Genomic DNA, 57,034 nt, shown 5'->3' with positions numbered 1-57,034 from the left:
GCGCGGCTGTCGGGCAACCCGGTCGTCGCGCGCGTCAGCAAGGCCTTCACCGAAGTGATACGCGGCACGCCGCTGCTCGTGCAGATCTACCTGATCTACTATGGCCTCGGCTCGCTGTTCGCCGGCTGGCCCGCGCTGCGCGACAGCGTGCTGTGGCCGTTCCTGCGCGACGGCTTCTGGTATGTCGCGTTCGCGCTGGTGATCAGCGTCGGCGCGTATGTCGGCGAGGTGCTGCGCGCGGGCCTGCGCGGCGTACCGAAGGGCGAGATCGAGGCGGCGCGCGCGATGGGCATGCGCCCGTCGATGATCGCGCGGCGCGTGTGGCTGCCGCGCGCGATCCAGATCCTGCTGCCGACGCTCGCGGGCGAGACGGTGATGCTGCTGAAATCGACCGCGCTCGCGTCGACGGTCGCGGTGATGGACGTGCTCGGCGCCGCGAACTACATCCGCGCGCAGACGCTGCGGACCTACGAGCCGCTGCTGGCGATCGCCGTGATCTATGTCGTGCTCGCGTTCGTGATCGAACGCGCGTTCGGCCGGCTCGAGCGGCGTGTGCCGGTACGCATGCCGCGTTGAACGAACCCTTGAAGATGCGGCAGCCGCCCGGGCGCCGCACGACGGAGAACGCATGAACTATTCGAAGCTGGTCGATCGCCTGCAGGGCAAGCGCACGACCGCGTGGGACATTCATTACGCGGCGCAGGCGGCCGTCGCGGCGGGCGAGCCGGCGATCATCCTGAGCGTCGGCGATCCGGACTTTTCGACGCCGGAGATCATCGTCGAACGCGCGGTAGCCGCGCTCCGCGGCGGTGACACCCACTACAGCGAAGTACGGGGCCGCGCCGAACTGCGTACGGCGATCGCGCGGGAGCATGCGAAGGCGTCCGGGCAGGCGGTCGGTGCCGAGCACGTGATCGTGACGGCCGGCGCGCAGAACGCGCTGTTCGCGATGGCGATGTGCCTGTGCGAGGCGGGCGACGAGGTGATCGTGCCGGAGCCGATGTACCTGACGTACGAAGCGAGCGTGCGCGCGTCGGGTGCGACGCTCGTGCCGGTGCCGGTCGATGCGTCGCGCGGCTTTCATCTCGACTTCGACGCGCTCGAAGCGGCCGTGACGCTGCGCACGAAGGCAATCTTCTTCGCGACGCCGTGCAACCCGACCGGCGTCGTGCTGCCGCGCGCCGATCTCGAACGCATCGCGCGGCTCGCCTGCGAGCGCGATCTGTGGGTCGTGTCCGACGAGGTCTACGCGGAACTGACGTTCGAGCGCGACCTGGTCAGCATCGCGTCGCTGCCGGGAATGGCCGAACGCACGGTGACGATCGGCAGCCTGTCGAAATCGCATGCGATGCCGGGCTGGCGGGTCGGCTGGGCGATCGGCCCGACCGAGCTGATCGAGCACGCGGAGCGGCTCGCGCTGTGCATGCTGTACGGGCTGCCGGGCTTCATCCAGCAGGCGGCCGTCACCGCGTTCGACAACAAGGCCGCGATCGTCGCTGACATGCGCGAGCTGTACCGGCGCCGCCGCGACCTGGCCTACGCGCGCCTGCTCGACGTGCCGGGGCTGCGTTGCCTGCTGCCGGAAGCCGGCATGTTCATGATGGTCGACGTGCGCGGCACGGGGCTCGATGCGCACGCATTCACGTGGGGATTGTTCCGCGCGAAGCAGGTCGCGCTGCTCGACGCGAGCGCGTTCGGCGATACCGCATCCGGCTTCGTGCGCTTCGGCTTCGTCGTCGACGATGCGAAGCTGGCCGACGCATGCGAGCGCATTGCGGCATACGTCGCGGGCCTCGGCGCGGATTCGAGCGCAGCGTCGTGACGGGCGAGCCGAACCGGAAGGAGGACGGACGATGATCGAGACGCTGACATGGCAGGTGCCCGGCGACGGCGGGCAGCCGCTCGCGATTCGCGCATGGCGGCTGTCGGGCGGCGACGGGCCGCGCGTGCATCTGCAGGCCGGCGTGCATGCGGACGAGATCGCCGGCATGCTCGTGCTGCACCGCTTGTTGCCGCAGCTGTGCGCGGCGCACGATCGCGGCATGCTGCGCGGTACGGTGACGGTGGTGCCGCAGGCGAACCCGCTCGGGCTCGCGCAGTTCAGGCAAGGGCGGCTGCTCGGCCGCTTCCACGATGCGACGCAGCGCAATTTCAACCGGCATTTCCATGAGTCGGCCGCGGCGCGCCGGCCCGCGACGACATTTGCCGCCTGGCAGCGCACGCTGTTCGACGCCGCGTGCAATGCCGATATCGTGCTCGACCTGCATACCGATTCCGACGCGCTGCCGTACCTGTACCTGCAGCGCGAAATGTGGCCGGCCGGCCGTGATCTCGCGGCCGCGCTCGGCGTCGACGTCGCGATCCTGTGGGACGAGGACGACGACGGCGCGTTCGAAGGCGCGATCGCCGCGCACTGGGCGCGCAACGGCGGCCTGCGCGAACGGCTCGTCGCGACCGTCGAGCTGCGCGGGCAATCCGACGTATCCGATGCACTCGCCGAGCGCGATGCCGACGGCTTGCTCGCGTTCCTGCGCGGCCGTGGCGTGATCGCGGAGCCTGCCGGCGCGCACGACTGGCAGGGCGAGGCCGTGCCGATCGCGCACATGGAGACGGTGCTCGCGCCGGTGTCGGGCGTGCTCGTGTACGAACGCGAACTCGGTGCGACGGTCGACGCGGGCGAGCGCATCGCGCGGATCGTCGCGCATCCGGGCGTGCCCGGCAGCGAGCACGTGCTGGTCGCGCCGCAGGCCGGGCGCATCGTCACGCGCAATCGCGAGCGGCTGGTCGCGCAGGGCGACGTCGCGCTGAAGCTGACGGGGTCGCGTCCGTCGACGGGATGGTCGGGCGGCGCGCTCGATCCGTGATCGACGCTGCGCCCGACTATCCGGTTATCGAGAACTATCGAAATATTGCGTCCGGACTAACCCGCATCGCTGCGCCGAAATGACGTCGACGTTGCGGCGCACCCCGCGCACGGTCGCCAACAGGAGGCGGGCGTCTCGCGTGCGACAGCGGCCCCCGTGCCCGGTATCGCTAGGGAAAACCATAGTGCGCCCTTGAAAGATCGAGTAAGCGCGCAGTCAGCTTCGCCGTCCAGAATCGCCGCACTCATTCAAAAGCAAACCAGGAGACAGGCGATGCATGATGGGTTGGTGAAAAAAATCGAAGCGCATCCGAAGTATGCGCAGCTCAAGCGACGGCGCAATACGCTCGGTATCTTCCTGACCGTGCTGATGCTGATCGTGTACTACGGCTACATCGCACTGATCGCATTCGACAAGTCGTTCCTCGCGAAGCCCGTGAGCACCGGCGTGACGAGCGTCGGCGTACCGGTCGGCATGGCGGTGATCGTGTTCACCGTCGTCATCACCGGCATCTACGTGCGCCGCGCGAACAACGAATACGATCAACTGACGCAGGACATCCTGCAGGACGTCGCCCAATGAAGAAGACACTTTCGATGACGCTGGTTGCGCTGCTGGCCGCGCTCGCGTGCGGCGTGGCCGTCGCGGGCGGCGGCGATGTCGGGCAGACCGCCAAGCAGGCGACCAACACCACGGCCATCGTCCTGTTCGCGCTGTTCGTGGCAGGGACGCTGTGGATCACCAAGTGGGCCGCGTCCCGCACGCGTTCCGCGGCGGATTTCTACACGGCCGGCGGCGGCATTACCGGGTTTCAGAACGGCCTGGCGATCTCGGGCGACTACATGTCGGCGGCATCCTTCCTCGGCATTTCTGCGGCCGTGATGACGTCGGGCTACGACGGCCTGATCTACTCGATCGGCTTCCTGGTCGGCTGGCCGGTCATCACGTTCCTGATGGCCGAGCGGCTGCGCAACCTCGGCAAGTTCACCTTCGCCGACGTCGCGGGCTACCGCTTCGAGCAGGGGCCGATCCGCAGTTTCGCCGCGGTCGGTACGCTCGTGGTGGTGGCGTTCTACCTGATCGCGCAGATGGTGGGCGCGGGGCAGCTCATCAAGCTGCTGTTCGGTCTCGACTACTGGGTGGCGGTCGTCATCGTCGGCGCGCTGATGATGGTCTACGTGCTGTTCGGCGGCATGACGGCTACCACCTGGGTGCAGATCATCAAGGCGTGCATGCTGCTCGCGGGCGTGACGTTCATGGCGATCATGGTGCTCGCGCAGTACGGCTTCAGCCCGGAGGCGCTGTTCGCCCATGCCGTGGAAGTCAAGACCGCGATCGCCGCGAATGCCGGCAAGTCGCCGGACGACGCGACCCGGATCGGGCTGTCGGTGATGTCGCCCGGCGGGTTCATCAAGGATCCGATCTCGGCCATCTCGTTCGGCATGGCGCTGATGTTCGGCACCGCCGGCCTGCCGCACATCCTGATGCGCTTCTTCACGGTGCCGGATGCGAAGGAAGCGCGTAAATCCGTGTTCTGGGCAACCACCTGGATCGGCTACTTCTACGTGCTGATCTTCATCATCGGCTTCGGTGCGATCACGCTGGTGCTGACCAATCCGGAACTGTCCGATGTGGCCAAGGGCGTGATCAAGGGCGGCGCGGGCACGGCCAACATGGCCGCGGTGCTGGTGGCCAAGACGGTGGGTGGCGACGTGTTCTACGGCTTCATCTCGGCGGTGGCGTTCGCGACGATTCTGGCCGTGGTCGCCGGGCTCACGCTGTCGGGCGCGTCCGCGGTGTCGCACGACCTCTATGCGACCGTCTTCAAGAACGGCAACGCGAACAGCGCCGACGAGCTGAAGGTGTCGCGCATCACGACGCTGGTGCTGGGCGTGATCGCCGTGCTGCTGGGCATCGCGTTCGAGAAGCAGAACGTCGCGTTCATGGTGTCGCTGGCGTTCGCCGTGGCGGCGTCGGCCAATTTCCCGGTGCTGTTCCTGTCGATGATGTGGAAGGGGTGTACCACGCGTGGCGCAGTCATCGGCGGGTTCCTGGGGCTGGTCTCGTCGGTGGGGCTCACCATCGTGTCGCCGTCGGTGTGGGAGGCGACGCTCGGTTATCCGAAGGGTTCGGCGTGGTTCCCGTACACGTCGCCCGCGTTGTTCTCGGTGACCATCGGCTTCGTGGGCGTGTGGCTGTTCTCGGTACTCGACACGAGCCTGCGCGCGAAGGCGGAGAAGGGCGCGTTCGCCGCGCAGCAGGTGCGTTCGGAAACGGGGCTGGGGGCGACTCGCGCCAGCAGCCACTGAGCGGTCGTCAGCCGGTCACGCCCGCCCCGGGGCCGACGATGCAGCGGATCGCATCGTCGGCCCCGGGGCGGGCGGAATCGTTTTCATCCGTCGGTCGAATCACGCTCCGGCAATAAAAAATCGCGAATTCGACTGAATTGGTCGATAATGCGCAAACGTTTTACGAAAGCCCGATTGCGGCTGATCCGCGGATTAAATAAATAAAAAACAAATATCCATATCGCGGATTTTCAGGCCGCGCCGTGATGCCGATCGAAGCCTTGTGGCATGAGGTTAACGGCAGATTCCGGCAATACTTTAGGGCTCTTTCGTCACAATTGTTCATTTCATTTTTATCAATGAACGATTGATTTCCGGTCATCGGAGCGTCATACACCATCCCCGATAATTCGGCGCTCACATTCTTTCAATAGACCAGACGGTGATCGAAGCCGGATCGCTGCGGGGAGCTGTACTCATGACCATTCGTCATCGCATTACGCTGCTAGTCGTCCTGACGTTCTTCGCGCTGTCCGCGATCGGCATCTATGCCGTGTACCAGACACGCAAGAGCGCGTCCGAGGTGCGTCAGGTCACCCAGGGAATCGTGCCGAGCGCGCTCGCGTCGGCGGATCTCGTCGCCGATGTGAAGAACATCCAGATCGCGACGATGACGCTCATCTACGCACCCGACGCGAACACCGCCGCGCAGGCGCGCGACGAGCTGAAGGCGAAGCAGGGCGCGCTGCGCGCCGCGCTCGACGTGCAGGCGAAGTCGGCGGTCGGCCAGGCGCAGGTCGGGCTCGTCTCGCAGGCGAAGGAGAGCGCCGCGAACTATTTCGCGGCGATCGACGACACCGTGAAGATGAAGGCCGACGGCAAGCCCGAGATGGCACAGGCGTACCTGTTCGCGAACGTCGCGCAGTATCGCGACGAGCTCGAAAGCATCGTCGATACGCTGCGCGTCGAGAAGAACCGCCAGAAGGACGACGCGATCAATGCGCTGAACGGGATGCTCTCGACGACGGCGACCGCGATCGCGGGCGTCGCCGGCACGGTGATCGTGCTGCTGACCGCGCTCGGCCTGCTGCTGTATCGCCAGATCACGCGCCCGCTGAGCGGGATGCAGACGGCGATGAGCGAGATCGCGACGAGCCAGGATTTCACGCGCCGCGTGCCGGTGGGCCGGATGGACGAAATCGGCCATTCGATCGTCGCGTTCAACGGGATGATCGAGAAGATCCAGGAGAACTCGGCGCAGCTCAAGCAGAAGACGGCCGACATCCAGGCGATGCTGCAGAACATGCAGCAGGGGATCCTGACCGTCGTCGAAGGCGGCGTCGTGCATGCGGAGTATTCGGCGTACCTCGAAACCATCTTCGAGACGAACGACATCGCCGGTCGCGACCTGATGGCGCTCGTGTTCGACGACTCGAACATCGGTTCCGACGCACGCTCGCAGGTCGACGCGGCCGTGCACGCGTGCCTCGGCGAGGACAGCATGAACTTCGAGTTCAACGAGCACCTGCTCGTGAACGAAGTCGCGAAGCGGATGCCGGACGGCCGCGACAAGTGGCTCGACCTGAGCTGGTCGGCGATCACCGACGAGACCGACACGGTCGCGCGCCTGATGCTGTGCGTGCGCGACGTGACCGAGATCCGCGAGCTGACCGCGCAGGCCGGCGAGCAGCAGCGCCGCCTCGAGATGATCGGCGAGATTCTGTCGATCAGCCAGGACAAGTTCCACGACTTCGTGCACAGCGCGAAGGGCTTCCTGAGCGAGAACGAGCGGATGATCCGCCAGCACGAGCGCGCCGATCATTCGATCGTCGCGGCGCTGTTCCGCAACATGCACACGATCAAGGGCAATGCGCGCACGTACAGCCTCCAGCACCTGACGAACATCGTCCACGAAGCGGAGCAGGCGTACGACTCGCTGCGCCGCGCGGACGGCGGCCCGGAGTGGAACCGCGATGCGCTGATGGACGACCTGGCCCGCGTGCGCGAGGCCGTCGAGCACTACGCGACGATCAACGCGGTCACGCTCGGCCGCAGCGGCGAAGCGGTGCAGGGCGCCGACTTCCTGATGGTCGAACGTGCACACATCAGCGAGAGCCTGCGCGTGCTCGACGGCGCCGATCCGGCGAACGCGGCCGACTGGCACGCGGCCCGCGACGCCGTGCGCCGCATGCTGAGCCAGCTCGGCACGCAGGGCATCGGCGATGCGCTCGGCGGCGTGATCGAGTCGCTGCCGTCGCTCGCGGCCGAACTCGGCAAGCCGGCGCCGGTCGTGCATATCGACAGCCACGGCCACCGCGTGCGCAGCGAGATCGCCGCGACGCTGAAGAACGTATTCATGCACCTGCTGCGCAATTCGATGGACCACGGGATCGAATCGTCCGACGAGCGGCGCGCGGCCGGCAAGGCGGCGTCCGGCACGATCGACATCGCGGTCGGCGTGGGCGGCGGCGAGCTGTGGTTCGTGCTGAGCGACGACGGCCGCGGCCTCGCGCTCGACCGGATTCGCGGGATTGCACGCGAGCGCGGCTGGATCGATGCCGACCACGACGACGCATTGTCCGACGATGCGGTGGCCGAGCTGATCTTCCGGCCGGGTTTCTCGACCGCGAGTGCCGTGACCGAAGTGTCGGGGCGCGGCGTCGGCATGGACGCGGTGCGCAACTTCCTGAAGCGCGACGGCGGGGATATCGCGCTGCGCTTCACCGACGATCGCGTCGGTGCGCCGTATCGCGCGTTCGAGACGATCGTGTCGCTGCCGGCCCGCTTCGCGGCGGACGGTGCCGCCCAGGGCGTCGCGCACGAGCGTGCGCGCAGCGCGGATATCGGCGCGGCGGAGTGACGACGTGATCGTGCAGGCGTGGATGATCCAGATGGCCGCCGCACTGGCGGGCGGTGCCGTCGTCGCAATCGTGGCGGCGGTCGTGTTTCGCGTGACGCGCAAGCGGCTCGTCGCGGCGCTTGAACGCGACACGGCGCAGTTGCGCGGCGCGCTCGACGCAGCCGATGCGCGCGTCGCCGACGCGGCGTCCGCGCATGCGGACGCGGCCGACGCGTGGGCGCACCGCGAGGCGCAGCTCGAGGATGCACTGGCACGCGAGACGTCCGCCGCCGGCACGCAGCGCGACGCCATGCAGGCGCTGTCGGCCGATCGAACGGCACTCGCGCAGCACGCGATGAAGATCGCCGACGAAGCCGCGCGCCTGCGCGGGCTCGCCGGCACCTTCGAGCGCTGGCACGAGCAGATGATTTCGCTGACCACGCAGAACCAGGACATGCGCACGAAGAACCAGGAGCTGTCGGCGATCGTCGCGCACGTGTCGATCGTGTCGCTGAACGCGTCGATCGAAGCGGCGCGCGCCGGTAACGCCGGGCGCGGCTTCTCGATCGTCGCGAGCGAGGTGCGCGGGCTGGCCGCGCGCTCGCAGCAACTGTCGAACAGCTATCGCGACAGCCTGAATCGCAACGATCTCGTGACGGCCGCGACGTTCCAGGACATCCAGGCCGGCGGCAAGATGATCACGGCCGCGCTCGCGACCGTCGAGACGCTGGCCGGGCAGCTGCACGCGCGGATCGAAGGGGGCGCGGCGTGATCAGCGCGCAGGCGAAAGCCGGCTTCGAGCGCATTTTCTTCGATGCGGCGCGCACGCGGCTCGCGTCCGGCGGCGCGTGCGACATCCGGCCGTCCGCCGGCCTCGCACTCGACGGGCACGATCACGCGCCCGCAAAGTCGCGGTCGAAGCCGAAGGTGCCCGAGCATGTCACGGTGCTGACGATCTCGGCGCTGCATTTCCGCCTGCTGCTCGCCCTGCGCTTCAGCGACGACGAGGCGACGCGCCGCCATTTCGCCGGCGCGTCGGCGGGCACGAGCAGCCAGCGGCCGCTGCCCGAAGCGTTCATGGAAGTCGCGAACCTGTGCTGCGGCGCGATCAACCAGGCGCTGACCGTGCCGTTTCCCGATCTCGGGATGTCGACGCCTTATCTGCTGAGCGGATCGAGCATCGACTACTTGCCCGCGCTGGCGCCGAATCACGTGGCCGCCTACGACCTGACACTGGATGGCGACGTGCGGGTCGGTGCGACGTTGTGCGTGTGTGCGAACGCGCCGGTCGATTTCCATGTGCCGGAAACGGCCATGGTGGATACCGGCGGCGAGCTCGAACTGTTCTGACCGATTTCGACCGACCCTGACCGACCCTTAGGAAACCTTGAGATGACCTTAGACAAACCCGTCAGCAAGGTACTCGTGCTCGACGACAGCCGCGCGCATGCCGACGCGATCAAGCGTTTCTGCGACGAGCACAACCTGGTCGGCCTGACCGTGCGGCGCAACCGGCTGCTGAAGGTGCTGCGCTCGAACATCGATCTCGGCGCGATCCTGCTGGCCGAGGATTACGGCGGCTCGCCGGCCGAGAGCGCGATCATCGCGACGCAGATCGATGCGCTGCGCCCCGAGCTGCCGATCATCCTGCGCCGCGAATCGCTCGCATCGCGCGACGGGTTGCCGGAGGCGCTCGCGCGTGTCGCGTGCGCGGCCTACGTCGCGGACGACATGACGCCGCTCAAGCGCGCGATCGACGAATACCTGTTCGGCCGCGACTACCCGAACGCGCTCGTGCGCGGCATCTCGGAGATCACCGAGGCACGCATCGACAGCCTGTTTCCGGGCATGACGATCGAGCACGAAACGCCGTGCATCGTGCGCGACCAGATCATCTTCGGCGAAGTGTTCAGCCTGATCGCGCTCGAAAGCGCGTGGTGCCGCGGCTACATGCTGCTGCAGACGAGCGAGCAGCCGCTGCTCGACATGATCGGCGGCACGCGCGACGCCGGCCGCGCGCCGGATTTCCGTGACGTGAACAGCGTGCTCGGCGAGCTCACCAACCTCGTGTGGGGTGCGTTCAAGAACCGCTATCTCGGCGACGCCGAGGCCCTGGCGCGCCATCCGGTGCAGGTGCCGCTCGTCGTCAATCACAAGCAGAAGTTCATCTCGTTCGGCGGCGACTGCCCGCAGCTCTGCTTCAAGTACCGGATGACCGATCCGGCATCGGGGCGCTCCGTCTGTCTCGACCAGCGCTTCGTGTTCAGCCTGAGCTGGTCGCCGGAGGATTTCCGCGAATCGGTGCAGGACGTGGGGCCGATGGTCGAATCGGGCGAACTCGAACTGTTTTGAATACTGAAGTCAGCAACAAGGAAAGGAAGGGGAATACGACATGGCAAAGATTCTGGTGGTCGACGATTCGGGCACGGTGCGCGACGAGGTCGCGGGCTTCCTGCGCAATCACGGGCTCGACGTCGCGACGGCCGTCGACGGCAAGGACGGGCTCGCGAAGCTCAAGGCGACGCCCGGCGTGCGCCTCGTGATCAGCGACGTCAACATGCCGAACATGGACGGCCTGACGATGGTCGAGAAGATCCGCGGCGAACTGGCGAACTCGACGGTCAACGTCGTGATGCTGACGACCGAAAGCAGCCCGGCGATGAAGGAGCGCGGCAAGGCCGCCGGCGTGAAGGGCTGGATCGTGAAGCCGTTCAAGGGCGACGCGGTGCTCGACGCGCTGAAGAAGCTCGCGGGCTGACGCCCTTCGGGCTGCAACGCACCCGCTGCCGTCCGCGCATTCAGCGCTGCGGTTCGGGTTGCGCGGCTGCCGCGTCGCCGGTTGCGGCCGGCACGCGTGGCGCGGGCGTCTGCCATTGCACGACGATCATCCCCGCGAAGATCAGCGCGACGCCCGCGATGCGGCCGGGTGTCGCGAGCCGCTGCGCGAGCCCCATCAGCCCGTAGTGGTCGATCAGCAGCGACGCGAGCGTTTGCCCGGCCACGACGCAGACGATGAAGGTCGTCGCGCCGAGCCGCGGCGTCAGGATCAGCGCGAGCGTGATGTAGATCACGCCCGCGAGGCCGCCGAGCCACATCCAGAGCGGGCGCTGCAGCGCGTCGCCGACGAGCGGCGCGTTCGCACGCGTCGCCAGCAGCACGGGCAGCACCGCGAGCAGGCTGACCGTCAGCGACGCGACGCTCGCCCACAGCGGGTGGCCGAGCGCGCGCCCGAGCGCGGCATTGCTGCCGCCTTGCAGCGGCACGAGCGCGCCGGCGACGAAAGCCGCGACGGCGAGCGGAAGGGTGGCGAAGGAAAGGGAAGTCGTCATCTTGGTCGATCGTGAAAGGGTATTGAAATGATTGTTATCCATTAAGATGGCGAATGGAAATTCGTTCTTCGGATGCTTCATATTCTTTTCATGAATAATCTGGCCCGCATCGACCTGAACCTGCTCGTGACGCTGCATGTGCTGCTGAGCGAAAGACACATCTCGCGCACCGCGGTCCGGCTGCACCGCAGCCAGCCGGCCGTGAGCCATGCGCTCGCGCGGCTGCGCGAGATCTTCGGCGATCCGTTGCTCGTGCGGCGCGCGGGCCGGCTCGAGCTCACTGCGCGCGCGAACGAACTGATCGAACCGCTGAACGACGTCCTCGGCCGGCTCGGCGCGCTGATCGAGCCGCCGGCGTTCGATCCGTCCGCGGCCACGCGCGTGTTTCGCATCGCGATGTCCGACTACGGCGCGCGGATCGTGCTGCCTTCGCTCGTGAAGACGCTGCGCGCCGACGCGCCGGGTATCGAGCTGATCGTGTCGCAGGCCACGCGCGAGGCGATGCGGATGCAGCTGATGGACGGCGAGGTCGATCTCGCGCTCGGCGTGTTGCCCGCGATGCAGCGCGACCTGCATGCGCAACCGCTGTTCGTCGAATCGTTCGCGTGCGTGGCCGATGCGAGCCGCCTGCCGCGTCGCGGCGAACTCGCGCTCGACGCGTGGCTCGCGCGGCCGCATGCGCTCGTCGCGATGCGCGACGGGATGGACAACGAAGTCGATCGCGCGCTCGCGCGGCTGCGACGCGAGCGACATATCGCGGTGATCCTGCCGTTCTGGAGCGTGGCGAACGACCTGATCGCCGACACCGACCTCGTGCTGACCGTCGCACGCCGCAACCTCGATCGCGTGCGCGACGATGCACGCCTGCGCATGTTCGAGCCGCCGTTCCCGATCGATTCGTTCGAGTTCGCGCAGCACTGGCACGAGCGCCGGCACGGCGACGCCGCGCACATCTGGCTGCGGCAGACGATCGCGCGCGTCGCGAGCGGCGGGTAGTCGCGCGGCGCGGCCGGCCGCGCGCGCAATTTACAGCGCGCTGCGATGTCCGTATCCTGCCGGATGCCGAGGGCGGCGTGCCTGCGCGACATGCGCGGCACGCCCGGCATTCACAAGAATCAGGAACGGGACACCTTCCCATGACAATCAAGATCGATCGGGCGGCGCTCGTGCGCGGCGCATGCGTGACGCTGATGGCTGCGCTGGCAGGCGGATGCGCAAGCACCGCCGGGCAGCAGGATGCACAACAGGCTGCTGTCGGCAGCGGTTCGTCGTACACGTGCAATTCCGCGCAGGCCGACGGACTGGTGACGGCCGGAAGGGGCGCCAACGGGTGCTACTTCGTGCTGCACGATCCCGCGACGAAACAGCCGCTGCCGAACACGCGCTATGCGTTCGCGCTGTACACGAGCGCGGCCCAGGACAACCGGGAACTCGAAGTCGAAGGCACGACCGACGCGCAGGGGCGCACGGCCTACATGCGTTCCGCCGCGCCGATCGATGCGGCGCGCATGGTGCTCGTCCGCACGATCGGCGACGGCCCGACGGGGCGCATCCCGGTGCTGGTCCGGCCGCAGGACGGCAAGCGCATTCCGTTCGCGCAATACAAGGTCACGGGCTGCAACGGCCCGTACGAAGGCGTGACCGACGAAACGGGGCACGGCGTGATGTACCGCTGCAAGACGCAGTCGAAGATCGCCGTGTCGTTCTATCAGTCGCGTCCTTGAGGTGGGCGCAATGGCGTCCGACTCCGGCCGCACCACCGCGCAGCAGATGGAGACGCTGATCGCGAAGGGTGTCGTCTTTACCCTCGCGGGGACGTGCCTGCTGATCGGCGCCGCGCTGTACGCGCAGTCGACGCGCGAATTCCTGCGCACGTCGATCGTCGTGCCGGGACGCGTCATCAAGCTGAATGCGGGTCCGCATCATCCGGAGATCGCGTTCACGACGCTTGCGGGCGAGCACGTCGAGTACCCGCAGGGCGGTGAGGTCAGCGTGGAGGACGGTGAGACGGTCGAGGTGCGCTACGCACCCGACGCCCCCCATATGACCGCGCGGATGAATACGTTCGGTGCGATCTGGGGTGGGGTACTGACCTGCGGCGGGATGGGCGTCGTCTTTTTCCTCGGCGGCGTCGGTCAACTGCGCCCGGGCGTGCGCGCGTGGCGCAGCGGGCGCAAGCGCGCGTGACCGTGTGAGCCTGCTGCGCCAGGACTGGACGTCGCACGGAATGTGGAGGAGCATTTCATCATCACGGTGCCGTGAACGTGCGCGCATCATCGCCGCGCGTTCGCGCCGCATCGAATCCTGCCGAACCCCATCGAGCGGAACATCATGGAATCCGATCAAGAGACTGCCGAGCCGATCCTGTTGCGCGACGACCACGACGGCGTCGTCACGCTGCGGCTGAACCGTCCGCAGCAATTCAACGCATTGTCCGAGGCGATGCTCGCGAGCCTGCACGATGCGTTCGAGACGCTGGCGGCCGATCCGCACGTGCGTTGCGTCGTGCTGGCTGCCGAGGGCAAGGCGTTTTGCGCAGGCCACGACCTGCGGCAGATGCGCAGCAAGCCCGAACTCGACTACTACCGCGCGCTGTTCGCGCAGTGCAGCCGCGTGATGCTCGCGATGCGCGCGTTGCCGGTGCCGGTGATCGCGCGCGTGCACGGCATTGCGACGGCGGCCGGTTGCCAGCTCGTCGCCGCATGCGACCTGGCGATCGCGGCCGATACCGCGCGCTTCGCGGTATCGGGCATCAACGTCGGGCTGTTCTGTTCGACGCCGGCCGTGGCATTGAGCCGCAACGTCACGGCGAAGCGCGCGTTCGACATGCTCGTGACCGGGCGCTTCGTCGATGCGGCGACGGCCGCTGCGTGGGGGCTCGTCAACGAGGCCGTGCCCGAAGATGCGCTCGACGCGGCCGTCGCGCGCAAGGTCGCCGAGATCGTCGCGAAGAGCCCGGCCGCGGTGCGGTACGGCAAGCAGATGTTCTATCGCCAGCGCGAGTTGCCGCTCGACGAAGCCTATGCGTATGCGGGCGACGTGATGGCGCGCAACATGATGGAAGAGGATGCGGGCGAAGGGATCGACGCGTTCCTCGAGAAGCGCAAGCCGACGTGGCGTTCGTAGGCCGTCGGTGGCGGGTGCCGTCGTGCGGCGGTGAAGGGCCGTAACTGACGCCATTCGCGCACACAGGAAAGCAAGCGGGCCGCCCGAGGCGGCCCGCAAATCAAGCGGCGTGCGCGAGTGGCGATGCAAAGCGCGCCGCCGCATCGACCTTGGTCAGCGTCCGTAGCTCCCGGTGCGCAGCGCCGGCTGTTCGCTCGACGCGCCGGGCGGCACGATCACGACCGGCACGCGGCGCGCGAGTGCGCACATCAGCTCGTAGCCGATCGTGCCGCTGGCTTCCGCCACGTCATCCACCTTCACCTGGTCGCCCCACAGCTCGACACGCGACCCGATGCCCGCGTTCGGGCACGGCGTCAGGTCGACGGTCAGCATGTCCATCGACACGCGGCCGACGACGCGCGTCATGACGCCGTCCACCGCGATCGGCGTGCCGGTCGGTGCGTGGCGCGGATAGCCGTCCGCGTAGCCGCATGCGACGACGCCGATCCGCATCGGCCGGTCGGCCGTGAAGCGGCGGCCGTAGCCGACGGTTTCTTCCGGCGACAGCGTCTGCACGCCGATGATCTTGCTCGTCAGCGTCATCGCGGCCATCAGCGGCGTATCGGCGATATCCCGCGCCGCACCCGTCGGCGACGCACCGTACAGGATCGTGCCGGGCCGCACCCAGTCGCGGTGCGCACGCGGATGCCACAGCACGGCGGCCGAGTTCGACGTCGAGCGCTCGCCCGGAATCCCGGCCGTGGTCGCGTCGAACTGGTCGAGCTGCCAGTCGACTTCGCCTTCGTCTGCGTTCGCGAAATGCATCATCAGCGTGATCTTGCCGATCGACGGCGCACTGGCCGCGCGCTCCCACGCGGCACGAAACGCGGCGGGGCGGTAGCCGAGCCGGTTCATCCCGGAGTTCATCTTGAGCTGGATGTCGATCGGCTGCTGCGGCTTGGCCGCGATCAGCAGATCGAGTTGCTCGTCGCAGTGCACGGCCACCGTCAGCCGGTGACGATCGGCCAGCTCGACGTCGGCCGGCTCGAAGATTCCTTCGAGCAGCAGCACCGGCTTGTCCCAGCCGAGTTCGCGCACACGCACGGCTTCGTCGAGGTCGAGCAGCGCGATGCCGTCGGCGGCTGCGAGGCCCGGGTAGATCCGCTCGATGCCATGGCCGTACGCATTGGCCTTGACCACGGCCCACACGCGCGATTGCGCGGCGGTGCGGCGGATGAAGTCGAGGTTGTGGCGGACGGCGTCAGGGCGGATATGGGCGACGATGGGGCGGGGCATGGCGATGTCTCGGATCGGATGTCGTTTGGCGCGCGCGGCGCGGGTTCGGCAGCCTGGCGCGGTAACGCGCCGGGCCAGTGTTGAACGCTATCTTATTGGTGTTCGACCAGTTTTAATTAACGTTTTTGTCGACGATTTGGTGGAAATTTTGGTGCCGAACCAGGCTGGCCTTGGCTGTCCGCAGGCCGTGCAGCCGAGTCTCCCGTCTAGAAAACCGGTGCGCGAACAGCACGACGCAATGCTAAGCTCTCGGCGATCTTGTCATTGATCAATGTAATCATAAAGGAGGAGACTTTTGATGACGACGTCCCAGCTGTGCCTGTTCATCGTGGCGCTGTTGCCGTTCCCGATGACGTTTCTCGCGAAGGCCCGCAAGGGCTACGACAACCGCGCGCCGCGCGATTACCTGGCAAAGCTCGAAGGCTGGCGCGCCCGCGCGCAGGCTGCGCACCAGAACGCGTGGGAGGCGCTCGCGCTGTTCACTGCCGCGCTGGTGGTGGCGTGGCACAACGGCGCGAACGTGCATCGCGTCGACCAGCTCGCGATGGCGTTCGTCGCGATCCGTGTCGTCTATATGCTGATGTACCTGCTGAACTGGGCGTCGCTGCGTTCGCTCGTGTGGTTTGGCGGGATGGCGTGCGTGGTCGGGTTGTTCTTCGCTGCGCCGTAAGCCGCGCGTGCGGCGTGAGGCCGGCGCGTTACTTGCCGGTCGCGCCGCCCGTGCCGTGCAGGCGACTGTCGTTGGATGCGGGCGCAACGATCGGGCCCGCGACCGGCGCCGCTTCCGCTTCTGTTTCGCGGCGCAGGAACGCGATCAATGGATCGAGCAGCCGGTGCCGCGTCGACGGATTGCGGCGCAGCACGAAGCGCCACGACGCGGCGCGTTCGAGGCCCGGCCGCAACGGCACGAGGCGCCCGCTGCGCAGCTCGGGCTCGATCAGCGGCGCGCGGCCGAGCGCGATGCCCGCGCCGCCGACTGCCGCGCCGATTACCTGGCTGAAACTGCTGTAGCGGACGATCTTCGTCTCGAAGTCGTCCGGCAGGCCGAAATCCGTGGACCAGTTGCGCCAGTCGATCTCGGGGCTGTTCTCGTGCATTTCCTGAAGCAGCCGGGAGCGGCACACGTTCACGGACGCATACGGATGCAGCTCGGGGCTGCAGACCGGGAACACCGTCTCCCGCACCAGCACGTCGTCGTCGGCCCGCAGCCGGTGCGCGGGCACATGCACGATCGCGAGATCGACGCCGCTGCGCGCGAAATCCGGTTCGTCGTCGAGCACGACGGCATGCAGCGGCGTGTCGGGATGAAGCGACGAGAATTCCGCGAGGCGGCGTGCGAGCCACATCGCCGAAAACGGCGCGTTGGCAGAGACGGTGAGTCGTTGTGCGGTGCCGCGAATCTCGGCGCAGGCGTCGGTGAGCCGCGACAGCGCATCGCTGACAGCCGGCAGCAGACGCGCGCCGGCCGGCGTGACGCTGATGCCGCCGAGCCCCGTGCTGCGTTCGAGCAGCCGCGCGCCGAGCGATTCCTCGAGCGCGCGAATCTGGTGACTGACCGCGCTCGTCGACACGTTCAGCTCCACCGCCGCGCGCGCGAACCCGCCGAGGCGGACGGCCGCCTCGAAAGCTCGCAATGCGCTGAGGGGAGGGAGGTGCGACATGCGGGGTATTGTAGTTGACTCAACACCCGTTGAAAAATCATCTTTTGCCGCGCACGGGTGGCGCGGGTAGCCTCGATCCGGTCAAGAAAAAACATCATCGGACACTACCGGAGGGCTTCATGTATTTCGACCGACGACTATGGGCAATGATGGCGGGAGTGCGCTGGCGGGTCGCCGCGGCCGTCGCGCTCGGCCTGCTCGCGATGGGTGTCGGCATCCTGCGCTTCGTCTTTCTCGGGCGCGTGCTGGCGCTGGTCTTTTCCGGCGCACCGGCACGCAGCATCGGCGAAGCCGTCGTTGCAACGGCAGCTTGCGTGCTGCTGCGCGCATGGCTCGACCATCGCCGCACGGTGCTCGCGCAGCACACGGCCGGGCGTGTGCAGGCCACGCTGCGCGCACGGCTGTTCGACCGGATTGCCGCGCTCGGCCCCGCGTGGTTCAGCGGCGAACGCACGGGCGGCGTGATGCTGGCCGTCGTCGATGGCGTCGAGCAATTGCAGACCTTTTTCGGCACCTACCTGCCGCAACTCGTGATCGCTGCCTGTGCGCCGGTGATGATCTTCGCGGTGCTCGCGTGGTGGGACGTGCCGACGGCCGCGATCCTGCTGGTCGCGGCGCTCGTCACGCTCGCGTTGCCGCAGCTCGTGCATCGCGCCGACAAGCGCGCGGCACTCGCGCGCTCCGCAGCGTTCAAGGCGTTCGGCGAAGAATTTCTCGACGCGGTGCAAGGCCTGCCGACGCTGAAGGCGTTCGGGCAAAGCACGGCATTCGGCGCGAAGCTGGCCGCGAAGGCGCGTGCGCTGTCCGACAGCACGTTCTGGGTGCTCGCGCTCGGCTTGCTGACGCGGCTCTTCACCGATCTCGGCACCGGCCTCGGCGCGGCCGCCGCGATCGCGGTCGGCGCGTGGCGCGTGCGGCACGGCGACATGAGCCTCGAGGCGCTGCTGATCGTGCTGATGGCCGGCAGCGAAATCTTCCGGCCGCTGCGCGACCTGCGTTCCGTATTGCATCAGGGGATGATCGGCCAGTCGGCGGCGAATGCGATCCACGCGCTGCTCGACGCGGATAGCCAAGCGCCTTCCACCGACGCACCGCGCGTCACGGGCCTGCGGCCGGAGATCGCGTTCGACGCCGTCAGCTTCGCGTATCCGGGGCGCCGCGCGGACGCGCATGCGGCACTGAGCTTCTCGGTGCGCGAAGGCGAGACGGTGGCGATCGTCGGGCCGAGCGGCGCGGGCAAGTCGACCATCGTGCGCCTGCTGCTGCGCCAGCACGATGCGCAGGGCGGCGCGATCCGCATCGGCGGCCACGACGTGCGCACGCTCGATGCCGGCCAGGTGCGCGAGATGATCGCGGTCGTCGCGCAGGATGCGACGCTGTTCGACGGTAGCGTGGCCGACAACCTGCGGCTCGGCCGCCCCGACGCGAGCGACGCGGACATGATCGCCGCCGCGCGCGCTGCCAACGCGCACGATTTCATCTCGGCGCTGCCCGACGGCTACGCGACGCGCATCGGCGAACGCGGGCTGATGCTGTCGGGCGGCCAGCGCCAGCGCCTCGCGATTGCCCGCGCGCTGCTGCGCGACGCACCGATCCTGCTGCTCGACGAGGCGCTGTCGTCGGTCGACGCGGAGAACGAAGCGCTGATCCAGCAGGCACTCGACCGGCTCACGCGCGGGCGGACCACACTCGTGCTCGCGCACCGGCTGTCGAGCGTGATCGGTGCCGACCGCATCCTGGTGCTCGACCAGGGGCAGGTGGTCGACGAGGGCACGCACGCGGCGCTGATCGCGCGCGACGGGCCGTATCGCCGGCTGATGGGGCCGCAGCTGGAAGCCGTCGCCGAATCGGTCGGCGTGGCGACGACGGCCGGCGCGACCGCGCGCGCGTCGTCGGGCCCGCAGGTGCGGCCGCTGAACGACGATGCGGCGACGATCGGCTGGCCCGAAACCCTGCAGACGCTGCTGCGCTTCGTGCGCCCGTGGACGGGCAAGGTCGTGCTGACGGTGCTGTTCGGGATCGGCCGCGTGCTCGCGTTCATCGGCGTCGGCGTGATCGGCGCGCTGGTGGTCGGTGCGGTGCCGGGCGGCCACGTGAGCCCGACGCTCGTCACCGCGCTGCTCGTGATCGCGCCGGTCGCGGCCGTGCTGCACTGGCTCGAATCGTGGCTCGCGCATGACATGGCGTACCGGCTGCTCGCGGAAATGCGCATCGCGCTGTTCGCGACGCTCGAACGCCTCGCGCCGGCCGGGCTGCTGCGCCGCCGGTCCGGCGATCTCGTGTCGCTCGCGACGCAGGACGTCGAGACCGTCGAGTACTTCTATGCGCACACGCTGGCGCCTGCGTTCGTCGCGGTGCTCGTGCCGGCCGCCGTGCTGGTGCTGCTCGCATCGGTCGCGTGGCCGCTCGCGCTCGTGCTGCTGCCGTTCCTGTTGTGGGCCGGGCTCGCGCCGGTGCTGGCGCGACGCGACGTCGACCGGCTCGGCACCGGCGCGCGCGAAGCGCTCGGCCAGCTTGGCGCGCACCTGACCGAAACGATCCAGGGGCTCGCGGAGCTGACCGCGTTCCAGGCCGTCGCGCGCCGGCGCGCAGCGTTCGTGGCGGAAGTCGATGCGTACCGGCAGCAGCGCGCGAAGTTGCTCGACGACCTGTCGGCGCAGAGCGCCGCGCTGGAAATCGCGAGCGGGCTCGGCGGGCTGGTCGTCGCCGCGCTCGGCGCGCTGCTGTGTGCGCGCGGCTGGTTTCCTCGCGAGTCGTTGCCGCTGCTGGTGCTGGTGGCGGTGGCCGCCTTCATGCCGGTGGCCGAAATCGGCCAGGTCGCGCGGCAGCTCGCCGATACGATCGCGTCGACGCGCCGCCTGCGGGCGCTGGAGAAGGAGCCGGTGCCGGTGACGGACGGCACGCGTGCGATGCCCGCCAAGCCGGCGGTGCGTTTCGAGGCCACGTCCTTCACGTACCCGGGCCGCAGCGTGCCCGCGATCGACCGCGTGAGCTTCGAGGTGCCGCCCGGCAGCACGGTCGCGCTGGTCGGTGCATCGGGCGCCGGCAAGTCGACGGTCGCGAGCCTGCTGCTGCGCTTCTGGGATCCGCAGCAGGGCCGCGTGACGCTCGGCGGCGTCGACCTGCGCGACCTGCGGCTCGACGACCTGCGGCAGCACATCGCGCTGGTTGCGCAGGATACCTACCTGTTCAACGACACGCTCGAAGCGAATATCCGGCTCGCAGCGAGCGACGCGTCCGACGCGGACGTGCAACGCGCGATCGACCACGCGGCGCTCGGTGAATTCGTCGCGCGGCTGCCGGACGGGCTCGCGACGCGCGTCGGCGAGCGCGGTGTGCAGTTGTCGGGCGGCCAGCGCCAGCGTGTCGCGATTGCGCGCGCGTTCCTGAAGGATGCGCCGGTGCTGATCCTCGACGAAGCGACGTCCCATCTGGACACGATCAGCGAGCAGCAGATCCGCGCGGCGCTGGAAGACCTGATGACGCAGCGCACGTCGATCATCATCGCGCACCGGCTGTCGACCGTGCGCAATGCCGACCTGATCCTCGTGATGGAGCACGGCAGCGTGATCGAGGCCGGACGGCATGCGGACCTGATCGCGCGGCAGGGCGCGTATGCGCGGCTCGTGTCGCATCAGGCGAGCGGGGTGGCGGCGTAAGCGACGCTGCATCGGCGCGCGGCCGGCCGGCTGGGCCGCGCGCATTCCGCAACATGCGTTGAACCGCGCCAGCGGTTGCCGGCATCGCGGGGTCAGCCGTCCCGGCACGACACCGCGCGTCGAAGCGCCGACGATCCACGCTGACGGACGGGCTGACAAACTGGCTGGCAAGCGCGCGGGCGGCGGCGTTCGGCGCCGCGCGGTTGCGCGGCCATTCTCCTCGCGCGCGTGATGCCCGGGACGGCAAGCCAGCCCGTCCAGACCAGCCACCGCCAACTGCTCTCAGACGCCGCCATCGGCCCGCGCGGCGCCTTCCGGCCCGGCCGCTTTGCCCCGGGCCACACTCCCTTTCCTCCGATTTATCCGTCCCGCGCGCCCCGGGTTTGTCTCGATGCATTTCCCCGTTGCGGACTTTTTTGTTGTCGTAGTATCGCCATTGACAACACTTGTTGCACTAAGGTCTAATTCGACATCGCATGTTGCGGTGCGGCTTGATGTCGTCGTTCCGCCGGCCGGCTGGCCGGTCACATCGCTCAATCATGCGGAGAGAAACCATGAGTCGCCGTTCCTTCCTGAAAGCCGTCGCGGTCGTTGCCGCGCTCGGCGCAAGCCTCGCGCACGCGGATACCAGGACGCTCGTCGTCGGGACCGACACGTCGTTCATGCCGTTCGAGTTCAAGCAGGGCGACAAGTACGTCGGCTTCGATCTCGACCTGTGGGCGGAGATCGCGAAGGACCAGGGCTGGAAATACACGATCCAGCCGATGGATTTCGCGGGCCTGATCCCGGCGCTGCAGACGCAGAACATCGACGTCGCGTTGTCGGGCATGACGATCAAGGAAGAGCGCAAGAAGGCGATCGACTTCTCCGCGCCGTACTACGACAGCGGCCTCGCGGCGATGGTGCAGACCGGCAACACGACGATCAAGTCGATCGACGACCTGAACGGCAAGGTGATCGCCGCGAAAACAGGCACCGCGACGATCGACTGGATCAAGGCGCACCTGAAGCCGAAGGAGATCCGCCAGTTCCCGAACATCGACCAGGCGTACCTCGCGCTCGAAGCCGGCCGGGTCGACGCCGCGATGCACGACACGCCGAACGTGCTGTTCTTCGTGAACAACGAAGGCAAGGGCAAGGTGAAGGTCGCGGGCCAGCCGGTCAGCGGCGACAAGTACGGGATGGGCTTCCCGAAGGGCAGCCCGCTCGTGCCGAAGGTCAACGCATCGCTCGTGAAGATCAAGGCGGATGGCCGCTACGCGCAGATTTACAAGAAGTGGTTCGGTGCCGAGCCGCCGAAGATGTGAGCGTGACGCCGCAACAGCGCGCGGCCGGGTGGCCGCGCCGGTCTTGAATCGAACGGGGAGCGACAAGTGAATTTCGATTGGTCGGCGATCTGGGCGGCGTTGCCGGACTTGATGGACGGGGTCCGGTTGACGGTGTTCATCGCATTTTTCGGGCTGGTGGGCGGCTTCATCGTCGGGATGATCGCGGGCATGTTCCGCGCATACGGACCGAAGGCGATGAACGTGCTTGCGCAGGTTTATATTGAATTGATCCGCGGCACGCCGATCGTCGTGCAGGTGATGTTCCTGTATTTCGCGTTGCCGCTGCTCGCGCATATCCGTATCGACGGCCTGACGGCCGCGATCATCGCGATCACGGTGAATTCCGGCGCGTATCTCGCGGAAGTGGTGCGCGGCGCGCTGCTGTCGATCCCGAAGGGGCTGACGGAAGCAGGGCTCGCGATGGGCTTGTCGATGCCGCGCGTGCTGCTGAAGGTGGTCGGGCCGCTGGCGTTCCGGCGGCTGATTCCGCCGCTCGGCAACCAGTGCATCGTGAGCCTGAAGGACACGTCGCTGTTCATCGTGATCGGTGTCGGAGAGCTGACGCGCAAGGGGCAGGAAATCATCGCGGGCAATTTCCAGGCGGTCGAGATCTGGTCCGCCGTGGCCGTCATCTACCTGTTGCTGACCGGCGCCATGACGTTGACGCTGCGGCTCGTCGAAAAGAGGATGCGCATCCTATGAGCATGATCGAATTCCAGAACGTGTCGAAGAGCTTCGGCCACGTGCCGGTGCTGAAGCATATCGACCTGAAGATCGACGCGGGCGAGGTGGTCGTCGTGATCGGCCCGTCCGGTTCGGGCAAGTCGACGATGCTGCGCTGTATCAACGCGCTCGAGAAAATCACCGGCGGCGAGCTGCTGGTCGACGGCCAGAGCGTGCGTGGCAACGCGACGACGATCCGCAACATCCGGCTCGAAGCCGGCATGGTGTTCCAGCAGTTCAACCTGTTTCCGCAGATGACCGCGCTCGAGAACGTGATGTTTGGGCCGACCCAGGTGCGCGGCGCATCGCGTGCCGACGCACGCGACCAGGCGATGGCGCTGCTCGACAAGGTCGGCCTCGAATCGCGCGCGAATCATTACCCGTCGGAGTTGTCGGGCGGCCAGCAGCAGCGCGTCGCGATTGCGCGTGCGCTCGCGATCCGGCCGCGGCTGATGCTGTTCGACGAGCCGACGTCGGCGCTCGATCCGGAATTGCGCCACGAAGTGCTGAAAGTGATGCAGGATCTCGCTACCGAAGGGATGACGATGATCGTCGTCACGCACGAGATCGGCTTTGCGAAACGGGTCGGCACGCGCCTGCTGTTCATGGATCAGGGCGGGATTGCCGAGGACGGCCATCCGGTCGACCTGATCGACCGGCCGCCGACCCCGCGCCTGAAGGAATTCCTGAAACACGTGTCCTGAACGAAACCGAACCATCCGACATGCCGCTTTCCCTTTCTCCCGTCATCGCCGGCGCGCCGTTCGACATCGGCGTGCGCCTCGGCCAACTCGCCCGTCCCGTGTTCGACGCGTACATGCAGCAGAGCAGTGCGTGGCAGGCCGTGCGCCGCTGGCGCGGCCATCCGTTCGTCGCTGCGCTGCGGCAGGCCGCGCTGGCCGCGTATCCCGATCTCGTCGCGGAGCTGGACGGGATCGCGGCCGGTGTCGGCTGGCCGGCCGAGGACATCTTCTTGTGGAACTGCCGCGGCGAGCTGATCCACAACGCGCCGGACGGCTGCACGACGCTTGCCGCGCGCGACGCGGCCGGCACGCGCTGGATCGCGCACAACGAGGACGGCGATCCGTTCCTGCGCGAGCGCTGCCTGCTTGTCGACGTGCAGCCGGCGGGCAAACCCGGCTTCATCAGCTTCTATTACCCCGGTTCGCTGCCGGGTCATACCTTTGCCGCGAACCGCGCGGGCATCGCGCAGGCGATCAATAATCTGCGGATCCGCACACCCGCAGCGGGCGTGCCGCGCATGATCCTCGCGCGCGCCGTGCTCGATGCGACGTCGCTCGACGCGGCGGCCGACGTGCTGCGTCGTCATGCGCGTGCAAGCGGCTTTCATCACACGCTGGGCGCGACCGGCGATGCGCGGCTGCTGAGCATCGAGGCGAGCGTCGCGCGCTGTTCGGTGATCGACGTCGCGCGGCTCGCCGGGCATGCGAACCATCTCGTGCACCCCGGCTGCGACGCGCAAGCGCAGATCGTCACGCAATCGTCGGCCGACCGCCAGCGCCGTGTCGACGCGTTGACGCCCGCCATCGATGCAATCGACGAAGCCGCGCTGCTGAGCGTGCTTGGCGATCGCGCGCCGGAAGGGCTGCCGATCTACCGCGACGATCCGGCCGACCCCGACGACGAGAACACGCTGGCCACGGCCGTGTTCGCGATCGGCGCGGCATCGATCGATTTCACCCTTTACCAACACGGCACGCAGCGTTTCGCGACGCGCATCGTGCCGTCCGGACGCGCGCACGACGCGTCCTGATCCATGAGGCAACGCATGACGACCGTTTTTCATCGCGCTCCGCGCGCCACCTTGCCCGTCGCCGTCGCAGGCGACGGCATCGAGATCATCGACTCGACCGGCAAACGCTATATCGACGCCTGCGGCGGCGCGGCCGTTTCGTGTCTCGGCCACAGCAACCAGCGCGTGATCGACGCGATCAAGCGGCAGGCGCAGCAACTGGCGTACGCCCATACGTCGTTCTTCACGACCGACGTGGCCGAGGAACTGGCCGACCGGCTCGTCGACGCCGCGCCGGCCGGCCTCGAACACGTGTATTTCGTGTCGGGCGGCTCCGAGGCGGTCGAGGCCGCGCTGAAGCTCGCGCGCCAGTATTTCGTCGAGAAGGGCGAGCCGCAGCGCCGCCATTTCATCGCGCGGCGCCAGAGCTATCACGGCAACACGCTCGGCGCGCTCGCGATCGGCGGCAATGAGTGGCGGCGCGAGCCGTTCCTGCCGCTGCTGATCGAGGCGCACCACGTGAGCCCGTGCTTCGCGTACCGCGACCAGCAGGCGGGCGAAACCGACGAAGCGTATGCGCAACGCCTCGCGGACGAACTCGAGCAGAAGATCGTCGAACTCGGCGCGGACAACGTCGCGGCGTTCGTGGCGGAGACGGTGGTGGGCGCAACGGCCGGCGCGGTGCCGCCGGTACGCACGTACCTGAAGAAGATTCGCGCGGTGTGCGACAAGTACGGCGTGCTGCTGATTCTCGACGAGATCATGTCGGGGATGGGGCGCACGGGCTACCTGTACGCATGCGACGAAGACGGCGTCGCGCCCGACCTGCTGACGATCGCGAAAGGGCTCGGTGCGGGCTACCAGCCGATCGGTGCGACGCTCGTCAGCGACCGCATCTACCGGACGATCGTCGACGGCTCGGGTTTCTTCCAGCACGGCCACACGTACCTCGGCCACGCAACCGCATGCGCGGCCGCGCTCGAAGTGCAGCGCGTGATCGCCGAAGAGAAGCTGCTCGACAACGTGAAGGCGCGTGGCGAGCAACTGCGCGCGTCGTTGCGCGAGCACTATGGCGCGCATCCGCATGTCGGCGACGTGCGCGGTCGCGGGCTGTTCGTCGGTGTCGAACTCGTGCGCGATCGCGACAGCAAGGCGACGTTCGATCCGTCGCTGAAGCTGCACGCGGCGGTCAAGCGCGAAGCGATGCAGCGCGGCCTGATGGTGTATCCGATGGGCGGGACGATCGACGGCGTTCACGGCGATCACATCCTGGTTGCGCCGCCTTTCATTTGCACCGCGCAGCAGATCGATACGATCGTCGAGCGGCTGTCGGGTGCAATCGGCGCGGCGCTCGCGTCGGCCGGCGCGTAACCGCATTCGTCGAACCTTGTCCGGACCTCGCCATGACAAACAGATTGCCTCCGTTCGATCCCGCATCGGCCACCGATGAGCAGAAGGCCGTGCTGGCCGACATTCTCAGCGGCCCGCGCGGTAACCTGAACGGGCCGTTTCTCGGCTGGATCGCGAGCCCCGAGCTTGCTCAGCACGCGCAGAAGCTCGGCGCGTTCTGCCGCTATCGCACGGGCCTGCCGCTGCGCCTGTCGGAACTCGCGATTCTCGTGACGGCCGCGCGCTGGCGTTCGCAGGCCGAGTGGCACATCCACCATCCGATTGCACTCGATGCGGGTGTGCCGGCCGCGACGGCCGACGCGATCCGGTGCGGCGTCGCGCCTGCATTCGAGTCGGACGACGACGCGCTGATCCATGCGTTCGCGAGCGAGCTGTACGACGCGCGGCGCGTGAGCGACGCGACGTTTGAGCGGGCGGAAGCGCGCTTCGGCCACGAAACCGTCGTGAATCTCGTTGCATTGCTCGGCTACTACGCGCTCGTCGCGATGACGCTGAACACGTTCGGCATGCGCGCGGAAGGGCAGACCGAATTGCCGTTTCCGGAGTGATGCGCACGCGTTGATCGTGCCGGAGCAGCGGAGGCGATACGTCTGACGAACGTCGCGCCGACCTGTTTCGGCACAATGCAACCAAATGTATTCATGCGGGATCGACGGCCGATCGCCGCGTATGATGGCTTGTTCACGTCGATATGAGCGGTGAGCAAGCATGACGAGTACCCGCAAGACCTTGATGATCGCCGGTGGGCTCCTGGTAGCCGCGGCCGGCACTGCCTACGTAATGCTCCTGCGTGCGGACCACCGTGCGATCGAAGATGCCGGCATCGGCGATTCGGCCGCACCGGTTGCCGCTGCGCCCGCGGGCAACGATCACGCCGTGCAGGGCACTATCGCGCCGCCGGCCCCCGCTGCCGCGATGGCACCGAAACAGGCGGCTGTTGCGCCGCCACCTCCCGCACCGGCGCCTGCTGCGCCGGCCGAAACCGCGCGCGTCAGCGCAGCGCCTGCCGTGCCGGTCGTCAGCGACAAACCGCAGCCGGTGACGAAGCCGGGCGCTCCGCCCCCGAAGGTCAACGTCGTGACCGTCGATGCGCAGGATTCGACCCCGCCGGCACCGCCGCCGGCCGCCAAACCTGTGCAGCAGGCCGCGCCCGCACCCGGGCAGGTCACACAACGCGCGCCGCGCAAGCGTGACGGCCTCGAACGCCATGCAGCTGCAGCACCCGCTGCAACGAAATCCGAAACGCCGGAGACGGCCGCTCTCGTGAGGGAGTCGGCGAAGCTCGACCCGTCGTTGCCGCCGCCGTCGATGTCGTCGATGTCGTCGAGCAGCGGTTCGTACCGGCAGGGCAGTTCGTCGTCGGGCTCGAATCCGGTTGCCGCCGCGATGACCGAGCAGCTGGTCAGGGAGTCGAGCAATTTCAAGTCGCCACCGTCACCGGCGCCGGCGAGCAACGCCCCGACCACGACCAAGTAACCTCGCTCGCTTCCGGAATAAAAAGGGCCCCGCACGCCGACCAAAGCATGCGGGGCCAAGAGAGACAAACTGTTGTGCCGACGGGCTGACGCGCGTTACGCGGCGACCGCTTCCTCGGCCTGCGGTTGCGCGGCAACAACCGGTGCAACGTCCTGCCGGATCAGGTGGTCGAATGCACCGAGCGATGCCTTCGCGCCTTCACCCACGGCGATCACGATCTGCTTGAACGGCACCGTCGTCACGTCGCCGGCCGCGAACACGCCCGGCACCGACGTCGCGCCGCGCGCATCGACGACGATCTCGCCGTGCTTCGACAGTTCGACCGTGCCTTTCAGCCATTCGGTGTTCGGCACGAGGCCGATCTGCACGAATACGCCTTCCAGATCGATGCGTTGCGTGTCACCCGAGCGCAGATCCTTGTAGACGAGCCCGTTCAGCTTGCTGCCGTCGCCGGTCAGCTCGGTCGTTTGCGCCTGCGTGACGATCGTCACGTTCGGCAGGCTGCGCAGCTTGCGTTGCAGCACTTCGTCCGCACGCAGTTGCGCGCCGTATTCGATCAGCGTGACGGCCTTCACGATGCCGGCGAGGTCGATCGCGGCCTCGACACCCGAGTTGCCGCCACCGACCACCGCGACGCGCTTGCCCTTGAACAGCGGGCCGTCGCAGTGCGGGCAGTACGCGACACCGCGGTTGCGGTATTCGCGCTCGCCCGGCACGTTGATTTCACGCCAGCGCGCGCCGGTCGCGAGGACGATCGTCTTCGCCTTCAGCACCGCGCCGTTCGCGAGGCGGATCTGGTGCACGTCGCCCGGAATCAGCGCGTCGGCGCGCTGCACGTCCATGATGTCGACGTCGTACTGCTTCACGTGCTGTTCGAGCGCGGTCGCGAACTTCGGCCCTTCGGTTTCCTGCACCGACACGAAGTTCTCGATCGCCATCGTGTCGAGCACCTGGCCGCCGAAACGCTCGGCGACGACGCCCGTCGCAATGCCCTTGCGCGCCGAGTAGATGGCTGCGGCCGCGCCTGCCGGGCCGCCGCCGACGATCAGCGTATCGAACACCGGCTTGTTCTCGAGCGACTTCGCGGCACGTGCGCTGGCGCCCGTATCGAGTTTCGCGAGGATTTCCTTCACGCTGCTGCGGCCCTGGCCGAACGAGGCACCGTTCAGGAACATCGTCGGCACGGCCATGATCTGGCGCGACTCGACTTCATCCTGGAACAGCGCGCCGTCGATCGCGACGTGACGGATGCGCGGGTTGACCAGCGACATCACGTTCAGCGCCTGCACGACTTCCGGGCAGTTCTGGCACGACAGCGAGAAATACGTCTCGAACGCGTAGTCACCGTCGAGCGCGCGGATCTGTTCGATCACGTCGTCGTCGAGCTTGATCGGGTGGCCGCCCGTCTGCAGCAGCGCGAGCACGAGCGACGTGAATTCGTGGCCCATCGGGATGCCGGCGAAACGGATGCCGGTCGGCTTGCCGGGTTCGCCGATCGAGAACGACGGCTTGCGCTCGGCGTCGTCGCGGCGCTCGGTCACGGTCACGCGATCCGTCAGCGACGCAATCTCGGTCAGCAGCGCCAGCAGTTCCTGCGATTTCGCGCTGTCGTCGAGCGAGGCGACGAGTTCGATCGGGCGCGTGATCTTTTCGAGGTACGCTTTCAGTTGGTTCTTGAGATTGGCGTCGAGCATGGCGTTTCGGATTCCGTATTAATGATTCTGGTCGGGCACGTCGTGCCGGAGGAGGGCGCGGGCCGCATGATGCGGCGGCCCGTAGTGTGTCTCGCGCGCCTCGTGCGAGGCGCGCGGAGCGATCGTCAGATCTTGCCGATCAGGTCGAGCGACGGGGTCAGCGTTTCCGCACCCGGCGTCCACTTGGCCGGGCACACTTCACCCGGGTGCGCCGCGATGTATTGCGCAGCCTGCACCTTGCGCAGCAGTTCGCCTGCGTCGCGGCCGATGCCGTTGTCGTGGATTTCGCACAGCTTGATCTCGCCTTCCGGGTTGATCACGAACGTGCCGCGCAGGGCCATCCCTTCTTCCTCGATCAGCACGTCGAAGTTGCGCGACAGCGTGAGCGTCGGGTCGCCGATCATCGGGTACTTGATCTTGCCGATCGTGTCCGACGTGTCGTGCCATGCCTTGTGCGTGAAGTGCGTGTCGGTCGACACGCCGTAGATTTCGACACCCAGCTTCTGGAATTCCGCGTAACGGTCGGCGAGGTCGCCCAGCTCGGTCGGGCAGACGAACGTGAAGTCGGCCGGGTAGAACACGACGACGGACCACTTGCCCTTGAAGTTCTCTTCCGAGACGGGCACGAAATCGCCGTTGTGGTATGCGGTTGCCTTGAACGGCTTGATTTGGGTGTTGATGATCGGCATCTTGCGAGTTCCTTTGCGGTGGTGTTGATGAAGTGTTCCCAGTATCCGGGTTCACCCTGAGTTTGTGAAATTGCTTGTTTCAATCCGGGGCATCGAGAATTTCTATCTGCTTCCGGCCCTTGATTGGGTGCGGCGTGCGGGGGAGGTAATTGACGCGTGGGTGTATGGACGAGCGGTAGCCGGGCGGAGATGCGGCGAGACGAATTGCATCGAAAGTCAAAAGCAGCGGGTGGAGCGACTCGAGGCGGCGCCGAAGGTTGTTCGGGGCGCGCGTTCACCACTCCGAGCGCAAGTCTTCCTGGTCGACGGCGTTGCGCCCCTTCCAGAGGCCGAACACATTGTCAGCGAGTGTCCGGTTCCGCAGCGCGATGCAGGCGTCGATCGCGTCCCGGATGATCTCGGCGGAGGAACTGTTCTGGTGCGCGGCGATGCGGGTCAACGCCGCATGCTGGTCATCTGATAGATCGACCGGAATTCTGTTCATTGCAACCTCCGTGACGGGACACGACCAAAGTGGCGATCCGGTCGGCCAAGTGCAAGTACTCGGCACGTCCGATGCGAATGCGGCTTCCCGATTCGGCCGGCTGTCGGAGCGACGTCGTCCCGCTCCGCTCAAATCCCCGCCATCTTCCTCAACCACTCCGCCAGCCGCCGCGCCCCATCCGGCATGTCCGCATCCTCGCGCGTGCACAGGTAGTAATCGCGTCCGTCGTCGAGCGCGTGATCGAACAGCTTCACGAGCTCGCCATTCGCCAGCTCGCGCTCGACCAGCGGCGCGCGCAGCAATGCCGCGCCGAGATCCGCGCGCGCGGCGCTCAGCGTGAGCTGGCCGTCTTCGAACATCGGCCCCACCGCATGCGACACATGCTTCACGCCCGCGCCCTGCAGCCAGTTGACCCACGTGCTGCGATCCTCGTCGTGCACGAGCGGGGCGCGCGCGAGATCGGCCGGCATGCGAAACGGCCCGTGGCGCTTCAGGAACGACGGGCTGCACATCGGCACCATCGCGCCCGGCAGCAGCCGCTCGCAGCGGTAGCCGGGCCAGTCGCCGGTGCCGAACCGGATCGACAGGTCCGACGCATCGCTACGGTAGTTGCGGTGATGCGCATACAGCACCGTCACGTCGACGTCCGTGTTGTCGGCCAGGAATGCATGCAGCCGCGGAATGAACCAGCCGATGCCGAGCAGCGGAATCAGGCTGACCGTGATCTGTCGCAGCGACGAGCGGTCGCGCACGAAGCGCGTCGCGCTGCGCAGCACCGAGAACGCGGCGCTGATCGAGCGGTAGTAGTCGCGGCCTTCGTCGGTGAGCGCCAGCAGCCGGCCCTCGCGGACCGTCAGCGGCGTCTGGATGAACGCTTCGAGCAGCTGCAGCTGATGGCTGACCGCCGACGGCGTGATGTCGAGCTCGCCCGCCGCCGCGGTGACCGACCCGAGACGCGCGAACGCTTCGAACGCACGCACCGCGCGCAGCGGGGGATCGTGCGGTAATTGTTCTATATTTTTCATGTGTCGAATTTTATCGAAAAGTCAGGGTAAGCGACAACATGAAAATATCCTGTATTTACAGCGGTGTAGGTTAATGTGTCGGGAATGGCATAAGCATCCAACAATTGGGTATTTGGGGTTTGGGTGCTGAATATTTAATATTTTTCATGTTTTGATCCGATTCGCCGATCCCCGCACATGAAAATCGCTTTCCTCCACGCCAGCCTCGCATTCTCGGCGGCCGCCCTGGTCGCCTCCGTTCCCGCGTTCGCGCAGTCCGCGCCGCAGACGATCCTGATCGGTCTCGCCGCGCCGCTCACCGGCCCGTCCGCGCGGATCGGCAAGGATCTGCAGAACGGCGCGCAACTCGCGATCGACGACGCGAACGCGAAGCATCCGACCATCGGCGGCAAGCCGGTCGTCTACAAGCTCGTCGCGGCCGATGACCAGTCCGATCCGCGCACGGCCGTCGCGGTTGCGCAGCAGCTCGTCGACCAGCACGTGATCGGCGTCGTCGGCCACTGGAACACGGGCTGCAGCGTGCCGGCGTCGCGCGTCTACCGCGATGCGGGCATCCCGCAGATCGCGCCGGCATCCACCGGCCATCAATACACGCAGCAGGGCTATGCAACGGCCTTCCGCATCATGGGTCACGACGACGCGGGCGGCAATTTCACGGGCGCGTATGCGGTGAAGACGCTGAAGGCGAAGCGCATCGCGGTGATCGACGATCGCACGTCGTTCGGCTCGGGGCTCGCCGACCAGTTCATCAAGGGCGTGCAGGCGAACGGCGGCGCGATCGTCGATCGCCAGTACGTGAACGACAAGACGACCGATTTCAGCGGCGTGCTGACCGCGATCAAGGGCAAGCGCGCGGATCTCGTGTTCTTCGGCGGCCTCGATGCGCAGGCTGCGCCGATCGCGCGCCGGATGCGCCAGCTCGGCGTGAACGCGCCGCTGCTCGGCGCGGGCGGCTTCGTGAGCCAGACTTTCCTGTCGCTCGCGGGCAAGGACGGTGACGGCGTGACGGCGCTCGAGCCGGGCCTGCCGCTCGACCGGATGCCGGGCGGCAAGGCGTTCGACACGCAATACCAGGCGCGCTTCCGCGCCCCGATCGAACTGCATGCGCCGTTCGCCTACGACGCGGCCGCCACGCTGATCGCGGCCGCGCAGAAGGCCGGCACGACGCAGCCGGCGAAAATGGTCGCGGCGGTGCGTGCGATCGACCGGCCCGGCGTGACGGGGCGGATCGCGTTCGATGCCGAAGGCAACCTGAAGGATCCGGCCTTCACGATCTACCAGGTGCGCGGCGGCAAGTGGACCGTCGTCGACGTGCTCGGCGGCTCGCGCACCGCGGCCAAGTAACAACACAGCGATCAATCGAAAAAGACGAGCCCCATGACCGAAGCGACCCAGACATCCGCCCCCGCCCCCGAGGACACGCGCCTCGGGATCCTCGCGCGGCGCCGCATCGAAGCGGAAATCATCAAGCCGATCTACGAGATCATGAAGCGCGAGTTCGGTGCCGAGCGCGCGCAGGCCGTGATCGCGGAAGCGGTGCGCGGCGCGGCCGTCGACGCCGGCCGCACGTTCGCCGCGCAGGAACCGGGCGGCACGAGCGTGAAGTCGTTCATCGCGCTGCAGGTGCTGTGGGAGAAGGACGATGCACTCGACGTCGAGGTGCAGCGCGCGGACGACGCGCACTACGACTACGACGTGCATCGCTGCAGCTACGCCGAGATGTATCACGCGATGGGGCTCGGCGAGATCGGGCATCTGCTGAGCTGCGCGCGCGACAGCTATTTCATCCAGGGCTATGCGCCGGACATCGCGCTCACGCGCACGAGCACGATCATGCAGGGCGGCAAGCGCTGTGATTTCCGCTACGCACGGCAAGCCGCGCCGGAGAACGGCGATGCGTGACGACAACGCGAATGCCAAGGTGGCAAGCGTGAGCACGCCGCGCGTCGACGGCGACCGCCTGTGGGCGTCGCTCGACCGGATGGCGCAGATCGGCGCGACGCCGAAGGGCGGCGTCTGCCGCCTCGCGCTGACCGATCTCGATCGCGAATCGCGCGACCTGTTCGTGCAATGGGCGCAAGACGCCGGCTGCACGGTGCGCGTGGACCAGATGGGCAACGTGTTCGCGCGCCGCGCGGGCCGCAACCCCGATGCCGCGCCGGTCATGACCGGCTCGCACGCCGATTCGCAGCCGACGGGCGGCCGCTACGACGGCATCTACGGCGTGCTGGGCGGGCTCGAAGTCGTGCGCGCGCTGAACGACGCGGGTATCGAGACCGAGCGCCCGATCGACGTCGTGATCTGGACCAACGAGGAAGGCTCGCGTTTCGCGCCGGCGATGGTGTCGGCCGGCGTGTTCTCGGGCATCTATACGCTCGAATACGGGCTGTCGCGCACCGATGGCGCGGGCAGGACGATCGGCGAGGAACTGGCGCGGATCGGCTACGCGGGCGCCGAGCCCGTCGGCGGCTATCCGGTGCATGCGGCGTACGAGCTGCATATCGAACAGGGGGCGATTCTCGAACGGGCCGGCAAGACGATCGGCGTCGTGACGGCCGGGCAGGGGCAGCGCTGGTACGAGGTGACGCTCACCGGTGTCGACGCGCACGCGGGCACGACGCCGATGGAATTCCGTCGCGATGCGCTGGTGGGCGCCGCTCGGATGATCTCGTTCGTCGAAGTGCTCGGCCGCCGTTACGCGCCGTATGCACGCGCGACGGTCGGGATGATCGAGGCGCGGCCGAACTCGCGCAATACCGTGCCGGGCGGGTGCTTTTTCACGGTCGAATTCCGTCACCCCGACGACGCGGTGCTCGACGAACTCGACGCGGTGCTGCGTGCCGAGTTGGCCCGTGTGGCCGACGAAACGGGCCTCGGCGCGCAGATCGAGCAGATCTTCACGTATGCGCCGATCCCGTTCGCGCCGCGCTGCATCGACACGGTGCGTGACGCGGCCCAGGGGCTCGGGCTGTCGCACATGGATATCGTGTCCGGCGCGGGTCACGACGCATGCTATGTCGCGCGCGTCGCGCCGACGGGGATGATCTTCGTGCCGTGCGTCGACGGGCTGAGCCACAACGAGGCCGAAGCGATTACGCCTGAATGGGCGGCGGCGGGCGCCGACGTGCTGTTGCGTGCGGTGCTGCAGAGCGCGCAGGAAGTTTGAGCGCGGGTGTGACGGCGGCGGCCCGACGAGCGAGTCTGCGCCAGGCCGCACCGATCACTGCCTGACGACGCGAACGCGCGGGTTGCGTCGTCAGGCCCCCGGCGAATGCGGATCGAGATATCGCCGCATCACATAAAACGCCATATCGGTGCGCGCCGGCATCGTGATCGTCGCGGCGTCGGCCGCGAAGCCGAGCTTTTCATAAAACCGGTACGCGGATTCGCGTGCCGTACACCACACGAGCGCGGCCCCGCGTGTTTCCGCGTGCCGCACGCAGACCTGCACCAGCACGCGCCCGAAGCCCATGCCACGCACGGCGGGGTGGACGGCCATTCCGCGAAGCCGCCATGCCGGTCGCGCAGGATCGTCTTCGCGCATCTCCTCGCAGAGCGACGCAACGGCGACGATGCCCGACGAATCGCGTATGCCGACGTGCAGGGTCGTCGGCGCATGGTCGCCGGCCAGTTCGCACGCGTTCAGATCGTCGTTCAGCAGGATCATCGCCCGGAGCGGGTGCGTCTGCGCAGCTTCGATCGATGTGATGGTGAACAGCGTGTCGCCTGACTTCATCAACGTTCCTTGAATATTCGATTCAGCCGCGCGTTACCGGCCAGCCTTGCGCCGCGCCATATACGCGAGATACGCGACGATCTGGTCGAGTTCGCGGTCGCTCAGCTGGTCGGGCGGAAACGCCGGCATGCTGCGGCCCGGCCAGTCGCGCACCGACGCCGGATTACGAATATAGCGGCGCAGCGCGGCGGGCTGGAAGTAGTCGACCGGATTCATCGGCGCGTTCAGGTCGGGGCCGGCATGGCTGCTGCCCGCGCCGTCGATGCGGTGGCATGCGAGGCATTGCGTGACGAACAGGTGCTGGCCTGCGCGAGCCGGATCATCGGCGGGCAGCGCGGCACCGACGGCGAGCGACGGCCAGCGCGCGAGCGGCGACGATTCGATCGTGATGCGCACGATCTGGTACGGCCACTGCTCACCGCGCACCGACGACGCGTCCGGCCCGAGCCAGACCAGGTAGAACGGCCCGGCGCTGACCTGCTTGCCGGGCAGCTTCGGCCACGGATGCGCCGGATCCTCGATCGCGAGCCACGGAACGGCGCCGGCCGGCGTGCGGCGGCGCACGAGATCCAGCGGCAGTTGGGCGGCGAAGCCGTCGGCGGCACGGGTTTCGAGCACGCCGTCGGCCGGCAGCTTGTCGCCGAGCAGGTCGGCGAACGGCACCGCGCGGAAGGTCATCGGCTTGCCGTACGCGATGTCGCGCGGCACGTGGATGTCGGTGGCATCGGGGCGCGCGAGCAGCGTTTGCCGGGTGAGGGCGCGGGCCGTGCCGTCCGTCTCGAGCTCAAGCGCGGACTGGGCCGACGCACGTTGTCCGATCAGGCATACCGTCAGCAGCAAAAGCGAAAACCACCGGCGCTTCAGCATTCGTTCTCCGGGAAGGGGCGTTCCGGCGGCGACAGGCGGAGCAGGCCGCGGCCGATGGAAGGAATCGGGCGACAGTCTATCCGGTACGCGCGGCGCTGGCGACTGCTGCGCGGGGATGGGGGCGGCGGTCATGATCGGGCAGGCCGGCGGCAGCGCGGCTGGCGGCCTGCCCGCGAGAAGGATGCGGCGTTGCGGGGCGAGGTTTGAGCATGAAGGAGCGGAAGAGGCGGGGAGGCGGGCAAGACGGGACGAGCGCACGGGCCCACCGTATTCACGGCGATCCCGTTACCGGACCTCCATCAATGACTCGAACAAGTCACTTCGCTCTTCGGCAACGGCGTTTCGTGCTCCGGTTCGAAATCGGCTTCGCGCGTGCCCGACGGCGTCAGCGACACGAAATGCATCGTGGTGCCGCCCCCAGGGAAGCCAGCGATACCCGTCGAGCCCCACGGAATCGGCGAACGCTGCACGCCGCTCACTGAAATCTCCGCCGGCCCGAGCGTCAGCGACAGCAGGCGTCCGTCGCGGGTCGGCACGTACGCATGCGTGCCGGACACCCCGATGCCGGACTCCCGCACCGACGCCGGCAGGCAGTCGAGCGTCGCCGTGCGATGGCCGTCCGGCGCGATCAGCATCGCGACGCCGCGAGCGTCCGCCGTCGTCGTGACGACGATGAAGCGGTCGATCTCAGGCACATAGGCCGACGAATACACGTAGTACTGGATCGCGTCGTTCAGCGCTCCCAGCATGTCCAGTCTTGCGGTGACGGGGTCGAACATCGCGTATTCGAGCGTCGCGTCCGTGCTGCCTTCGATGTATTTCTGCCACACGAGCAGCGCGGTATGCGGCGAGCCCGCGACGATGGGCCACCATTCGCGGCGGTGCGGCACGACCGCGACATGGTTCAGCACGCGCCCGGCCGCGTCGTAGGTTTTCACGTACACGCCGTTGCCGGTGCCGAGGTTGTCGACGCCGCCGCCATCGATCCAGTCGGTGGAATAGAACACGACGAAGCGGTCGGCCGCCGTGGCGACGTGCCCCGAGTGGCCGCCCGATTCGACGTCGTTCGGGTAGGGCTTGATCGGCCTCAGGTCGCGGCGGTAGACGCCGTAGCGCTGGCTGACCTCCTGCGGTGCGTTCCAGCCGTCCTCGAACGTGACGAAGATGTCGCCGCGTGCGTTCTGCGCGATCGACACGGGTTCCTGCGCCTCGGGGCGGCTGATGAACGTATGGACGTGCAGCAGGTGCGGCTTGCCGGGCAGCCATTCGCCGACGTACACGTCATGCGGCCAGTTGCCGTTGCGCATCGCGCCGCGCGGCACGATGCCCGAGCTGCTGAAGAACACCCAGCGCTTGCCGTTGCCGGCGTCGGCCACGCCGATGCCGTGCATGAAGCTGCGCGGATCGACGGCCGGGTGAGATGACGGGTCGGCCTGCACGGTGACCGTATGCACGGCCGGCGTGGCGGCGAACGCAGCCGGCAGCGCCGTGACGATGCCGCATGCGCCGCACAGCGCGGCCGCGACGCACTGCGCGACCGCCTGCGCGGGGCGCATTCGCCGCGTCATTCGACGGTCACCGATTTTGCGAGGTTGCGCGGCTTGTCGACGTCGGCGCCGCGCGCGCAGCCGACGTGATACGCGAGCAACTGCAACGGGATCACGTTGACGATCGGTGAAAGCAGGTCGCCCGATTCACGCACGCGGATCAGGTGCGTGTCGCGGTCGGCGTCGATCCCGAGCTGATCGCCGGCCAGCACATAGAGCCGTCCGCCGCGCGCGCGTACCTCGGCCATGTTGGATTTCAGCTTCTGGAACAGGCGGTCGTCCGGCGCGATCGTGACGACCGGCATCGCGCTCGTGACGAGCGCGAGCGGGCCGTGCTTCAGTTCGCCGGCCGCATAGCCTTCCGCGTGGATGTACGACACCTCCTTGAGCTTCAGCGCGCCTTCCATCGCGATCGGGAAATGGATGCCGCGACCGAGGAACAGCGCGTTCTCGGTGTGCGCGAACTTCGCGGCCCAGCCCATGATCTGCGTTTCGAGCGCGAGCGCATGGCCGATGCGCTCGGGCAGCGCACGCAGCTGCTTCAGGTGCAGCGCGACCTGCGCCGCGTCGAGCCGGCCGCGTTGCTGCGCGAGCGTCAGCGTCAGCACGAACAGCGCGACGAGCTGCGTCGTGAACGCCTTGGTCGACGCGACGCCAAGCTCGATCCCGGCCCGCGTCAGGAACCGCAGCGGCGCGTTGCGCGCGATCGTGCTGGTCGCCACGTTGCAGACCGCCATCGACAGTGCCTGGCCCATCTCGCGTGCCCGCTCGATCGCGCCGATCGTGTCGGCCGTTTCGCCCGATTGCGAAATACCGACGACGAGCGTGCGCGGATCGGCCACCGTATCGCGGTAGCGGTATTCGCTGGCGATCTCGACCTGGGCGGGAATGCCGGCGATGGCCTCGAGCCAGTATTTCGCGGTCAGCCCCGCGTAGTAGCTGGTGCCGCAGCCGAGCAGCAGCACGTTCCTCACCTTCGACAGCAGCGCGCGCGTGGCGTCGGTCGCGTCGAACAGCGCCGGCGAGATCGTGTCGATGCCGTCGAGCGTGCTGCCGATCGCCTTCGGCTGCTCGAAGATCTCCTTCTGCATGAAGTGCTGGTACGGGCCGAGCGCGGCGTCGCCGTCGCGCGCCTTCACCTGGCACAGCGGGCGCTGGGCCTCGTGCCCGCCCGAGTCGACCACGGCGATCCGGTCCGGCGTGATCAGTGCGACGTCGCCGTCTTCCAGGTAGACGAAGCGGTCGGTCAGGTCGCCGAGCGCCGCGCAGTCCGACGCGAGGTAGTTCTGTTCGGCGCCGATACCGATCACGAGCGGCGAGCCGGCGCGCGCGGCGACGAGGCGCTGCGGCTCGCGCGCGCTCAGCACCGCGATCGCATACGCGCCATGCAGCCGCTTGACGGCATGCATGACCGAATCGAACAGGTCGTCGCGATAGAGGCTGTGGATCAGGTGCGCGATCACCTCGGTGTCGGTCTGGCCGCGAAACGTATAGCCGCGTTCCCGCAGCTCCGCGCGCAGCGCGTCGTGGTTCTCGATGATGCCGTTGTGCACGACCGCGATCGTGTCGCCGGACATGATCGGATGCGCGTTCATTTCCGACGGCGCGCCGTGGGTTGCCCAGCGCGTATGCGCGATGCAGGTCTGCGCTTCGAGGCCCAGCGTCAGCACGCGGGCCTGCAGGTCGGTCACGCGCCGCAACGTGCGTTCGCTGCGCAGGCGGCCCTCGTCCTGTACGGCGATGCCGCACGAATCGTAGCCGCGATACTCGAGCCGGCTCAGCGCATTGACCAGTTGCGGCACCTGATTGTTCAGGCCGCTTGCTCCGACGATTCCGCACATGTTTCACCTCGTCCACAAAAGGTTGCCGGCCTGCCGGCCAAGCGCGGCAGCGCGGCATCCGGAGCGGCGCCGTGTCGCACGCATGTTGTCCCGTGCGCAGCGGCGCGTCTCCGCTGACCTACTCGCGGGGCTGCGGCCCCGCGTGGGTTACCCATTCGATGCCGGAAATCGAGCCGTTCGCGTCGTGCGACGCGACGAGAATGCGGGTCGTGCGCCGTGCGCCGCGCCGGCGGGCGCCGGCCAGCGCATTCGCCGGCACCGAGCGCACCTTCGCGCTGGCCGAGCGGCGCAGCATCTTCGACACGCGCAGCCGGTAGGCCAGCGGATGCACGACGCGCCCCGCGATCAGCCACGTGACGATGGTGCCCGCGATGGTCGCGATGGCGGTCGCATAGAACACCATCTGCTCGATCGGCATCTCGGCCTGGTTGAACGGCAGCAGGTAGCGGTACGTGTAGATGCAGATCGATGCCCACACGGCACCCACCAGCGCCGGCCGCAAGAGCCGGAACCAGATGATCAGCACGGACCCGGCGATGCGACCGCGCTCGGCGATCATGTCGCGCGGTGCGCGCAGGGAGAGGTCAATAATCGGTGCGTTCTTCATTTTTGAATGCCTCGGTCGGGGCTGACCCATACGGCCCGCTTGCCGCGGCCCCGCAGCACGATGGCAGGCAGGGCGACGACGGTGGTGATCATGCTGATCAGCCAGAAGGCGACGGGATACCAGACGGTGTCCAGGAAATACATCAGGAGTTTTTCGTCGTAGCGACGATCGATCATGCTGCCGATGATCAGTTGCAGGATGCAGGTGGCGACCAGCAGCATGCCGTGCCAGTGCGGCACGACCGATACGTGCCAGCTTTGCGGCAGCGGATACACGACGCCGATCAGCGCCAGCAGCAGGATGAACGACATCGAATAGGCCCACGCGATGCCGATCAGGTACTCGGCGAACAGCGGCCACATCATCATCTGCGTCGGCCGCGCGAGCGTACCCGCGTACTTCATCAGCACCTGGATGCCGCCCTTCGACCAGCGCAACCGCTGCCGGTACAGGCCCTTCAGCGTCTCGGGCATCAGGATCCAGCTCAGCGCGTGCGGCTCGTACACGACGCGCCAGTCGCGGCACTGCAGCTTCCAGCTGATGTCGATGTCCTCGGTCAGCATGTCCGAGCTCCAGTAGCCGACATCGGCGAGCGCGGTCTTGCGGAACATCGTGATCACGCCGGATACCGTGAAGATGCGGCCGTACACCTGCTGCGTGCGCTTGATCAGCCCGACGATCGACGAGAACTCGCCGACCTGCATGCGGCCGAGCAGCGACGTGCGCGTGCGGATGCGCGGGTTGCCGGTCACGGCGCCGACGCCCGGATCGGTCAGGAAATGCTCGAGCATCCAGCCGATCGCGTCATGCGCGAGCAGCGCATCGCCATCGATGCAGAGCAGGTATTCCGCATTCGACACGGCCGCCGCGGTGGTAAGCCCGACCGCCTTGCCTTCGTTGCGCGCGTGATGGATCACGAGCAGCCGCGGGATCTCGACGGCCAGCGCGTTGAGAATCTCGCCGGTGCGATCCTTGCTGCCGTCGTTGACTGCGATGATGTCGTAGTTCGGATACAGCATCCGGTCCAGGTGGCTGATCACGCTGCGCGCGTTCTCGGCTTCGTTGAAGCAGGGCACGACGATCGAGATCTTCGGGATGCCGCTCGACGCGATCGTCCGCGTGGACAGCTCGCGGCCTTCCTCGAGCAGGAAGTAGTGCACGACGCCGCCGATCATCCACAGGTACGACATGAAGAACGGGTAGTAGAAGACGAAATCCTGCAGGCGCTGGATGATGCTGTGGGTGGTCATGGCGTCCTCGTCCCCTGGGTCTTCTGCATCTGCATCAGCGCGTTGATCGACGTCGGGTCGAGGCGCGACTTCAGCGACATCACGTCGCGCATCGCGTCGAGATCCGGCTGGTCGTTCAGGAAGTTGTCCGGGTAGTAGCCGAAATTCACCGCGCCCTCGCTGCGCAGCCGCCGCATCTGCGCGAGCAGCGTGCCGGCCGTCACATCCTTGCGCGCGTGCCAGTCGTACGCCTGCAGTTCGAACACGGTGCGCTGCAGCCCGAGCTTCTTCGCACGGACGGCCCGCACCAGTTGGTCCATCCAGTCTTCGGGATCCTTCGCCTGCTCCATGTACGGCATCGCCATCAGCGCGACGTAGTCGTAGGTGGCGAGGAAATCGTCGTAGTTCTGCGCGTACCACGCCTCCGATTCGGGCTTGAGCACCGGCATCGCGAAGATGTTGCGCGCGGTCAGCACGTCGCCCACGTTCTGGTGGGCCAGCACGACCTGTTCGAGCTGGCGGGTCAGGTCGATCAGGTAGCGCGACTTCTGCCGGGTCCAGCGTTTCAGCAGGTCGGGGTTCTCGCGGATCTTGCCGACGTCGGCCGGCAGCCCCCACTGCGAATAGGTGCGCAGCGCATGCCGGCCGGCATCCTCGTAGTCGTCGAGCACGGCGTCGTCGCTGAACAGGATGCCGCTGAACGACGCGTGCTTGCTGAGATCCTCGTAGACCTGCTGGATCATCAGCCGCGCATCCGGATCGAACGGGCTCAGCCGGAACGTGCGCGTGCCGTTCTCGCGGGCCGGCGCACCGCCGTAGGCACTCACGGCCTCGAGCCCGCGCAGCTTGTCGGCCGGCGGCCGGAACGCGAGCACCGGCATCCATGCGTACACCTGCACGTTGGAGCGCGTGTTGAGCTGCCACGCGGCGCGCGAGAACAGGTCGGCGCGCATCGGCAGGTGCCGGTTCGGGAAATACACGGATTCGGCCACGCCCGTGCCTTTCGGGTCCGCAAACGCCTGCAGGTACACCGATTTCGGCTGCATCCGGTAGATGCGTTCGATCAGCTTGCCGAGATTCACTTCCTGCCGCGCGGGATCCGGATCGTAGACCTGGTCCAGGTCGACCTGCACGGTGCGCTCGGGCACGTCGACGTCGCCGCGGTTCGACGCCGGCTCGCGCATCGAGCGCTCGAACCCGCCGATGTCGACGTCGTACATCAACAGGATCCGCCGCAGCCGGTCCAGCGGCACGTCCGGCGTATTCGGGCCGGCATCGAGGCTGAACTGGATGTCCATGCCGAGTGACGTCGATATCTGGCGCACGGGCTGGTTTTCCGCGCCGTATGGCCACACCATCGAGCGTGCGACGATGCCGGTATGTTCGCGGATCTGCCGCACGCATGTCTGCAGGTCGTTGTGCACGCGCGCTTCGAATTCGGCGTCGGTTTCATAGCGTTTCTCGTCTTGCAGGTAGAGGTGCGACGTGGTCGCCGGCAATTCGTTGCCTTGCGGGTTCGCGATCGCGCCGTGATGGAGGTTGTGCGTGTGGCAACCGAGTTCGACGAGCTGCGACTGGCCGAGCCGCTTCACCTCGTCCCACGACATGAAGGAGTCGCGCGGCACCTGGACCTTGTCGCTGAGGCGGATCGGCGTATCCGGCGGTGTATCGATCCACGCGGTGACGATGCCCATCACGGCCGGATACTTGAACCGCTCGAGTAGCGGCAGCACCTTCGTGTAGTGGCTGCGAAAGCCGTCGTCGAACGTGAGCAGCACCGCGCGCGGCGGCAGCGGCTTGCCGCCGTGCCGCGACTCCTCGATCTGCCTGACCGTGATGGTGTGGTAGTTGTTGGTCTGCAGCCACGAGAAGATCGCGGTCAGCGTGCCGGTATCGACCGCGAACGGATCGACCAGCGCCGACGCCGGCGCCGACGAAAACGACGCCATCAGGTTGTCGCGCACGTCATGCATGCAGATCACGCGAAACGTCTTGCCGTCGGCCGGGTCGGAAGGCGGCAGCAGGTCGATCATCTTGGCGTTGGTCACGCCAGGAAACAGCGAACAGGCGGCAAACGTCCCCAGGCATCCGCACATGAAGGTCCGTCTGGATTGCATGACTCGATCTCCTTGCTAGAACGGCAGGTTGACCGACATGAAGCCGGTTTCGGAGCGTTCGCGCTCGCCGTCGTACGCGTGGCTGCTGACCTCGACGCCATAGCTCAGCGTGATGTCGTTCTTGAACGTCCACGCGTGCTCGAGGCGCGCGCTCCACAGAGGGCTGGTGCCGAAGCCGCGCTCGTTGTACACGCCGCCGGACACCGAGACACGCTGCTGCAGACCCATGTCGCCCTTCTTCCACAGGGTCAGCTGGTGCATGACGGTCGCCGCGGCCGCATAGTCGCGGCCCGGGTTGAAGTAGGGCGCGTCCTGGCGCGTGTTGCTGTCGGTGCCGAGATCCAGCGAGACGTTGACCTGCTGGTTGGCGGTCGTGTACACGCGCTGCGTGGCGGTCGCCGAGATCTCCTGGTGCAGGTTCGTGTCGCTGTAGCGGCTCACGCCGTAGCTCAGCTTGACCTCGCGGCGGTCGTTCTGGCGATACACCACCGAGACGTTCGCCGAGCGGCCCCAGATGTGCGCGGCATACGCTTTCCACGGCAGCGAGTTGTCGTTGGTGTCGAGCGAGCCGCTGACGGTCCAGTAGTCGTTCAGCGCGTAAGCGATCGACCCGCGGCCACCGGTTCGGCCGTCCGTGCCGAGCGAGCGCGTGACTTCGCCCTGGACCGTGAGCGGCCCGTGACGGTAGTCGCCGCCGATGCCGGTACGCGTGCGGCTGAGGTTGCCGACGTCGGTCTGCGCATAGCCGAAGAACGTATGCGAGAAGACGCGCCAGTTGTCGCCGAACGGTTGCGAATACACATAGCTGTCCGACGTGAAGCTGTTGTCGGCCAGTGCGCTGTTGCCGTGCTCGTAGCTCAGGTCGGTCGTGAACACGGGGCTGCGGTACGCGTTGTAGTCGCGCTTGAAGCCGCGCACGGCACCGCTGTCCGGGAACGTGTTGTCCAGGGTCTGGTCGACGTTCTTCGCGGTTGCGTAGTCGTCGGCCGCGAGCGACGCGCGGCCGAGGCCCGCGAGCATTTCGACGCTGTCCGGGTGGTCGGTCAGCGACGCGCGATACATCGCGATCGCCTGGCGGGGATGCGACTGGCCGGACACCGCGTCGGCGTGCGCGGCACGGATCTCCGCGTTGAACGGCACCTGTTTCTCGAGCGCCTCGAGCGTGGCGATCCCTTGATCGACGTGACCCGTGAAGATCAGGTATTGCGCGCGCAGCCGGTAGTAGCGCAGATAGTCGCTTTCTTCCGGACCATAGGTGCTGATCTCCTTGGCCGGCGGCAGCGACGCACCCATGTCATCGAGCGCCTGCTTCGCGTCCGCCGCGCGGCCCTGGTCGACGTACGACCAGAACAGCCCTTCGCGCAGTTCGATCGGGCGCGTGTGTGCACCGTACTGGAAGCCGCGGGTCGCGCGGTCCGTCGGCGCTGCGGTTGCCTGCTTCAGCGCGCGCTGGTACACGGCGTTCGCCTTGCCCGGTTCGCTCAGGTACAGGTACGCGTCGCCGACGGCAGACAGCGCATCGATCGAGATCTCCGCGTTGGACGGAATGGTCTCGAACGTCGTGACGGCCGTCTTCATGTCGCCGCGCGCCGCATAGGCGACCGTGCGGTCGCCCGCGAGCGCCGTGCGGACCGGCGTGTACTCGGGCGTGGCCGGCATCCGCTTGTCGAGATCGTCCGCCGCGCGCAGCGCGTTGTCGATCCCGTCGAAACGGTCGGAACTCGTCATCGCGCGCGACTTGTCGCGTCCGCCGCGCACCTGCTGGCGAATCGCGAGTTCTTCGAGTTGCGCGATGTCGACGGCGGAGAACGCATCGGGGCGTGCTTTCGCTTCGTCGAGTGCCTTGATCGCGCCGCCGCTCGCCGCGAGGCCGAACACGTCGTTGCGCACGGTCTCGACATCGGCGGTACGGAGATTCGGCGCCTGGGCATTCGGGGTCTCGACGTTAGGCCCTTGTGATCGTTGTGTCGGTTCGTCGGGTAACGGGTCGCCGGGTGTCTGCGAATTCGGCGCCGGAGGCGACGGCGGTGGCGCAGCAGGCATCTGGGGAACGGGTGCAGGCGAGTTCGGCATCGGGGTGCCGGATGCCTGCGCGGTTAGCGTCGGTGCAATCGACGGCGCGGTGGGTGCGGCCTGGGCTTGTGCGACCTTCGGCGGGGTGTCGGAAGTCGGCACGACCGGCGCAGGCGAGGAGGCTGTAGCAGTGTCGGACATCATCGCGGCGGGAAGCGTCGGCGCATCGGGCGATCGGGCGTTCTCGGCCTGCGCAAGCAGCATCGGCGCCTCCGGTGCCTGCGCGACCGCCGCGGGCGTATTCGGCGCAATCGGCGATCGCGCGCCAGGCACCGGGTCGTTCGATTGCGGCGCCTCCGGTTCCACCACGACCGTGGTCGGCATGGCCGGCGGCTGCGGGCTCGATGCCTGCGCGATCTGCATCGACGCATCCGAAGCCTGCGCGATCGGCGTCGGCGCATGAGGGGGCGGGGCGACCTCGGCGTCGGCAATCTGGATCGACACGACCGTTGGCTGCCGGTCGCGCGGCGGCGCATCCGGCGCGTCGTTGGTCCCGGCGATTGCGTTGACGCGGCCCGGTTCCGTCTCTCCATCGGCGGCGAAGCAGGGGCCGGACGCGACGAGCAGCAACACCAGCGGCGCATGCAGGAGGATCCGCCGGTTGGACGGAGCGACGGTCGTGCATGGCTGTTGACGATTGTTGGCCACGTGGTGTCCTCCTTTCGAAACGATCACATCGGTTGCGCGCCAGACGACGCACGTCGTCGCGGGTCGCGCGGCCGGGCTGCGCATGCCCGGCGATGCGGAACCGGCTCAGAGCCGGTTGCGGATCGCCTGACCGAGCAACGCGCGCGATTCGCTGTTCTTCGGGTCGATCGCGAGCGCCCGGCTCGCGTTGTGTTCCACACAGTTCCATTCGTCGATCACCGCGCACGAGCGCGCCTTCGCCAGCGCACGCGCACCTTCCAGTTCCGCGCGCGTGATGCTTGCCGTCTGCATGTGCGCGGTGTCGGTGCCGTACGGCCGGGGTTTGGGTGCGAAGTCCATGCGCTTGCTCGTGCCTGCCAGCATTTCGGTACGCAGGGCGCGATGCACGGCGCCGTGCCGTGTGGTGGCGCGACCGTAGGACGATGCCGCTTGCGTGCTGGCCGCGAGTGTCACGGGCGGTGCATGCGGCGACGGGCGGTGCTGCGAGGTAGTACGTGGCGCGGACCGCGGTGCGGCTTCCGGTTCGACCGCGCGCGTAACGGGCGGCAAGGTCGAACCGTCGGGCGCAGCCGAAGCCGAGACGACCTGCAGCGGCTGCGTGGCCTGCACGTTTGACGAATCCGGCTCGCGTGCGACGGAAGTTCCGGACGCACCGGTGGCGCGTGCGGCCATGGTCATGATCGACTGGCGGTACTTTCCGACCGCGGTTCGGATCACGCCGGAGATGTCGTGCGTCACGCTTGCATGGCCGACCGTCGTGTCCCGCTCGGCGTACGCGAAGATGCCGAAGATCGTGGCAAACGCGACGAAGCTGAGTGCTGCGTTCTTACCCGGGCCCCAGGAGGGTTTCGGCTGGGTGTCCGGGGCGCGGTCCGTTCGTTCTGCAGGAGTCATGCAATGCTCCTCGATTCGATACGCTGCGGTGAATGAAGCGATCGGGGCGGGTTGACGTTGCGCTCACCAGCGCAATTGCGTGGCGAGGTCGCCCGTTTCGACGATCGCGAACTGCATGGCCCCCTGATAAGTCCCTTCGACCCGGTAGCTCGCATCCGGCACGCTGAACAGGCAACGCGATCCCGATGCGTTGAATTCGACCAGTACACGGCCGTGTCGCCGCAGGCGCACTTGCACGTTGGAAAGCGGTTGCCCGGTCCGGGCCGATGCGAACGACACGCCCAGGTTGTACGGACGGCCATCGGGGGGAAGCGGTGCCGTACCGTCGATCCGCGCGTCGCCGCAGATATAGGAAATCACGTAGCGGCCGGTACCCGACCCCGACGCGGGTGCCTGGGCCATGGCATTCATGCAGAGCGTGGCGATGACGACGCTCAGGAAAGGGCAAGCATGCTGTCGAAACGAGGAAGACATTGCAACCTCCCATCCGGAGTCAATGGCAACGCATTAACTCCGAGTCAGATTTGCCAGCGTTCTTTTTGCGACACGCTATTGATACACGACGGTTTTTGAACCAACAACCGCATGTGGCCTGAATGGCACGGGGTTATAACATCCTATTTAAATAGGATAACGACGAATTCGTCTGAGCCACTTGCCGCTGAAGAAAGTCGATCTTGCAAGATATGAATATTGCTTTCGGTAGCAATGATCGCGTACGCATTGAATCACGTCGGAGGTATCGACATTCATGCCGAAAAGTAACGACTGATAAAAGGAATTTTTGCGGCTGTGTTCGAGGCAAAACGATGACGGCCCGGATACAGGTTGCGCAATTCGAAATAAGGGTGCGACGTTTTTGATATTCTGGGTTGTCTCGGATAAATCGAAACTTTTATTTTGTTCTGTAACAGATTATTTCTGGTCGGAAAATCAGACGGAATATCCGGATCGTGAAAATGCAGGGGTAAAAATTAGATATTGAACTGCAAACGTTTGCGATTCATCTGATATCGATTACGGGTCCGGTGCAGTAATTTCGCGGGCCGTGGATTGATTGCCGTTGAAAAGCAGGCTGCGTTCGCCGCGAATTGGCGCGACGCGGAAGCAGGCGGGCGCATGATTGCCCGACACGACAACTGCGCTCGCGTCGCCGACGGACACGACGCGAACGCCAACGCGAACGCGCGAAGATCAGCGGCTGCCGCCCGCGCTGCGGCGTGCGATGCGCATGGCCGGCGCGACCGCGGGTTCGCCGGTACCTTCGACCGCCGCACGCGGCCGGTTCATGATGTAGGTCCACAGTTGCTCGGCCGCGAGCCCGCGCTTGCGGGCCGATCGATACAGGCGGATTTCGAGCTCGGTGATCCAGTCGCCGGAACCCGCGCACACGAGCGTGCCTTCCGCAAGCTCCTTCGCGACGCAGCTTTCCGGCAGCCAGCCGATTCCGTGCCCGGCCACGACCATGCCCTTCAGCGCCTCGGACATGTGCGTCTCGAAGCACCGGTGCAGCACGTACGGCTCGGTGGCATTCAGCAGCAGCATCTCGACGATGTTGCCGAGAAACGCGCCCGACGAATACGCGAGCAGCGGCAGCGGGGCATCGGGGGTGCCCGGCAGCTGGAACACGGGCTTGCCGCGCGCGTCAGGCGTCGACACGGGCAGGATCCGTTCGACGCCGAGGCTGACGAACGGGAAGTGATTCGGGTCGAGCACGATCGGCAACTGAGGATGGTGATAGCCGAGCAGCAGGTCGCATTCACCTTCGACGAGCTGCTGCACACCTTCCGGCACGTTCACCGCGTTGACGCGTGCGGTCACGTGGCCGACCTCGCCGTTGAGCTGCTTGAGCCACTCGGGAAACAGCGTGAAGACGAGCGTGTGCGCGACCGCGAAACGCACGACCTGGTCGCTGGCCGCAAACTGGTCGTAGCCGTTCACGAGATTGCGCGCCGCATACATGCTGCGCAGGATGTCCGCGGCGAGCCCGCGGAACATCTGGCCGGCGGGCGTCAGCGTGATCGGGTTGATGCTCCGGTCGACCAGCTTCGCGTCCATCCAGGTTTCGAGCGCGGCAATTCGTCTGCTGAATGCCGACTGCGTGAGGTGCCGGTTACGCGCGGCCTTGGAAAAGCTCTTGGTATCCGCAAGGCTCAGGAAATCTTCCAGCCACTTTGCTTCCATTTCGATCTTCGCTTTTTATAGTCCGGCGCCTGAAGGGTGGCGCCGCTTTGCTGCACGAACAGGCCCCTTAGCGTACCGCGCCTCGCGCCGGTCGGGCCGATGTTTTTTTTCGATGGGTGTCAGTCGAAATATGCATGGGCATTGTCGGCGGGATTACGGCTGCATAGCGTTGAGGTGCCGGACCCGGCTAACCGGACAGTTCATCGCGTCGAACTGCCGGTGCGGCCGCAGACGGTACTTCCCCCCAGGGCCGGCTGCGCCGTGCGCGTGCCGGCCCGCCTTCCCATCCCTTCATTTCGGCGCGGCCCGGCGCCCGGGCGGGCCGTTTTTTGTGCAGTGCAGATTGCACATTCATGACACGCGGGGGAACTATGTTCGCAAGACGCGGCGCAGCATGAACCGTGCGCGCCGGCGACGCACCGTCGTCGCCCGTTGCGTCGGGCGCTGCACCGCGATGGTGCGCAATGCCGCGCGGGCGTGCCTGGCGCGGCGCAAAAAGGGGGGATTATCGAGGGGATCGCGCAAGGCACGTTCCTTGCGACGCAGTCGTTACGCCGGTCCGGCATGCGCAATGCCGGGGAAAACGATCGATGGAGAAAAGATCGATGAAGCCATTCGATGAAATGCTGCAATCCGGCGACATGGTAAGGGCGCCCTACGCGCGCCTGAAGCAGTGGCTCGACACGCAGAATCCCGCGAGCCTCGCCCAGAAGGCCCACGACGCGGAAGGCGTGTTCCGCAAGACGGGCATCACGTTCGCCGTCTACGGCGACGCGGAAGCCGCCGAGCGGCTGATTCCGTTCGACATCGTCCCGCGCATCATTTCGGGTGCCGAATGGAGCCGGTTGTCGCTCGGCATCGAGCAGCGCGTGATGGCGCTCAATGCGTTCCTCGACGACATCTATCACCGCCAGGAAATCGTGCGCGCGGGCATCGTGCCGAAGCACCTGATCGCGCACAACGAAGCGTTCGTTCCGGAGATGATCGACTTCCGGCCGCCCGGAAACGTTTACACGCACATCATCGGCGTCGACATCGTGCGCACCGGCGAGAACGAGTTCTACGTGCTGGAAGACAACGCGCGCACGCCGTCCGGCGTGTCGTACATGCTGGAAAACCGCGAGACGATGATGCAGCTCTTCCCGGAGCTGTTCCAGCAGGTGAAGGTGCGTCCGGTCGAGACTTATCCGCAGATGCTGCGCCAGTCGCTCGCGGCCGTGTGCCCGCCGGGCGGCAACGCCGACAATCCGACCATCGCCGTGCTGACGCCCGGTATCCACAATTCCGCGTACTACGAACATTCGTTTCTCGCCGACCAGATGGGCGTGCACCTCGTCGAGGGCAGCGACCTGCAGGTGGTCGACGGCCGCGTCGCGATGCGCACGACCGAGGGCTTCCGGCCGATCGACGTGCTGTACCGCCGCGTCGACGACGCGTTCCTCGATCCGCTCACGTTCCGCCCCGATTCGGTGCTCGGCGTCGCGGGGATCATGGACGTCTACCGCGCGGGCAACATCACGATTGCGAACGCGCCCGGTACCGGCATCGCCGACGACAAGGCGATCTACTCGTACATGCCGGAGATCGTCGAGTTCTACACGGGCCGCAAGGCGCTGCTGGAGAACGTGCCGACCTGGCGCTGCGGCGAGGCCGACAGCCTGAAGTACGTGCTCGACCATCTCGACGAACTGGTCGTGAAGGAGGTGCACGGGTCGGGCGGCTACGGGATGCTGGTCGGGCCGTGCGCGTCGAAGGCGGAGCTCGAGGCCTTTGCCGCGAAGCTGCGCGCGCGCCCCGCGAACTACATCGCGCAGCCGACGCTCGCGCTGTCCACGACGCCGATCCTGACCGAAGCCGGCCTCGCGCCGCGCCACGTCGACCTGCGGCCGTTCGTGCTGGTGTCGGACCGGATCCGCATCACGCCGGGCGGGCTCACACGCGTCGCGCTGAAGGAAGGATCGCTCGTCGTCAACTCGAGCCAGGGTGGCGGCACCAAGGACACCTGGGTGCTGGCCGACTGAGCCGGACGCGACCGCGCGCCCCGCGACCGGGGTGCCAACCGAACGAAGACGGAGTGGACACGAGATGCTTCTGGGACGTACTGCAAGCGGTCTCTACTGGATGTACCGCTATATCGAGCGCGCGGAGAACATCGCGCGCATCGTCGATGCCGGGCTGCGGATGGCGCTCACGCGCACGTCCGACGCGCCGGCCGAATGGTCGTCGGTGCTCGTCAGCTCGGGCACGGACGACGGCTATCGGCAGAAATACGATGCGTATGCGGCCGATACCGTGACCGACTACCTGCTGCGCGATCGCGACAACCCGTCGAGCGTGCTGTCGTGCATCGAGGCTGCGCGCTCGAATGCGCGGATGGTGCGCACGGCGCTCACGCGTGAAGCGTGGGAGAGCGTGAACGGCGCGTGGCTCGCGTTGCGCCGCGCGCTGGCGCAGCCGGTGCCGGAGAGCGAACTGCCGGCCGTGCTCGACCAGGTGAAGCGCGAAACCGCGCTGATCCTCGGCAGCTTCTACAGCACGATGCTGCGCAACGAGATTTTCGATTTCGCGCAGATCGGCGCGTTCGTCGAGCGCGCGGACAACACCGCGCGGATCATCGACGTCAAATACCACCTGTTGCTGCCGTCGGTGTCGCACGTCGGCACGATCCTCGACAACTACCAGTGGGAGACGATCCTGCGCTGCGTGGCCGCGCACCGTTCGTACCGCTGGGTGTACGACGTGCAGTACAAGCCGATGAACATCGCCGACTACCTGATCCTGAACGGCCGCATGCCGCGTTCGCTGCGCTATTGCTACGGGCGCGTCGTGTCGAGCCTGAACCTGCTCGCGAAGGATTACGGCGTGACACATCCGTGTCACGACACGGCCACGAAGATCCTGCAAATGCTGTCCGATACCTCGGTCGAGCGGATCTTCAAGAGCGGCCTGCACGAGTTCCTGACCGACTTCATCGGCCGCAACAACAGCCTCGGGCTCGAAATCGCCCAGGCCTACAACTTCGACTGAGAATTGCCATGCGACTCGCCATCCGACACATCTCGCGTTATCAGTTCGACGATCAAGCCACCCATGCGCTGCAACGGCTGCGGCTGCGCCCGCAGTCGGGCCCCGGGCAGACGGTGCGCGCGTGGCAGGTCACGATCGACGGCGTCGAGCCGACACTGTCTTATGCCGACGGGCTCGGCAACCGGATCGACCTCGTGCGTCACGACCGCGGCGCGAAGGCCGAGATCGTCGTCATCGCGGCAGGCGTCGTCGAGACGCAGGACCGCTCTGGCATTATCGGCAATCCTGAAGGGTATGCGCCGCCGTGGATCTTCGAGCGCGAGACCGCGCTCACGAAGGCGGGCGACACCGTGCGCGCGCTCGCGCAAGCGCTGCCGATCGAGCCGCGCAGCCTCGACGCGCTGCACTGGCTGATGACGGAAGTGCACGACCGCATCGCATATGCGCCGAACCTGGCCGCCGAAGCCCCCGTCGATGCGGAGACCGCGCTGCAGAGCGGCGAGGGCACGAGCCGCGACCATGCGCATGCGTTCATCGCGGCCGCGCGCGTGCTGAAGATCCCCGCGCGTTATATCTCGGGCTACGTGCTGGCGGACAGCGCGATGCAGCGCATTGCCGACGCGAAGCAGAACGCAAGCGACGAGGAGGAAGAAGCGCTCGCGCTGCAGAGCGGCGAGGGCATGCAGCAGGTGCTCGGCGCGTCGCATGCCGCGCAGTCGCAGGGGCTGCCGCAGCCGGCGCTCGGCGCGCAGCCGCAGGCGGCCGGGCTGACGCAGCAGCCGGCCGGCCACGCGTGGGCCGAGGCTTATGTCGAAGGGCTCGGCTGGGTCGGGTTCGATCCGTTCATGAATCGCTGCCCGGACGAGCGCTACGTGCGCATCGCGGTCGGCCTCGACTATCGCGACGCGCAGCCGGTGACGGGGCTCGGCGCGACGGCCGTCGGCGTCGAGATCAGCGTCGTGCAGACGCCGGAACTCGTCTGACCTCGCGCGCGTTTTCGCCGAACCCGCCAGGCCGGGCCGCCGCGTCGCATCGAGCGCGACGCGGCGCGCGGCCGGCCCAACCCGAACCGAGCTCCCATGTCCATCCACGTCGCGCTGCATCACACCACCCGCTATCGCTACGACCGGCTCGTCAACCTCGGCCCGCAGGTCGTGCGGCTGCGGCCGGCACCGCACTGCCGGACGCCGATCCTCGCGTATTCGATGACGGTCGAGCCCGCGCAGCACTTCATCAACTGGCAGCAGGACCCGTTCGCGAACTATCTCGCGCGGCTCGTGTTTCCGGAGCGCACCGAGCACTTCGAGATCACGATCGATCTCGTCGCCGAGATGTCGGTGTACAACCCGTTCGACTTCTTCCTCGAAGCCAGCGCGGAGCAATACCCGTTCAGCTATGACGATGCACTGAAGACCGAACTCGCGCCGTATCTCGTGTGCGACCCGCAGACGAGCGCGTCGCAACTGTTCCGCTCGTATCTCGACGGTGTCGACCTCACGCCGGCTGGCACCGTGAATTTCCTCGTTGCGCTGAACCAGCAACTGCAGCGCGACATCGGCTATCTCGTGCGAATGGAGCCGGGCGTGCAGACGCCCGAGCAGACGCTCGAGCTGGCCTCCGGCTCGTGCCGCGACAGTGCGTGGCTGCTTGTGCAGCTGTGCCGTCATCTCGGCATCGCCGCGCGTTTCGTGTCGGGCTACCTGATCCAGCTCACGCCCGACGTGAAATCGCTCGACGGTCCGAGCGGCACGTCGGTCGACTTCACCGACCTGCACGCGTGGTGCGAGGTTTACCTGCCGGGCGCCGGCTGGATCGGCTTCGACCCGACCTCGGGCCTGCTCGCCGGCGAGGGCCACATTCCGCTGGCCTGCACGCCGCAGCCGACCAGCGCCGCGCCGGTCGAGGGGCTGATCGACGAGTGCGAGGTGTCGTTCGAGCACGAGATGAGCGTGACGCGCGTGTACGAATCGCCGCGTGTGACGAAGCCGTATACGGACTCGCAATGGGACGCCGTGCTGGCGCTCGGTACGCACGTCGACGGCGCGCTGGCGGCCGGCGACGTGCGGCTCACGCAGGGCGGCGAGCCGACCTTCGTATCGATCGACGATCGCGACGGCGCCGAGTGGAACACCGACGCGCTCGGCCCGACCAAGCGCGGTTACGCGACCGAGCTCGTGCAGCGGCTGCGCGCCGAATACGGTGACGGCGGCTTCCTGCATTTCGGGCAGGGCAAGTGGTACCCGGGCGAGCAACTGCCGCGCTGGGCGCTGTCGATCTTCTGGCGCGCGGACGGCCAGCCCGTGTGGCACGATCCGTCGCTGTTCGCCGACGAGCGCGAGCCGTCCGCCTATACGACCGACGACGCGAAGCGCTTCATCGACGCGCTGGCCGCGCGGCTGAACCTGACCGGCGAATTCATCCGGCCCGGCTACGAGGACGTCTGGTACTACCTGTGGCGCGAGCGCCGGCTGCCGGTCAACGTCGATCCGTTCGACTCGCGGCTCGACGACGAGCTCGAACGCGCGCGGCTGCGCAAGGTGTTCGAGCAGCAGCTCGACAGCGTGGTCGGCTATGTGCTGCCGGTCAAGCGCACGGAGGAAACGCCGGGCCTCGACGGGCCGCGCTGGCAAACCGGCCCGTGGTTCTTCCGCGACGAGCGGATGTACCTCATGCCCGGCGATTCGCCGATGGGCTATCGGCTGCCGCTCGATTCGCTGCCGTGGGCGAGTCGCGCCGACTATCCGTACCTGGTCGAGCGCGACCCGTTCGCGCCGCGCGACGCGCTGCCGGACGCCGCCGCGATCCGTGCGCGCTACGCGGGCCCGGCCGATGCGCCGCGCTACCTGTCCGGCGTGCATCGCGAGGCGGCCGCGCAGACCGTGATGCAGTGGCGCGACGACGGCACGGCCGGGAACGGGCGGGCGGCCGCGCGCGACCCGAGTCGCCGCCCCGAGCGCTTCGAGTCGGCCGCGTGGATCACGCGCACCGCGCTGTGCGTCGAAGTGCGCAACGGCATCCTGTACCTGTTCATGCCGCCGCTCGCCGCGCTCGAGGATTATCTGGAGCTGCTCGGCGCGATCGAGCTGACCGCACATTCGCTCGGCGTGAAGCTCGTGCTCGAAGGCTATCCGCCGCCGCGCGACGCGCGGCTGAAGCTGCTGCAGGTGACGCCCGATCCCGGCGTGATCGAGGTGAACATCCATCCGGCCAAGAACTTCGACGAACTGGTCGATCACACCGAATTCCTGTACGACGCCGCGTGGCAGTCGCGCCTGTGCAGCGAGAAGTTCATGGTCGACGGCCGCCATGTCGGCACCGGCGGCGGCAACCACTTCGTGCTCGGCGGCGCGACGCCGGCCGACAGCCCGTTCCTGCGCCGCCCGGACCTGCTCGCGAGCCTGATCGCGTACTGGCACAACCATCCGTCGCTGTCCTACCTGTTCTCGGGGCTGTTCATCGGGCCGACGAGCCAGGCGCCGCGCGTCGACGAAGCGCGCAACGACCAGCTCTACGAGCTCGACATCGCGTTCGCGGAGATCCAGCGCAACAAGCTGCTGTTCGGGCAGGACATGCCGCCGTGGCTGGTTGACCGCGTGCTGCGCAACCTGCTGATCGACGTGACCGGCAACACGCACCGCAGCGAATTCTGCATCGACAAGCTGTATTCGCCCGATTCGTCGACCGGCCGGCTCGGCCTGCTCGAACTGCGCGCGTTCGAGATGCCGCCTCATGCGCGGATGAGCATCGTGCAGCAACTGCTGCTGCGCGCGCTGGTCGCGCGTTTCTGGGCCGCGCCGTACACCACGCCGCTCACGCGCTGGGGCACCGCGCTGCATGACCGCTTCATGCTGCCCGAGTTTCTTCAGATGGATTTCGACGACGTGCTGACCGAACTGCGCGATGCCGGCTTCGCGTTCGATCCGGCGTGGTTCGCGCCGCACTTCGAATTCCGCTTCCCGCTGTTCGGCCAGATCGCGGTGAACGGGATGCAGCTGTCGCTGCGCGGCGCGCTGGAACCGTGGCACGTGATGGGCGAGGAGGGCGCGCCCGGCGGCAACGTGCGCTACGTCGATTCGTCAGTCGAACGGCTCGAGGTACGCGTGACGGGGCTGAACGACAACCGGCACGTCGTGACCGTCAACGGCCGAGCGCTGCCGCTGCAGCCGACCGGCACCGTCGGCGAATACATCGCGGGCGTGCGCTACAAGGCGTGGTCGCCGCCGTCCGCGCTGCATCCGACCCTCGGCGTGCACGCGCCGCTCACGTTCGACATCGTCGATACGTGGCTGCAGCGCTCGCTCGGCGGCTGCCGCTATCACGTCGCGCATCCGGGCGGGCGCAACTACGCGACGTTCCCGGTCAATGCGTACGAAGCCGAGAGCCGCCGGCTCGCTCGCTTCGTCGAGATGGGGCATACGCCGGGGCGGATGGATGTCGCGGCTGCCGCGCCGAGCCGCGAATTCCCGTTCACGCTCGACTTGCGGCGACCGTGACGGGGCGATGACAGGACGGACGACGATGCGCGGTTCGCAACTTCCCGGCGTACCGGTCGATTGCGGCCCCGCCGGAATGCTAGGATGCGGGCAGATTGCGGCCGCGCGCCGCGGCCCGCCGCCCGACCGGCGGCGCGCGTGCGCGGCC

General features: G+C 67.3%; 48 protein-coding genes and 1 pseudogene (1 of these 49 cut by a window edge). 30 read left to right on the top strand and 19 right to left on the bottom strand.

What is annotated here, in order from left to right; genetic code table 11:
• The 10 genes from BDI24065_RS26755 to BDI24065_RS26710 form a co-directional block, all read left to right on the top strand.
• Positions 1-576, top strand: partial view of an ABC transporter permease gene (locus BDI24065_RS26755; protein WP_174983821.1) — the 3' portion only. 120 nt of this gene lie to the left of the window's left edge; the window shows 576 of its 696 coding nt (coding positions 121-696); its start codon lies beyond the left edge, outside the window; its stop codon occupies positions 574-576.
• 52 nt (positions 577-628) lie between these two features.
• Complete coding sequence (locus BDI24065_RS26750; protein WP_175033804.1) at positions 629-1,822, top strand: pyridoxal phosphate-dependent aminotransferase; 1,194 nt, start codon at positions 629-631, stop codon at positions 1,820-1,822.
• Positions 1,823-1,853: 31 nt separating this feature from the next.
• Positions 1,854-2,864 carry a succinylglutamate desuccinylase/aspartoacylase domain-containing protein gene (locus BDI24065_RS26745; protein WP_175033803.1) on the top strand — a complete coding sequence of 337 codons (1,011 nt, stop codon included), beginning with the start codon at positions 1,854-1,856 and terminating at the stop codon, positions 2,862-2,864.
• Between the two features lie 273 nt (positions 2,865-3,137).
• Positions 3,138-3,446 carry a DUF485 domain-containing protein gene (locus tag BDI24065_RS26740; RefSeq protein ID WP_011355578.1) on the top strand — a complete coding sequence of 103 codons (309 nt, stop codon included), beginning with the start codon at positions 3,138-3,140 and terminating at the stop codon, positions 3,444-3,446.
• Positions 3,443-5,173 (top strand): cation acetate symporter, encoded by a 1,731-nt coding sequence (locus BDI24065_RS26735; protein ID WP_175033802.1) that lies wholly within the window; start codon positions 3,443-3,445, stop codon positions 5,171-5,173. Before BDI24065_RS26740 ends, BDI24065_RS26735 begins: the two co-directional genes overlap by 4 nt.
• 457 nt (positions 5,174-5,630) lie before the next feature.
• A complete protein-coding gene (locus BDI24065_RS26730) occupies positions 5,631-8,012 on the top strand; it encodes an MCP four helix bundle domain-containing protein (protein ID WP_175033801.1) in 2,382 nt (793 codons plus the stop codon).
• Positions 8,013-8,034: 22 nt separating this feature from the next.
• A complete protein-coding gene (locus BDI24065_RS26725) occupies positions 8,035-8,763 on the top strand; it encodes a methyl-accepting chemotaxis protein (RefSeq protein WP_175033854.1) in 729 nt (242 codons plus the stop codon).
• Positions 8,760-9,341 carry a hypothetical protein gene (locus tag BDI24065_RS26720; RefSeq protein ID WP_175033800.1) on the top strand — a complete coding sequence of 194 codons (582 nt, stop codon included), beginning with the start codon at positions 8,760-8,762 and terminating at the stop codon, positions 9,339-9,341. The genes BDI24065_RS26725 and BDI24065_RS26720 overlap by 4 nt, the downstream gene beginning before the upstream one ends.
• Before the next feature lie 42 nt (positions 9,342-9,383).
• Positions 9,384-10,343 carry a chemotaxis protein CheX gene (locus tag BDI24065_RS26715; protein WP_043179324.1) on the top strand — a complete coding sequence of 320 codons (960 nt, stop codon included), beginning with the start codon at positions 9,384-9,386 and terminating at the stop codon, positions 10,341-10,343.
• Between the two features lie 40 nt (positions 10,344-10,383).
• Positions 10,384-10,749, top strand: coding sequence for a response regulator (locus BDI24065_RS26710; RefSeq protein WP_011355572.1), 366 nt, complete (start codon positions 10,384-10,386; stop codon positions 10,747-10,749).
• A 40-nt stretch (positions 10,750-10,789) separates the two neighbouring features.
• On the opposite strand, the gene BDI24065_RS26705 is transcribed toward BDI24065_RS26710, so the two are convergent.
• Positions 10,790-11,320, bottom strand: a complete 531-nt coding sequence (locus BDI24065_RS26705; protein ID WP_175033799.1) for a DMT family transporter — start codon at positions 11,318-11,320, stop codon at positions 10,790-10,792.
• A gap of 90 nt (positions 11,321-11,410) precedes the next feature.
• Between BDI24065_RS26705 and BDI24065_RS26700 the strand changes: the two genes are divergently transcribed.
• From BDI24065_RS26700 to BDI24065_RS26685, 4 genes are all read left to right on the top strand, one after another.
• Positions 11,411-12,316 carry a LysR family transcriptional regulator gene (locus tag BDI24065_RS26700; protein WP_175033798.1) on the top strand — a complete coding sequence of 302 codons (906 nt, stop codon included), beginning with the start codon at positions 11,411-11,413 and terminating at the stop codon, positions 12,314-12,316.
• 140 nt (positions 12,317-12,456) lie between these two features.
• A complete protein-coding gene (locus BDI24065_RS26695; protein ID WP_175033797.1) occupies positions 12,457-13,044 on the top strand; it encodes a hypothetical protein in 588 nt (195 codons plus the stop codon).
• Between the two features lie 10 nt (positions 13,045-13,054).
• Complete coding sequence (locus BDI24065_RS26690) at positions 13,055-13,507, top strand: DUF3592 domain-containing protein (protein ID WP_175033796.1); 453 nt, start codon at positions 13,055-13,057, stop codon at positions 13,505-13,507.
• Between the two features lie 144 nt (positions 13,508-13,651).
• Positions 13,652-14,446, top strand: a complete 795-nt coding sequence (locus tag BDI24065_RS26685; protein ID WP_175033795.1) for an enoyl-CoA hydratase — start codon at positions 13,652-13,654, stop codon at positions 14,444-14,446.
• A 153-nt stretch (positions 14,447-14,599) separates the two neighbouring features.
• Here the strand turns inward: BDI24065_RS26685 and alr are convergent, their stop codons facing one another.
• Positions 14,600-15,721: an alanine racemase gene (alr, locus tag BDI24065_RS26680; RefSeq protein ID WP_175033794.1), complete on the bottom strand. Its 1,122-nt coding sequence runs from the start codon at positions 15,719-15,721 to the stop codon at positions 14,600-14,602.
• A gap of 298 nt (positions 15,722-16,019) precedes the next feature.
• Between alr and BDI24065_RS26675 the strand changes: the two genes are divergently transcribed.
• Entirely contained in the window at positions 16,020-16,391 is a 372-nt protein-coding gene (locus tag BDI24065_RS26675; protein WP_175033793.1) for an MAPEG family protein, read from the top strand.
• A 28-nt stretch (positions 16,392-16,419) separates the two neighbouring features.
• Here BDI24065_RS26675 and BDI24065_RS26670 read toward each other — a convergent pair whose 3' ends face one another.
• Positions 16,420-17,382 carry a LysR family transcriptional regulator gene (locus BDI24065_RS26670; protein ID WP_175033792.1) on the bottom strand — a complete coding sequence of 321 codons (963 nt, stop codon included), beginning with the start codon at positions 17,380-17,382 and terminating at the stop codon, positions 16,420-16,422.
• 119 nt (positions 17,383-17,501) lie between these two features.
• Between BDI24065_RS26670 and BDI24065_RS26665 the strand changes: the two genes are divergently transcribed.
• The 8 genes from BDI24065_RS26665 (at position 17,502) to BDI24065_RS26630 (ending at position 27,731) form a co-directional block, all read left to right on the top strand.
• Positions 17,502-21,041 (top strand): ABC transporter ATP-binding protein/permease, encoded by a 3,540-nt coding sequence (locus BDI24065_RS26665; RefSeq protein ID WP_175033791.1) that lies wholly within the window; start codon positions 17,502-17,504, stop codon positions 21,039-21,041.
• A 554-nt stretch (positions 21,042-21,595) separates the two neighbouring features.
• A complete protein-coding gene (gene glnH / locus BDI24065_RS26660) occupies positions 21,596-22,348 on the top strand; it encodes a glutamine ABC transporter substrate-binding protein GlnH (RefSeq protein WP_021160889.1) in 753 nt (250 codons plus the stop codon).
• Positions 22,349-22,414: 66 nt separating this feature from the next.
• On the top strand, positions 22,415-23,071 hold the full coding sequence (gene glnP, locus BDI24065_RS26655; RefSeq protein WP_034179830.1) for a glutamine ABC transporter permease GlnP: 657 nt from the start codon (positions 22,415-22,417) through the stop codon (positions 23,069-23,071).
• Positions 23,068-23,796, top strand: coding sequence for a glutamine ABC transporter ATP-binding protein GlnQ (glnQ, locus tag BDI24065_RS26650; RefSeq protein WP_048246371.1), 729 nt, complete (start codon positions 23,068-23,070; stop codon positions 23,794-23,796). Before glnP ends, glnQ begins: the two co-directional genes overlap by 4 nt.
• Positions 23,797-23,816: 20 nt before the next feature.
• A complete protein-coding gene (locus tag BDI24065_RS26645) occupies positions 23,817-24,866 on the top strand; it encodes a C45 family autoproteolytic acyltransferase/hydolase (RefSeq protein ID WP_175033790.1) in 1,050 nt (349 codons plus the stop codon).
• Between the two features lie 15 nt (positions 24,867-24,881).
• Positions 24,882-26,216: an aspartate aminotransferase family protein gene (locus tag BDI24065_RS26640; protein ID WP_175033789.1), complete on the top strand. Its 1,335-nt coding sequence runs from the start codon at positions 24,882-24,884 to the stop codon at positions 26,214-26,216.
• A 32-nt stretch (positions 26,217-26,248) separates the two neighbouring features.
• A complete protein-coding gene (locus BDI24065_RS26635; RefSeq protein WP_175033788.1) occupies positions 26,249-26,803 on the top strand; it encodes a carboxymuconolactone decarboxylase family protein in 555 nt (184 codons plus the stop codon).
• A gap of 160 nt (positions 26,804-26,963) precedes the next feature.
• Entirely contained in the window at positions 26,964-27,731 is a 768-nt protein-coding gene (locus BDI24065_RS26630) for an extensin (RefSeq protein ID WP_175033787.1), read from the top strand.
• 95 nt (positions 27,732-27,826) lie between these two features.
• On the opposite strand, the gene ahpF is transcribed toward BDI24065_RS26630, so the two are convergent.
• The 4 genes from ahpF to BDI24065_RS26610 form a co-directional block, all read right to left on the bottom strand.
• On the bottom strand, positions 27,827-29,425 hold the full coding sequence (gene ahpF / locus BDI24065_RS26625; protein ID WP_175033786.1) for an alkyl hydroperoxide reductase subunit F: 1,599 nt from the start codon (positions 29,423-29,425) through the stop codon (positions 27,827-27,829).
• A gap of 125 nt (positions 29,426-29,550) precedes the next feature.
• The gene (ahpC, locus tag BDI24065_RS26620) at positions 29,551-30,114 is read right to left on the bottom strand and encodes an alkyl hydroperoxide reductase subunit C (RefSeq protein WP_006488685.1); all 564 of its coding nucleotides are present in this window, start codon (positions 30,112-30,114) and stop codon (positions 29,551-29,553) included.
• A 274-nt stretch (positions 30,115-30,388) separates the two neighbouring features.
• Positions 30,389-30,598: a ribbon-helix-helix protein, CopG family gene (locus BDI24065_RS26615; protein ID WP_175033785.1), complete on the bottom strand. Its 210-nt coding sequence runs from the start codon at positions 30,596-30,598 to the stop codon at positions 30,389-30,391.
• Between the two features lie 128 nt (positions 30,599-30,726).
• Positions 30,727-31,623 (bottom strand): LysR substrate-binding domain-containing protein, encoded by an 897-nt coding sequence (locus BDI24065_RS26610; RefSeq protein ID WP_175033784.1) that lies wholly within the window; start codon positions 31,621-31,623, stop codon positions 30,727-30,729.
• Positions 31,624-31,800: 177 nt separating this feature from the next.
• On the opposite strand from BDI24065_RS26610, the gene BDI24065_RS26605 reads away from it, so the two are divergent.
• From BDI24065_RS26605 to BDI24065_RS26595, 3 genes are read left to right on the top strand one after another with little or no spacing between them, the layout of a single operon-like run.
• A complete protein-coding gene (locus BDI24065_RS26605) occupies positions 31,801-32,967 on the top strand; it encodes a branched-chain amino acid ABC transporter substrate-binding protein (RefSeq protein ID WP_175033783.1) in 1,167 nt (388 codons plus the stop codon).
• A 33-nt stretch (positions 32,968-33,000) separates the two neighbouring features.
• Entirely contained in the window at positions 33,001-33,525 is a 525-nt protein-coding gene (locus tag BDI24065_RS26600; protein ID WP_175033782.1) for an L-2-amino-thiazoline-4-carboxylic acid hydrolase, read from the top strand.
• Entirely contained in the window at positions 33,518-34,789 is a 1,272-nt protein-coding gene (locus tag BDI24065_RS26595) for a Zn-dependent hydrolase (protein WP_175033781.1), read from the top strand. The genes BDI24065_RS26600 and BDI24065_RS26595 overlap by 8 nt, the downstream gene beginning before the upstream one ends.
• A gap of 90 nt (positions 34,790-34,879) precedes the next feature.
• Here the strand turns inward: BDI24065_RS26595 and BDI24065_RS26590 are convergent, their stop codons facing one another.
• The 12 genes and pseudogenes from BDI24065_RS26590 to BDI24065_RS26535 all read right to left on the bottom strand — a co-directional run bounded on the left by BDI24065_RS26590 (position 34,880) and on the right by BDI24065_RS26535 (position 49,366).
• The gene (locus tag BDI24065_RS26590) at positions 34,880-35,359 is read right to left on the bottom strand and encodes a GNAT family N-acetyltransferase (RefSeq protein ID WP_175033780.1); all 480 of its coding nucleotides are present in this window, start codon (positions 35,357-35,359) and stop codon (positions 34,880-34,882) included.
• Between the two features lie 33 nt (positions 35,360-35,392).
• Positions 35,393-36,226 (bottom strand): c-type cytochrome, encoded by an 834-nt coding sequence (locus BDI24065_RS26585; protein WP_175033779.1) that lies wholly within the window; start codon positions 36,224-36,226, stop codon positions 35,393-35,395.
• A gap of 299 nt (positions 36,227-36,525) precedes the next feature.
• On the bottom strand, positions 36,526-37,782 hold the full coding sequence (locus tag BDI24065_RS26580) for a hypothetical protein (RefSeq protein WP_175033853.1): 1,257 nt from the start codon (positions 37,780-37,782) through the stop codon (positions 36,526-36,528).
• A gap of 8 nt (positions 37,783-37,790) precedes the next feature.
• Positions 37,791-39,614 carry a glutamine--fructose-6-phosphate transaminase (isomerizing) gene (glmS, locus tag BDI24065_RS26575; protein ID WP_175033778.1) on the bottom strand — a complete coding sequence of 608 codons (1,824 nt, stop codon included), beginning with the start codon at positions 39,612-39,614 and terminating at the stop codon, positions 37,791-37,793.
• A 118-nt stretch (positions 39,615-39,732) separates the two neighbouring features.
• Positions 39,733-40,221, bottom strand: a complete 489-nt coding sequence (locus tag BDI24065_RS26570; RefSeq protein WP_175033777.1) for a Biofilm PGA synthesis auxiliary protein PgaD — start codon at positions 40,219-40,221, stop codon at positions 39,733-39,735.
• Positions 40,199-41,471, bottom strand: a pseudogene (gene pgaC, locus BDI24065_RS26565) (poly-beta-1,6-N-acetyl-D-glucosamine synthase). Before pgaC ends, BDI24065_RS26570 begins: the two are co-directional and overlap by 23 nt.
• Positions 41,468-43,567, bottom strand: coding sequence for a poly-beta-1,6-N-acetyl-D-glucosamine N-deacetylase PgaB (gene pgaB, locus BDI24065_RS26560; protein WP_175033775.1), 2,100 nt, complete (start codon positions 43,565-43,567; stop codon positions 41,468-41,470). Before pgaB ends, pgaC begins: the two are co-directional and overlap by 4 nt.
• A 15-nt stretch (positions 43,568-43,582) precedes the next feature.
• A complete protein-coding gene (gene pgaA, locus BDI24065_RS26555; RefSeq protein WP_175033774.1) occupies positions 43,583-46,288 on the bottom strand; it encodes a poly-beta-1,6 N-acetyl-D-glucosamine export porin PgaA in 2,706 nt (901 codons plus the stop codon).
• A gap of 105 nt (positions 46,289-46,393) precedes the next feature.
• Positions 46,394-47,182 (bottom strand): hypothetical protein, encoded by a 789-nt coding sequence (locus BDI24065_RS26550; protein WP_175033773.1) that lies wholly within the window; start codon positions 47,180-47,182, stop codon positions 46,394-46,396.
• A gap of 63 nt (positions 47,183-47,245) precedes the next feature.
• Complete coding sequence (locus BDI24065_RS26545) at positions 47,246-47,656, bottom strand: hypothetical protein (RefSeq protein WP_175033772.1); 411 nt, start codon at positions 47,654-47,656, stop codon at positions 47,246-47,248.
• Positions 47,657-48,199: 543 nt separating this feature from the next.
• Entirely contained in the window at positions 48,200-48,346 is a 147-nt protein-coding gene (locus tag BDI24065_RS26540; protein ID WP_175033771.1) for a hypothetical protein, read from the bottom strand.
• A gap of 30 nt (positions 48,347-48,376) precedes the next feature.
• Positions 48,377-49,366 (bottom strand): LysR substrate-binding domain-containing protein, encoded by a 990-nt coding sequence (locus tag BDI24065_RS26535; protein WP_175033770.1) that lies wholly within the window; start codon positions 49,364-49,366, stop codon positions 48,377-48,379.
• A 605-nt stretch (positions 49,367-49,971) separates the two neighbouring features.
• Between BDI24065_RS26535 and BDI24065_RS26530 the strand changes: the two genes are divergently transcribed.
• The 4 genes from BDI24065_RS26530 to BDI24065_RS26515 all read left to right on the top strand — a co-directional run bounded on the left by BDI24065_RS26530 (position 49,972) and on the right by BDI24065_RS26515 (position 56,886).
• Entirely contained in the window at positions 49,972-51,387 is a 1,416-nt protein-coding gene (locus BDI24065_RS26530; protein ID WP_175033769.1) for a circularly permuted type 2 ATP-grasp protein, read from the top strand.
• 64 nt (positions 51,388-51,451) lie between these two features.
• Entirely contained in the window at positions 51,452-52,393 is a 942-nt protein-coding gene (locus BDI24065_RS26525; protein ID WP_174910732.1) for an alpha-E domain-containing protein, read from the top strand.
• Positions 52,394-52,401: 8 nt separating this feature from the next.
• Positions 52,402-53,376, top strand: a complete 975-nt coding sequence (locus tag BDI24065_RS26520) for a transglutaminase family protein (protein ID WP_175033768.1) — start codon at positions 52,402-52,404, stop codon at positions 53,374-53,376.
• 96 nt (positions 53,377-53,472) lie between these two features.
• Positions 53,473-56,886 carry a DUF2126 domain-containing protein gene (locus BDI24065_RS26515; protein ID WP_175033767.1) on the top strand — a complete coding sequence of 1,138 codons (3,414 nt, stop codon included), beginning with the start codon at positions 53,473-53,475 and terminating at the stop codon, positions 56,884-56,886.
• The last annotated feature ends 148 nt before the right edge of the window (positions 56,887-57,034 follow it).

It is taken from the genome of Burkholderia lata, from assembly GCF_902499025.1.
In the GTDB taxonomy this organism is placed as follows: domain Bacteria; phylum Pseudomonadota; class Gammaproteobacteria; order Burkholderiales; family Burkholderiaceae; genus Burkholderia; species Burkholderia lata_C.
The sequence above is the reverse complement of the archived record's forward strand: the minus strand, read 5'-3'. Positions and strand labels throughout refer to the sequence as shown.

Excerpts from the sequence above, each read along its gene's own strand:
- BDI24065_RS26610 (WP_175033784.1), bottom strand. The coding sequence starts at position 31,623 with ATGAAAAATATAGAACAATTACCGCACGATCCCCCGCTGCGCGCGGTG.
- glnQ (WP_048246371.1), top strand. The coding sequence starts at position 23,068 with ATGAGCATGATCGAATTCCAGAACGTGTCGAAGAGCTTCGGCCACGTG.
- BDI24065_RS26710 (WP_011355572.1), top strand. The coding sequence starts at position 10,384 with ATGGCAAAGATTCTGGTGGTCGACGATTCGGGCACGGTGCGCGACGAG.
- BDI24065_RS26520 (WP_175033768.1), top strand. The coding sequence starts at position 52,402 with ATGCGACTCGCCATCCGACACATCTCGCGTTATCAGTTCGACGATCAA.
- BDI24065_RS26530 (WP_175033769.1), top strand. The coding sequence starts at position 49,972 with ATGAAGCCATTCGATGAAATGCTGCAATCCGGCGACATGGTAAGGGCG.
- BDI24065_RS26590 (WP_175033780.1), bottom strand. The coding sequence starts at position 35,359 with ATGAAGTCAGGCGACACGCTGTTCACCATCACATCGATCGAAGCTGCG.
- ahpC (WP_006488685.1), bottom strand. The coding sequence starts at position 30,114 with ATGCCGATCATCAACACCCAAATCAAGCCGTTCAAGGCAACCGCATAC.
- BDI24065_RS26735 (WP_175033802.1), top strand. The coding sequence starts at position 3,443 with ATGAAGAAGACACTTTCGATGACGCTGGTTGCGCTGCTGGCCGCGCTC.
- BDI24065_RS26640 (WP_175033789.1), top strand. The coding sequence starts at position 24,882 with ATGACGACCGTTTTTCATCGCGCTCCGCGCGCCACCTTGCCCGTCGCC.
- ahpF (WP_175033786.1), bottom strand. The coding sequence starts at position 29,425 with ATGCTCGACGCCAATCTCAAGAACCAACTGAAAGCGTACCTCGAAAAG.
- BDI24065_RS26605 (WP_175033783.1), top strand. The coding sequence starts at position 31,801 with ATGAAAATCGCTTTCCTCCACGCCAGCCTCGCATTCTCGGCGGCCGCC.
- BDI24065_RS26545 (WP_175033772.1), bottom strand. The coding sequence starts at position 47,656 with ATGTCTTCCTCGTTTCGACAGCATGCTTGCCCTTTCCTGAGCGTCGTC.
- BDI24065_RS26705 (WP_175033799.1), bottom strand. The coding sequence starts at position 11,320 with ATGACGACTTCCCTTTCCTTCGCCACCCTTCCGCTCGCCGTCGCGGCT.
- glnH (WP_021160889.1), top strand. The coding sequence starts at position 21,596 with ATGAGTCGCCGTTCCTTCCTGAAAGCCGTCGCGGTCGTTGCCGCGCTC.
- BDI24065_RS26750 (WP_175033804.1), top strand. The coding sequence starts at position 629 with ATGAACTATTCGAAGCTGGTCGATCGCCTGCAGGGCAAGCGCACGACC.
- BDI24065_RS26695 (WP_175033797.1), top strand. The coding sequence starts at position 12,457 with ATGACAATCAAGATCGATCGGGCGGCGCTCGTGCGCGGCGCATGCGTG.
- BDI24065_RS26550 (WP_175033773.1), bottom strand. The coding sequence starts at position 47,182 with ATGACTCCTGCAGAACGAACGGACCGCGCCCCGGACACCCAGCCGAAA.
- BDI24065_RS26645 (WP_175033790.1), top strand. The coding sequence starts at position 23,817 with ATGCCGCTTTCCCTTTCTCCCGTCATCGCCGGCGCGCCGTTCGACATC.
- BDI24065_RS26525 (WP_174910732.1), top strand. The coding sequence starts at position 51,452 with ATGCTTCTGGGACGTACTGCAAGCGGTCTCTACTGGATGTACCGCTAT.
- BDI24065_RS26740 (WP_011355578.1), top strand. The coding sequence starts at position 3,138 with ATGCATGATGGGTTGGTGAAAAAAATCGAAGCGCATCCGAAGTATGCG.
- BDI24065_RS26615 (WP_175033785.1), bottom strand. The coding sequence starts at position 30,598 with ATGAACAGAATTCCGGTCGATCTATCAGATGACCAGCATGCGGCGTTG.
- BDI24065_RS26585 (WP_175033779.1), bottom strand. The coding sequence starts at position 36,226 with ATGCTGAAGCGCCGGTGGTTTTCGCTTTTGCTGCTGACGGTATGCCTG.
- pgaB (WP_175033775.1), bottom strand. The coding sequence starts at position 43,567 with ATGCAATCCAGACGGACCTTCATGTGCGGATGCCTGGGGACGTTTGCC.
- BDI24065_RS26515 (WP_175033767.1), top strand. The coding sequence starts at position 53,473 with ATGTCCATCCACGTCGCGCTGCATCACACCACCCGCTATCGCTACGAC.
- BDI24065_RS26665 (WP_175033791.1), top strand. The coding sequence starts at position 17,502 with ATGTATTTCGACCGACGACTATGGGCAATGATGGCGGGAGTGCGCTGG.
- BDI24065_RS26700 (WP_175033798.1), top strand. The coding sequence starts at position 11,411 with ATGAATAATCTGGCCCGCATCGACCTGAACCTGCTCGTGACGCTGCAT.
- BDI24065_RS26600 (WP_175033782.1), top strand. The coding sequence starts at position 33,001 with ATGACCGAAGCGACCCAGACATCCGCCCCCGCCCCCGAGGACACGCGC.
- BDI24065_RS26745 (WP_175033803.1), top strand. The coding sequence starts at position 1,854 with ATGATCGAGACGCTGACATGGCAGGTGCCCGGCGACGGCGGGCAGCCG.
- BDI24065_RS26715 (WP_043179324.1), top strand. The coding sequence starts at position 9,384 with ATGACCTTAGACAAACCCGTCAGCAAGGTACTCGTGCTCGACGACAGC.
- alr (WP_175033794.1), bottom strand. The coding sequence starts at position 15,721 with ATGCCCCGCCCCATCGTCGCCCATATCCGCCCTGACGCCGTCCGCCAC.
- BDI24065_RS26535 (WP_175033770.1), bottom strand. The coding sequence starts at position 49,366 with ATGGAAGCAAAGTGGCTGGAAGATTTCCTGAGCCTTGCGGATACCAAG.
- BDI24065_RS26690 (WP_175033796.1), top strand. The coding sequence starts at position 13,055 with ATGGCGTCCGACTCCGGCCGCACCACCGCGCAGCAGATGGAGACGCTG.
- BDI24065_RS26635 (WP_175033788.1), top strand. The coding sequence starts at position 26,249 with ATGACAAACAGATTGCCTCCGTTCGATCCCGCATCGGCCACCGATGAG.
- BDI24065_RS26725 (WP_175033854.1), top strand. The coding sequence starts at position 8,035 with ATGATCCAGATGGCCGCCGCACTGGCGGGCGGTGCCGTCGTCGCAATC.
- BDI24065_RS26595 (WP_175033781.1), top strand. The coding sequence starts at position 33,518 with ATGCGTGACGACAACGCGAATGCCAAGGTGGCAAGCGTGAGCACGCCG.
- glmS (WP_175033778.1), bottom strand. The coding sequence starts at position 39,614 with ATGTGCGGAATCGTCGGAGCAAGCGGCCTGAACAATCAGGTGCCGCAA.
- BDI24065_RS26730 (WP_175033801.1), top strand. The coding sequence starts at position 5,631 with ATGACCATTCGTCATCGCATTACGCTGCTAGTCGTCCTGACGTTCTTC.
- BDI24065_RS26580 (WP_175033853.1), bottom strand. The coding sequence starts at position 37,782 with ATGCGCCCCGCGCAGGCGGTCGCGCAGTGCGTCGCGGCCGCGCTGTGC.
- BDI24065_RS26675 (WP_175033793.1), top strand. The coding sequence starts at position 16,020 with ATGACGACGTCCCAGCTGTGCCTGTTCATCGTGGCGCTGTTGCCGTTC.
- BDI24065_RS26630 (WP_175033787.1), top strand. The coding sequence starts at position 26,964 with ATGACGAGTACCCGCAAGACCTTGATGATCGCCGGTGGGCTCCTGGTA.
- BDI24065_RS26670 (WP_175033792.1), bottom strand. The coding sequence starts at position 17,382 with ATGTCGCACCTCCCTCCCCTCAGCGCATTGCGAGCTTTCGAGGCGGCC.
- BDI24065_RS26685 (WP_175033795.1), top strand. The coding sequence starts at position 13,652 with ATGGAATCCGATCAAGAGACTGCCGAGCCGATCCTGTTGCGCGACGAC.
- BDI24065_RS26570 (WP_175033777.1), bottom strand. The coding sequence starts at position 40,221 with ATGAAGAACGCACCGATTATTGACCTCTCCCTGCGCGCACCGCGCGAC.